The sequence below is a fragment of the Psychrobacter sp. APC 3281 genome (assembly GCF_030407815.1).
In the GTDB taxonomy this organism is placed as follows: Bacteria; Pseudomonadota; Gammaproteobacteria; order Pseudomonadales; family Moraxellaceae; genus Psychrobacter.
Genome location: NZ_JASDCS010000012.1, coordinates 1 through 57,671, shown reverse-complemented (window position 1 = coordinate 57,671; position 57,671 = coordinate 1). Strand labels below are relative to the sequence as shown.

The 57,671-nt window shown below is 42.7% G+C and carries 53 protein-coding genes (1 of these 53 running past the window's edge); 17 read left to right on the top strand and 36 right to left on the bottom strand.

Translation table 11 applies throughout. From position 1 onward, the window contains the following. Both recA and QL886_RS11490 read left to right on the top strand, forming a co-directional pair. A protein-coding gene (gene recA / locus QL886_RS11495; protein ID WP_101205782.1) for a recombinase RecA crosses the window boundary here: on the top strand, positions 1 to 844 show its 3' portion. 209 nt of this gene lie to the left of the window's left edge; the window shows 844 of its 1,053 coding nt (coding positions 210-1,053); its start codon lies beyond the left edge, outside the window; the stop codon is at positions 842 to 844. A 40-nt stretch (positions 845 to 884) separates the two neighbouring features. After that, entirely contained in the window at positions 885 to 1,976 is a 1,092-nt protein-coding gene (locus QL886_RS11490; RefSeq protein ID WP_290178793.1) for a regulatory protein RecX, read from the top strand. A 192-nt stretch (positions 1,977 to 2,168) separates the two neighbouring features. Here QL886_RS11490 and QL886_RS11485 read toward each other — a convergent pair whose 3' ends face one another. From QL886_RS11485 to QL886_RS11460, 6 genes are all read right to left on the bottom strand, one after another. After that, on the bottom strand, positions 2,169 to 2,882 hold the full coding sequence (locus QL886_RS11485; RefSeq protein ID WP_102092773.1) for a YidB family protein: 714 nt from the start codon (positions 2,880 to 2,882) through the stop codon (positions 2,169 to 2,171). A gap of 241 nt (positions 2,883 to 3,123) precedes the next feature. Continuing rightward, the gene (locus QL886_RS11480) at positions 3,124 to 3,582 is read right to left on the bottom strand and encodes a hypothetical protein (protein WP_290178791.1); all 459 of its coding nucleotides are present in this window, start codon (positions 3,580 to 3,582) and stop codon (positions 3,124 to 3,126) included. Between the two features lie 52 nt (positions 3,583 to 3,634). Continuing rightward, on the bottom strand, positions 3,635 to 3,916 hold the full coding sequence (locus tag QL886_RS11475; protein ID WP_057761419.1) for a succinate dehydrogenase assembly factor 2: 282 nt from the start codon (positions 3,914 to 3,916) through the stop codon (positions 3,635 to 3,637). Between the two features lie 126 nt (positions 3,917 to 4,042). Continuing rightward, positions 4,043 to 4,936: a dihydropteroate synthase gene (folP, locus tag QL886_RS11470; protein WP_290178789.1), complete on the bottom strand. Its 894-nt coding sequence runs from the start codon at positions 4,934 to 4,936 to the stop codon at positions 4,043 to 4,045. Positions 4,937 to 5,102: 166 nt separating this feature from the next. Next, a complete protein-coding gene (gene ftsH / locus QL886_RS11465) occupies positions 5,103 to 6,998 on the bottom strand; it encodes an ATP-dependent zinc metalloprotease FtsH (RefSeq protein WP_224737777.1) in 1,896 nt (631 codons plus the stop codon). A gap of 401 nt (positions 6,999 to 7,399) precedes the next feature. Then, on the bottom strand, positions 7,400 to 8,032 hold the full coding sequence (locus QL886_RS11460; RefSeq protein ID WP_057761424.1) for an SAM-dependent methyltransferase: 633 nt from the start codon (positions 8,030 to 8,032) through the stop codon (positions 7,400 to 7,402). Positions 8,033 to 8,366: 334 nt separating this feature from the next. Between QL886_RS11460 and QL886_RS11455 the strand changes: the two genes are divergently transcribed. Further along, on the top strand, positions 8,367 to 8,678 hold the full coding sequence (locus tag QL886_RS11455) for a YhbY family RNA-binding protein (RefSeq protein ID WP_057761426.1): 312 nt from the start codon (positions 8,367 to 8,369) through the stop codon (positions 8,676 to 8,678). Positions 8,679 to 8,897: 219 nt separating this feature from the next. Then, on the top strand, positions 8,898 to 9,671 hold the full coding sequence (locus tag QL886_RS11450; protein ID WP_290178787.1) for a hypothetical protein: 774 nt from the start codon (positions 8,898 to 8,900) through the stop codon (positions 9,669 to 9,671). Positions 9,672 to 9,826: 155 nt separating this feature from the next. On the opposite strand, the gene QL886_RS11445 is transcribed toward QL886_RS11450, so the two are convergent. After that, the gene (locus tag QL886_RS11445) at positions 9,827 to 10,555 is read right to left on the bottom strand and encodes a CHAP domain-containing protein (protein ID WP_057761430.1); all 729 of its coding nucleotides are present in this window, start codon (positions 10,553 to 10,555) and stop codon (positions 9,827 to 9,829) included. A gap of 249 nt (positions 10,556 to 10,804) precedes the next feature. On the opposite strand from QL886_RS11445, the gene QL886_RS11440 reads away from it, so the two are divergent. Then, a complete protein-coding gene (locus tag QL886_RS11440; protein ID WP_290178786.1) occupies positions 10,805 to 11,320 on the top strand; it encodes a hypothetical protein in 516 nt (171 codons plus the stop codon). Positions 11,321 to 11,618: 298 nt separating this feature from the next. On the opposite strand, the gene lpxC is transcribed toward QL886_RS11440, so the two are convergent. From lpxC to QL886_RS11380, 12 genes are all read right to left on the bottom strand, one after another. Beyond that, entirely contained in the window at positions 11,619 to 12,536 is a 918-nt protein-coding gene (gene lpxC / locus QL886_RS11435; protein WP_290178785.1) for a UDP-3-O-acyl-N-acetylglucosamine deacetylase, read from the bottom strand. Positions 12,537 to 12,860: 324 nt separating this feature from the next. Next, complete coding sequence (ftsZ, locus tag QL886_RS11430; RefSeq protein WP_290178784.1) at positions 12,861 to 14,066, bottom strand: cell division protein FtsZ; 1,206 nt, start codon at positions 14,064 to 14,066, stop codon at positions 12,861 to 12,863. A gap of 265 nt (positions 14,067 to 14,331) precedes the next feature. Beyond that, the gene (gene ftsA / locus QL886_RS11425) at positions 14,332 to 15,624 is read right to left on the bottom strand and encodes a cell division protein FtsA (RefSeq protein WP_057761435.1); all 1,293 of its coding nucleotides are present in this window, start codon (positions 15,622 to 15,624) and stop codon (positions 14,332 to 14,334) included. Between the two features lie 164 nt (positions 15,625 to 15,788). Next, positions 15,789 to 16,577 carry a cell division protein FtsQ/DivIB gene (locus QL886_RS11420; protein WP_290178783.1) on the bottom strand — a complete coding sequence of 263 codons (789 nt, stop codon included), beginning with the start codon at positions 16,575 to 16,577 and terminating at the stop codon, positions 15,789 to 15,791. Between the two features lie 377 nt (positions 16,578 to 16,954). After that, on the bottom strand, positions 16,955 to 17,947 hold the full coding sequence (locus tag QL886_RS11415) for a D-alanine--D-alanine ligase (RefSeq protein ID WP_290178782.1): 993 nt from the start codon (positions 17,945 to 17,947) through the stop codon (positions 16,955 to 16,957). A 23-nt stretch (positions 17,948 to 17,970) separates the two neighbouring features. Next, positions 17,971 to 19,410, bottom strand: a complete 1,440-nt coding sequence (gene murC / locus QL886_RS11410) for a UDP-N-acetylmuramate--L-alanine ligase (protein ID WP_290178781.1) — start codon at positions 19,408 to 19,410, stop codon at positions 17,971 to 17,973. Positions 19,411 to 19,476: 66 nt separating this feature from the next. Further along, on the bottom strand, positions 19,477 to 20,562 hold the full coding sequence (murG, locus tag QL886_RS11405; protein WP_290178779.1) for an undecaprenyldiphospho-muramoylpentapeptide beta-N-acetylglucosaminyltransferase: 1,086 nt from the start codon (positions 20,560 to 20,562) through the stop codon (positions 19,477 to 19,479). A gap of 296 nt (positions 20,563 to 20,858) precedes the next feature. Then, the gene (gene gshB, locus QL886_RS11400) at positions 20,859 to 21,830 is read right to left on the bottom strand and encodes a glutathione synthase (protein WP_290178778.1); all 972 of its coding nucleotides are present in this window, start codon (positions 21,828 to 21,830) and stop codon (positions 20,859 to 20,861) included. 65 nt (positions 21,831 to 21,895) lie between these two features. Further along, complete coding sequence (gene pyrE / locus QL886_RS11395; protein WP_290178777.1) at positions 21,896 to 22,609, bottom strand: orotate phosphoribosyltransferase; 714 nt, start codon at positions 22,607 to 22,609, stop codon at positions 21,896 to 21,898. A gap of 62 nt (positions 22,610 to 22,671) precedes the next feature. Further along, the gene (locus QL886_RS11390) at positions 22,672 to 23,694 is read right to left on the bottom strand and encodes a hypothetical protein (RefSeq protein WP_290178776.1); all 1,023 of its coding nucleotides are present in this window, start codon (positions 23,692 to 23,694) and stop codon (positions 22,672 to 22,674) included. A gap of 80 nt (positions 23,695 to 23,774) precedes the next feature. Then, entirely contained in the window at positions 23,775 to 24,614 is an 840-nt protein-coding gene (locus tag QL886_RS11385) for an SDR family oxidoreductase (protein ID WP_290178775.1), read from the bottom strand. 77 nt (positions 24,615 to 24,691) lie between these two features. Then, positions 24,692 to 26,854: a DUF4105 domain-containing protein gene (locus QL886_RS11380; RefSeq protein WP_290178774.1), complete on the bottom strand. Its 2,163-nt coding sequence runs from the start codon at positions 26,852 to 26,854 to the stop codon at positions 24,692 to 24,694. Between the two features lie 154 nt (positions 26,855 to 27,008). On the opposite strand from QL886_RS11380, the gene ampD reads away from it, so the two are divergent. The 3 genes from ampD (at position 27,009) to QL886_RS11365 (ending at position 30,057) form a co-directional block, all read left to right on the top strand. After that, entirely contained in the window at positions 27,009 to 27,632 is a 624-nt protein-coding gene (ampD, locus tag QL886_RS11375; protein ID WP_290178773.1) for a 1,6-anhydro-N-acetylmuramyl-L-alanine amidase AmpD, read from the top strand. Between the two features lie 121 nt (positions 27,633 to 27,753). Beyond that, positions 27,754 to 29,304, top strand: coding sequence for a murein biosynthesis integral membrane protein MurJ (gene murJ, locus QL886_RS11370; protein ID WP_057761456.1), 1,551 nt, complete (start codon positions 27,754 to 27,756; stop codon positions 29,302 to 29,304). 129 nt (positions 29,305 to 29,433) lie between these two features. Then, positions 29,434 to 30,057, top strand: coding sequence for a hypothetical protein (locus QL886_RS11365; protein ID WP_290178772.1), 624 nt, complete (start codon positions 29,434 to 29,436; stop codon positions 30,055 to 30,057). Between the two features lie 11 nt (positions 30,058 to 30,068). On the opposite strand, the gene QL886_RS11360 is transcribed toward QL886_RS11365, so the two are convergent. Then, on the bottom strand, positions 30,069 to 30,773 hold the full coding sequence (locus tag QL886_RS11360) for a GNAT family N-acetyltransferase (protein WP_290178771.1): 705 nt from the start codon (positions 30,771 to 30,773) through the stop codon (positions 30,069 to 30,071). Between the two features lie 125 nt (positions 30,774 to 30,898). On the opposite strand from QL886_RS11360, the gene ribF reads away from it, so the two are divergent. Beyond that, positions 30,899 to 31,966, top strand: coding sequence for a riboflavin biosynthesis protein RibF (ribF, locus tag QL886_RS11355; RefSeq protein ID WP_290178770.1), 1,068 nt, complete (start codon positions 30,899 to 30,901; stop codon positions 31,964 to 31,966). Between the two features lie 75 nt (positions 31,967 to 32,041). Here the strand turns inward: ribF and QL886_RS11350 are convergent, their stop codons facing one another. The 4 genes from QL886_RS11350 to QL886_RS11335 all read right to left on the bottom strand — a co-directional run bounded on the left by QL886_RS11350 (position 32,042) and on the right by QL886_RS11335 (position 37,256). Beyond that, complete coding sequence (locus QL886_RS11350; protein WP_057761462.1) at positions 32,042 to 32,281, bottom strand: DUF2789 domain-containing protein; 240 nt, start codon at positions 32,279 to 32,281, stop codon at positions 32,042 to 32,044. 294 nt (positions 32,282 to 32,575) lie between these two features. After that, positions 32,576 to 33,559, bottom strand: a complete 984-nt coding sequence (locus tag QL886_RS11345) for a malate dehydrogenase (protein ID WP_101205831.1) — start codon at positions 33,557 to 33,559, stop codon at positions 32,576 to 32,578. A 376-nt stretch (positions 33,560 to 33,935) separates the two neighbouring features. Further along, a complete protein-coding gene (locus QL886_RS11340) occupies positions 33,936 to 34,616 on the bottom strand; it encodes a hypothetical protein (RefSeq protein WP_238069875.1) in 681 nt (226 codons plus the stop codon). Between the two features lie 495 nt (positions 34,617 to 35,111). Further along, positions 35,112 to 37,256 (bottom strand): lytic transglycosylase domain-containing protein, encoded by a 2,145-nt coding sequence (locus QL886_RS11335; RefSeq protein WP_290178769.1) that lies wholly within the window; start codon positions 37,254 to 37,256, stop codon positions 35,112 to 35,114. Between the two features lie 347 nt (positions 37,257 to 37,603). On the opposite strand from QL886_RS11335, the gene miaB reads away from it, so the two are divergent. Next, positions 37,604 to 39,097 (top strand): tRNA (N6-isopentenyl adenosine(37)-C2)-methylthiotransferase MiaB, encoded by a 1,494-nt coding sequence (gene miaB, locus QL886_RS11330; RefSeq protein WP_160022363.1) that lies wholly within the window; start codon positions 37,604 to 37,606, stop codon positions 39,095 to 39,097. A 101-nt stretch (positions 39,098 to 39,198) separates the two neighbouring features. Here miaB and QL886_RS11325 read toward each other — a convergent pair whose 3' ends face one another. From QL886_RS11325 to QL886_RS11305, 5 genes are all read right to left on the bottom strand, one after another. Further along, positions 39,199 to 39,435 (bottom strand): hypothetical protein, encoded by a 237-nt coding sequence (locus QL886_RS11325; RefSeq protein ID WP_290178768.1) that lies wholly within the window; start codon positions 39,433 to 39,435, stop codon positions 39,199 to 39,201. A 150-nt stretch (positions 39,436 to 39,585) separates the two neighbouring features. Further along, entirely contained in the window at positions 39,586 to 40,800 is a 1,215-nt protein-coding gene (locus tag QL886_RS11320; RefSeq protein ID WP_290178767.1) for an RtcB family protein, read from the bottom strand. Between the two features lie 780 nt (positions 40,801 to 41,580). Continuing rightward, the gene (locus tag QL886_RS11315) at positions 41,581 to 42,309 is read right to left on the bottom strand and encodes a LysE family translocator (RefSeq protein WP_290178766.1); all 729 of its coding nucleotides are present in this window, start codon (positions 42,307 to 42,309) and stop codon (positions 41,581 to 41,583) included. A 170-nt stretch (positions 42,310 to 42,479) separates the two neighbouring features. After that, on the bottom strand, positions 42,480 to 43,748 hold the full coding sequence (gene argE, locus QL886_RS11310; protein WP_290178765.1) for an acetylornithine deacetylase: 1,269 nt from the start codon (positions 43,746 to 43,748) through the stop codon (positions 42,480 to 42,482). 48 nt (positions 43,749 to 43,796) lie between these two features. Further along, positions 43,797 to 44,450, bottom strand: a complete 654-nt coding sequence (locus tag QL886_RS11305) for a UPF0149 family protein (protein WP_057761477.1) — start codon at positions 44,448 to 44,450, stop codon at positions 43,797 to 43,799. A 212-nt stretch (positions 44,451 to 44,662) separates the two neighbouring features. On the opposite strand from QL886_RS11305, the gene QL886_RS11300 reads away from it, so the two are divergent. Further along, positions 44,663 to 45,103: a hypothetical protein gene (locus QL886_RS11300; protein WP_290178764.1), complete on the top strand. Its 441-nt coding sequence runs from the start codon at positions 44,663 to 44,665 to the stop codon at positions 45,101 to 45,103. Positions 45,104 to 45,211: 108 nt separating this feature from the next. Next, positions 45,212 to 45,658 (top strand): cell division protein ZapA, encoded by a 447-nt coding sequence (locus QL886_RS11295; protein WP_290178763.1) that lies wholly within the window; start codon positions 45,212 to 45,214, stop codon positions 45,656 to 45,658. 78 nt (positions 45,659 to 45,736) lie between these two features. On the opposite strand, the gene QL886_RS11290 is transcribed toward QL886_RS11295, so the two are convergent. Continuing rightward, positions 45,737 to 46,027, bottom strand: coding sequence for a hypothetical protein (locus tag QL886_RS11290; protein WP_290178762.1), 291 nt, complete (start codon positions 46,025 to 46,027; stop codon positions 45,737 to 45,739). Between the two features lie 295 nt (positions 46,028 to 46,322). Further along, positions 46,323 to 48,416: a glycine--tRNA ligase subunit beta gene (gene glyS / locus QL886_RS11285; protein WP_290178761.1), complete on the bottom strand. Its 2,094-nt coding sequence runs from the start codon at positions 48,414 to 48,416 to the stop codon at positions 46,323 to 46,325. A gap of 180 nt (positions 48,417 to 48,596) precedes the next feature. On the opposite strand from glyS, the gene QL886_RS11280 reads away from it, so the two are divergent. Continuing rightward, positions 48,597 to 48,995, top strand: a complete 399-nt coding sequence (locus QL886_RS11280) for a hypothetical protein (RefSeq protein ID WP_290178760.1) — start codon at positions 48,597 to 48,599, stop codon at positions 48,993 to 48,995. Between the two features lie 8 nt (positions 48,996 to 49,003). Here QL886_RS11280 and glyQ read toward each other — a convergent pair whose 3' ends face one another. Beyond that, complete coding sequence (gene glyQ, locus QL886_RS11275) at positions 49,004 to 49,993, bottom strand: glycine--tRNA ligase subunit alpha (protein WP_290178840.1); 990 nt, start codon at positions 49,991 to 49,993, stop codon at positions 49,004 to 49,006. A 424-nt stretch (positions 49,994 to 50,417) separates the two neighbouring features. Then, a complete protein-coding gene (locus QL886_RS11270; RefSeq protein ID WP_290178759.1) occupies positions 50,418 to 50,630 on the bottom strand; it encodes a PspC domain-containing protein in 213 nt (70 codons plus the stop codon). A 743-nt stretch (positions 50,631 to 51,373) separates the two neighbouring features. Here QL886_RS11270 and nadR point away from each other — a divergent pair. The 3 genes from nadR (at position 51,374) to QL886_RS11255 (ending at position 54,119) form a co-directional block, all read left to right on the top strand. After that, positions 51,374 to 52,432, top strand: a complete 1,059-nt coding sequence (gene nadR / locus QL886_RS11265) for a multifunctional transcriptional regulator/nicotinamide-nucleotide adenylyltransferase/ribosylnicotinamide kinase NadR (protein WP_290178758.1) — start codon at positions 51,374 to 51,376, stop codon at positions 52,430 to 52,432. Between the two features lie 127 nt (positions 52,433 to 52,559). After that, entirely contained in the window at positions 52,560 to 53,291 is a 732-nt protein-coding gene (pnuC, locus tag QL886_RS11260) for a nicotinamide riboside transporter PnuC (RefSeq protein ID WP_290178757.1), read from the top strand. A 393-nt stretch (positions 53,292 to 53,684) separates the two neighbouring features. Continuing rightward, entirely contained in the window at positions 53,685 to 54,119 is a 435-nt protein-coding gene (locus tag QL886_RS11255) for an Mpo1-like protein (protein WP_057761491.1), read from the top strand. A 186-nt stretch (positions 54,120 to 54,305) separates the two neighbouring features. On the opposite strand, the gene QL886_RS11250 is transcribed toward QL886_RS11255, so the two are convergent. From QL886_RS11250 to QL886_RS11240, 3 genes are all read right to left on the bottom strand, one after another. Continuing rightward, positions 54,306 to 54,917 (bottom strand): nitroreductase family protein, encoded by a 612-nt coding sequence (locus QL886_RS11250; protein WP_290178756.1) that lies wholly within the window; start codon positions 54,915 to 54,917, stop codon positions 54,306 to 54,308. A 105-nt stretch (positions 54,918 to 55,022) separates the two neighbouring features. Continuing rightward, complete coding sequence (locus QL886_RS11245) at positions 55,023 to 55,736, bottom strand: pirin family protein (RefSeq protein WP_290178755.1); 714 nt, start codon at positions 55,734 to 55,736, stop codon at positions 55,023 to 55,025. Positions 55,737 to 56,082: 346 nt separating this feature from the next. After that, positions 56,083 to 56,463 carry a DoxX family protein gene (locus tag QL886_RS11240; RefSeq protein ID WP_290178754.1) on the bottom strand — a complete coding sequence of 127 codons (381 nt, stop codon included), beginning with the start codon at positions 56,461 to 56,463 and terminating at the stop codon, positions 56,083 to 56,085. Positions 56,464 to 56,600: 137 nt separating this feature from the next. Here QL886_RS11240 and QL886_RS11235 point away from each other — a divergent pair, with 137 nt between their 5' ends. After that, on the top strand, positions 56,601 to 57,506 hold the full coding sequence (locus tag QL886_RS11235) for a LysR family transcriptional regulator (protein WP_290178753.1): 906 nt from the start codon (positions 56,601 to 56,603) through the stop codon (positions 57,504 to 57,506). Positions 57,507 to 57,671: the final 165 nt, after the last annotated feature.

Sequence of the window (57,671 nt, the reverse complement as noted above, 5' to 3'; positions counted from 1 at the left end):
AGGTAAGACGACAATGACCCTGCAAGCTATTGCAGAATGTCAAAAGCAAGGCGGTACCTGTGCCTTTATAGATGCCGAGCATGCGCTCGACCCTGTTTATGCACGCAAGCTTGGAGTAAACACTGATGACTTATTGCTCTCGCAGCCTGACAATGGCGAGCAAGCACTTGAAATTACAGATATGTTGGTACGCTCAGGCGCAATCGATATGATCGTGATTGACTCAGTAGCTGCGTTGACACCACGTGCCGAGATTGAAGGTGAAATGGGCGACTCACACATGGGTCTGCAAGCGCGTCTGATGAGCCAAGCCCTACGTAAAATCACTGGTAACGCCAAACGCTCTAACTGTATGGTGGTATTTATTAACCAAATCCGTATGAAAATCGGTGTTATGTTCGGTAGCCCTGAGACTACGACTGGTGGTAACGCGCTGAAATTCTACGCCTCTGTACGTATGGATATCCGCCGTATTGGTGCGGTCAAAAACGGTGATGAAATCATCGGTAACCAGACCCGTGTCAAAGTCATTAAAAATAAAATGGCACCACCTTTCCGCCAAGCTGAGTTTGAAATTACTTACGGTGAAGGTACGAATCACTTAGCCGAAGTCATTGACTTAGGCGTGGAGATTGGAGCCGTTGGCAAAGCAGGCTCTTGGTACAGCTATGGCGACGAAAAAATCGGTCAAGGTAAAGCCAACTCTGTGCTTTTCTTAAAAGAGAACCCTGCCATTGCTCAAGAAATTGAAGACAAGATTCGTGACGAAAAGCTTGGTACGAAAAAAAATAGCAAAGCCGACGAAACTGAAGAAGCAGAACAGGCTTCTGAACCTGTACAATAATGGTTTAATGATTAACCGTTGTCAGTAACTATGATTCATTATGAAAATTAAAACCTTAGCTGAAATTCTAGCTGAGTCGGGTGCCGACTCAGCTAGTTCTGTTGATAGCAAACCAAAAAAACTGTCCAAAAACTCTCATACGAAAGAGCATAAAAAACGAGAGAAATCTAGTAAACGGACTACCCGCTCAAATAAAGATGATTCAGTCAAGAATGACGCTACTATTGATACAGCGTTTTTCGAAGACTCCTCTCCTAAGTCAAAAAAGAACTCTAAATCTAAAAAACGTAAAAAGCGTTTTCACCCAGCAGCCAATTTTACCGCTGAGCCTAGTGATACCCCTACATATCAACCCCCTGAAGCACAAACCATCAAAGAGATGCTGGCAGAAGTCAAACTCGACATTCATAATGACGAAGTTGACAACAGCTTAGCAACAGATAATGGTCGTAGCACTGAGCCGCTATCCAAAAACTCAAAACATGAAGCTGAGTTTTTTGCTATCAATGATAGTGAAACAGACAGCCAAAACGATAACATACCAGCCGCGCTCAAAGCCTACTTACGAACCCCTGAACAAAAACAAGCAGAAATCGATGCGATTAAAGCTGAAAGTCGATTGCGTTGGCTCGCATTTTATTATTTATCACGCCGTGAATACGGTAAGGCTGAGCTAAAGCAAAAGCTGATCGATAAAGAGCAAGACCCAGAAAAAATTGACGCACTGCTCGATGAGTTTGAAGAAAAAGGTTATCAAAGTGATTATCGCACTACCCTAATGTTGATACGTGAGAACATTCGCAAAGGCCGCGGACGTGGTCGGATCAAACAAGAATTCTATCGCAAGAAGATTGCTATGCCAGGTAACATCGATGAGCTAATCGATCTGGCAAATACTGAGTCTGATGAATTTAGTGAGTTTGTAGATGATGATGCAGACAACCTAGTCGATGGTGTGGATTGGCTGAAACTGGCGGTGATAGCACGTACCAAAAAATACGGTAATGAGATACCAGTTGAGCAAAAGGAAAAAGCTAAGCAGCTACGTTTTTTACAGTATAGAGGGTTTAATACCGATATCTGCTTTGCCGCACTTAACCATACAACAGAGACGCTAGACGAGCGATTTTAAGGGCTTAATATCGCTATCACTGTCCCTGCCAAACAGTATTTATCGACAGTCATACTCTTGTGATAGACATAAAAAAGAGCACGTTATATAACGTGCTACTTAATCAATACTATCAGTAATTTCAATCTGTATGACTTTAGAGTAATCAGTTAGAAATTTTCAAATTCTAAGCTGCCAAACTACTCGAATAAACTACTTAAAATTACCAAGACGGCTAGATAGTTGGCTAATAATTTGATCTATTTCTTCATTGGCCTCAGACTCATTATCCAAATTGCCATTAGGGGTTAACTGATTCATTACCTCAGGTAACAGCTCAGCGAGTCCTTGTCTTACCTCAGTTTCATTAGCACCAGTATGAGCGGCTACTTGCTGAATTTCGTTTTCATCAAACAAACGATTAATTTCGTTTGGATCTAAATTATCATTTGCTTCGTTATTACTCATCCAAGAGCGTGCTTGACCTTCATAACCCATACCAGTAATTTTCGACAATGCACCGCTCAAGCCACCATTACGTTTGATCCAGCTAAGTACCATAGGCATCAATGCAGCAACGAGCATGCCTTTACCACCAAACCCACTATTAGTTCGTTGACCACCTAATACACTACCTAAAATATCGCCTAGTCCCCCAGCACCTGAGCTCATACCGCCGCGCTGACTGCCGCCCGTGAGACCACCAATGATGTCGTCTAAGCCAAAACCATTGTCTGCTTGACGGCTATTTTGTTGAGGGCTATAACCACCTGCCTGACTGCCACCGCCTAATACGCTACCTAAGATATCACCTAGTCCACCAGTCTGCCGTGTTTCAGTACGTTGGTTAACTGGATTGCGCTGAGCGTCGTCTGGATTCATTGCACTACGTGCCACTTGGCTCACTAAATTCCCTAATAAGCTCATTATCTATTCCTCTTTTTATCCTATTGTTTACTACAAAAATACTGCTAAAAATTGTGAAACCTCATATCTGCCTATATGTTCTTTAATAACGGGACAGCAGAATTACGAGTTTTATTTTCTATTTTTAATATAACAGATTTTAATATAACAAACCTCTTTGTCCTTTGAGATAGCTATTTTGTTATGACGTGTAGAGTTTTCTCATCGTAAAAGGAAAAACTTAAGCTCCATAAATACTCAGTTATCTAGCATTACCCTTACTGGTATTGGCTAAAATATTTAATTGTCGCCATTGATCAGAATTTACTTGATCGCGGAATATAGTGGTTGAAAACGTTCTTTGATAAGGCTCAACGATATTGAACTCGATACTCATCGCCCACTGATAGCGATTTATATCGATTAACTCTGCTTGCCATAACTCATCGCCGCGACCCGTTCGTATCAGTAATTGCCATTCTTTATCGACACGCTGACTGAGCGATGGCTGACTAATGTGTAATAGGATTGGTCTCGATATAATCAGATAACTTGCAACTGCTGCCGAGACTATTAAGATTAGTAAATACTGCCACAAAGCCAAAGATGCAAACCATGCCAATATCATCATAACGCCAGTCAAGCCTACATATAGCAGCGCGCGTACATAACTGGCAGGCTTGATAGCTGTATCAATACGTAGCGAAGTTACTGGCGTCATATAAGCGTACCATGGGAAACGTTAGATATTGTACTGACCCATTCCTTAAGACCTAAACCAAGTCTTTGGTATGGCGCCATGTTTTTATCTTATTGACCAATGCCCAGATGTCGTCCTCTTCTGGACGATTTTGATTGGTAAAGTAGTCTAGTAAGTCTGGGTCTTCATGAGTGAGCATTTCTGCAAATGTTGCTTGTTCAGTAGCATCTGCTGTCAGATACAGCTCCTTGACGTAAGGATCAATATAAAAATCCAATTCTTTTAATCCGCGGCGAGCTTGATAAATGATACGGCGCTGTTCATTGGTTGGTTCTGGTTGAGTTGTACTTGTCATAGATTTACTCTTATTAAGTTATATAGTTTTGCGGGTTTAGATAGTTTAGAAAAAAATATCAGGCATAGCGTATAGAATATTTATAGTCTTGAAATCTCACCATGCATTCGGACATGTAGAATGAGTTTAACAACGATATGCTGACAGTTGACTCCATAAGGCCACTGCTTGCTGCATCATCGCTACATTATGCGTACGAATGATACTTGCGCCTTGTTGTAGCGCAAACAACCCAGCTGCCGTTCCTACCGAATCACGTTCTACCGCTTGCGTCGTACTCACAGCTTCAGCCCCACTTTTGGTCAATACTTCTGCCAAGAAACGCTTACGAGAAATGCCAAACATCATTGGCAGCCCTAATGTCTGCAAGCTACTCAGCTGACTTAATAGCGCGCAATGATGCTTATAGTTTTTGGCAAAACCAAAACCTGGGTCGATAATAATATTGTTTCGTTTGACGCCTATGCTAACTACTTCGTTAATACGGTCGAGCAGCTCCGTACGCACTTCATCGATCACATCGTCATACTGTGCCAGATCATTCATTGTCGTTGGCTCACCGCGCATATGCATTAGCATAACAGGTATATCGAGCTTAGCTGCCAGCTCTGCCGCACCAGTACGTTTCAGTGCTCGTACATCGTTCCAAATGTCAGCACCTTCATTAAATGCTGCCTGCATGACTTCAGGACTGCTAGTATCAATCGATAACCAAATAGCATCACCACAATGCTGACGAATGGCTCGAACCACTGGTACAACTCGTTGTATCTCATCATCAGTGGCCACAGTTTGCGCATTTGGACGAGTAGATTCACCACCGATGTCGATAATAGTAGCGCCTTCATTTATCATCTGCTGGCAATGAGCGACGGCTTTATCTACTGCGTTAAACTGCCCACCGTCTGAAAATGAATCTGGCGTTACGTTCAGGATGCCCATGATACGGGGCTGCGACAAATCTAAAGTTTTATCACGACTAGACACTTGATAGTTGGGTAAAGGTTGGAATAATGACATGAATAATCCATCGCAAGTAAAATTTATAATGCAGCTTTAGTTATTGTTATCTATGCTTATGATACCAGTAAATCTTATAGGGTTCTAAACCCTTGATAAAATGATGACAATAAAAAAAAGCCCTCTATCATAAAGGGCTTTTTATAAGACATGAATACGCTAGCACTTACATTGCTGGTAATGGTGGCGGTGTAGCACCAGTTGCTTTAACGTCATTTTTCGATAAGTTTACTTCGTTATGTTGGTAGACTCTTGGTGGACGTGGTTCTTCACCTGCTAAGATATCTTGCAACTGGTCACGATCAATAGTTTCCCAGTTCATAAGCGCATCAACCATCGCATGCATTTTATCTTGGTTGGCTTCAATCAATTCACGAGCGATATCATACTGCTCTTCTAGCATACGACGTACTTCTTCATCAACCTTCTGCTGCGTAGCTTCAGAGATAGTACGTCCACCACCGCCGAAATATCCTTGCGAGTTGTCGTCATCTTCATACACCATAATACCAAGTGCATCAGACATACCGTACTTCGTGACCATCGCACGTGCCATTTTAGTGGCACGTTCAAAGTCATTCGAAGCACCCGTCGACATTTGATTGATAAACACTTCTTCGGCGATACGACCACCGAACAAGATGGCAATGTCGCTTAGCATCTTAGACTTGTACATACTGGTCTGATCATGTTCAGGCAACTGCCAAGTGACACCAAGGGCAAAGCCGCGCGGCATAATGGTAACCTTGTGCACCGGATCTGTACCTGGCAATAGCTCAGCTACTAACGCATGACCCGCTTCGTGATAAGCAGTTGCACGGCGCTCTTCTTCGCGGATTACCATGGATTTGCGTTCAGGACCCATATACAGCTTGTCTTTCGCATCTTCAAAGTCATTCATATCGACACTGGTCTTGTTGCGACGTGCGGCAAATAATGCAGCTTCGTTTACAAGGTTAGCAAGCTGTGCACCACTAAATCCAGGCGTACCACGAGCAAGAGAACTGGCATCTACACTGATTGTATTCGGCAGTTTCTTCAAATGCACTTTTAGGATTTGTTCACGGCCTTTGATATCCGGCAAGCCTACTTGTACCTGGCGGTCAAAACGACCTGGACGCAATAATGCTTTATCAAGTACATCAGCACGGTTGGTTGCGGCAATAACGATAACGCCTTCATTACCTTCAAAACCATCCATCTCAACCAATAGTTGGTTCAATGTCTGCTCACGCTCATCATTACCGCCGCCCATACCGGAACCACGATGACGACCGACTGCATCAATCTCATCAATAAAGATGATACAAGGAGCGCTTTTCTTCGCCTGTTCGAACATATCACGGACACGAGATGCACCAACACCAACGAACATCTCAACAAAATCAGAACCTGAAATTGAGAAGAACGGTACTTTAGCTTCACCAGCAATAGCTCTCGCTAGCAAGGTTTTACCCGTACCTGGAGGACCTACCATCAAGATACCACGAGGAATCGTTGCACCCAGTTTGGTAAATTTATCTGGATCACGTAAGAACTCAACCACTTCAACAACTTCTTCTTTGGCTTCTTCACAACCCGCCACGTCTTCGAAGTTAACGTTGATTTGATCTTCAGTCAGCATCTTCGCTTTTGATTTACCAAAGCTCATTGGGCCGCCGCCTTTACCGCCAGCGCCGCCTTGCATATTACGCATAAAGAATAAGAACAGACCAATAATCAATAGAATTGGGAAGCTGGCTATCAGTAATTGCATTAATACGCTTTGGCGCTTCGGTGCAGTTCCTTGAACTTCGACTTGGTTCTCACGTAGCATTGGCATGAGCTGGTCATCTGACACAGCTGGTCTAATGGTCTCAAAAGATGAGCCATTTTTCTTCTCGCCGGTGATCTGTTCGCCGTCGATCTCGACACTGGCTACTTGGTTTTCTGACACTGCGGTCACAAACTCAGAGTAGTTAAGGTTATCCGGCTCAGAAGATTGATCAAAGCCGCTAAACACCAGCACCAAAACGCCGATTACCACCAGCCACAATAAGGTATTTTTTACCATGTCGCTCACTAGTTATTCCCATCCCTTACTTATTGGTGTGTTTATTAAACACGTGACGTCTATAAACGTATTGCTCATTTTTAACGAATATCCCGATAATAAAAAGCTGCTAAATTAAACTTATATGATTTATAGGTAGCATAAAAATTGTTTTTATAAATAATCAGTATGAGATAAACATAGATATACGATTATTGAGCTTGTAAAACGCTTATTATCAGACGACTTTGCCTAAAACGTATGCTAAAAACAAAGGTAATATACCATGATATGTGGTGCTAACCCGCATAATTCAAGCAGGTTTCACGATTATTCATTTAACAATTGACGCAGCTTTTGTATCGCGATAATAACACTTTATGGTGGTTTACCCTCATGCTTACAAGAGCAGCAACCTATTGATGTTAAAACTATTTAATCGCTATCCAAAACATCTCTTTTGAGCGTGGTCGTGACGCACCTGGCTTTATACTACGAATCTTACTAAAATCCTGCTGCATCTGCTTGCGTAATTCTTGTGTACCCTCGCCTTGAAACACTTTCATAATAAGTGCGCCACCTTCTGGTAAGGTTGCAAGCGCGAAGTCCACTGCTAGCTCACATAAGTACATCATACGTGGCTGATCGATAGCACTGTTCCCAGCGGTATTGGGTGCCATGTCAGACAATACGACATCGACTTGCCTATCACCTACTTCTGCCATAATAGCGTCAAACACTTCAGCTTCACGAAAATCACCCTGAATAAAGGTCACATCAGGCAAGGTATCCATCGCCAAAATATCAGAGGCAATCAAGATACCATCGTCACCTACCAATCGGCCAGCGACTTGTGACCAGCTACCAGGCGCACTGCCCAAATCTACGACCGTCATGCCTTTTTTGATCAGGTTGGTTTTTTCATTAATCTCTAATAATTTATAAGCGGCACGGGCACGGTAGCCATCTTTCTGAGCTTTCTGTACATAATGATCGTCAATATGCTCTTTCATCCAAGCACTGCTGCTCTTTGATAGTTTTTTGTTTTCGATACGCGTGGCCAAAATACCTGCTCCTATTGCTTTACTAAATCTAGCTGCTTTAATTGCTCTATCACTTACAAACTGATATTAATCCATTGCGGATTATTCTAAATACAGTGTTAATCAGATTTTTTATTCATGGTTGGTTGCAAACTGACCAAATTCTATTGGTTAAATAACTGTTTTATAAGGCAGTAGCGTTTATAATGTACCAAACATTCAGTTTAACATTTTCGTCACGTAAAATCGTGCAAAATCCTGCTGATCTCATGCAAGATGGTCACAGATTATCTATAATGATCAATAACTGTTTTTGACAGTACCATTTTTATTTTTACCAACACCTAGGAATTCTATGCAACTCGATAACGCTACCATCAAACGTCTAAAAGGCATCGGTCACGAGCTAAAGCCTATCGTTATGATCGGCAACAAGGGTATTACTCCAACCATCACTGAAGAAATCGATCGCGCGCTAACAGATCATGAACTTATCAAAGTGAAATTGCCTGCTGGCACGAAAGAAGAACGTGATATCGTTGGCGCTGAACTTGCTAAAGCGGCTAATGCGTCTTTGGTTCATTCTATTGGTCGTATGGCATTATTACTACGCAAAAACCCAAATGCCAACCCAAAACTGTCTAACCTAGCACGTCACGCACAGTAACATGTCATAACCGACTGGAATTAAGTGACTGGGTTTTATGTTCACTTATATCATAGCCAAATGATAATGAAATACAAAGGCCGCGACGCTTCTTGCTCGCGGCTTTTATGTTTTCCGATAGTCTCGGTTATACTTACCATATAGTATTAGTGTCCTTAATCAGTATGATTTCTCTTGTCACTATCACCTCTTTATTATTACCGTCGAGATGTACTCATAATGAACCAATCTTTTAACCTCTCTATAGCCACAGAGACGATAGCGAAAAACGCTCAGCAATTAGGCGTGTCTATAGAAGCGCTTGAGAATATCTCTATCGAAGTAAGTGCAGAGATCATCCAGCAACCAGCTTTGCAACTAGTGCTGACCTATCAAGTGACTTTGCCTAGCCAAACTTTGGCAAACCAACTCAATTGGTCAACATGGCAACAAACTCAAGTAAATTTCACTGATTACCTATGGGAAGAAACGTGCCTTGAATGCTTTATTGCTGGCAGCAAGATTGCGGGCTGTAAGAATGATGACGAAGATATCGTAGCAACTCACCAGATAGAACCTCACAAGATACCACTTCAGCAAGCAACCGCTTATATAGAGATCAATACTAGCCCTGATGGTCGTTATGCACTTTATCAATTTGAAAACTATCGTAACCCTGCGGCACTACCGCCAGTACCGTTGTATGAAACCGACGGAACCACGCGCGCATCTATTAATTGGCGTAACTGTAAAAAGCTAGCAGATATATCAGGGGAAAGCCATTTATCTAAAAATCCAATGGTAGTGCAGACACCTACTCATTATGAGCGCAGCTTTAGCCTGCCTATAATTCAACTACCGAATCAACAATACGCTATTGCAAACATGATGATCGAACAAATACATCCTTGTGTCATCCTATGGTTTGGCGAAACTGATTTATACTTTGCCTCGAGCCATGCCTGCCCTCCTGATTTTCACAATCGCGACTATTGGCCAAAATTTGAGCTTTGATTCGTTTATAGGAGCTGCACTCATTTAAATATAGCTATTCTTAGATATAATTATTTAAAGCACAAAAAAAACCCAGTAATGTCATAAAGAGCATTACTGAGTTTGGAGAAAACTTTAGTCTTATTTAACTGATACTTACTTCATTTAACTGATGTTTATTTGTCAGCCATCGCAAGGTAGATACCACGGTCTGATGCATCATCAACATACTGCGAATCACGCCATGTCGTATAGCTGTAATTACCGCTATATGGGCTGATGCTGTTTTGACGGAAATCAGACACCCAGTCATTGCCATCAAAAATCTGGATATGACCATGTGGACGGCTTGACGTACGGTTATAGACAACGACATCACCAACTTGTGGTGCCATGTCGTTACTAATCTTGGTAAAGCCAGCTTGAGCTAGCGTGCCACGAGAAGCGTACTGATAGGCTGAAGGGTTAGGCGTAAATTCGTAACCTGCTGATTGTAATGCTTTACGTACATAGCGAGCACAGTAACCAGAGCTTCTAGATAGAGCGACGCGAGAGGCATTTGCTGCTGCAATAGCAGGAGCAGAGTTGCGATCAGGTACACGGCTTGCTTGCTGCTGACGCTGCTCGTAAGACAAACGACTGGTCAGTGAAGCGAGCTGATATTCTTTTTGCTTAGCATGAGCGCTTAGGTTGTCAATTGCTTGACTAATCTCATCGTTGCTATATACATGGGCACCACTGTTAGTGCTATAGATGTTGCGACTAGAACCATAGTTCGCAGAAGTAGAAATATTTGTGATGGTATGACTCAAGGTATTATTTGGTTGAAAGGTTGTTTCGGCAGCACCACTCGTCTGTGCGATACCCATTCCCAATACTGACAAAATTAATAAAGCTTGTTTCATAAATTTACTACCTATTGTTAATACAAGTCTGCTCGTCATCCGTAACGAAGCATCAATTAATTTAGAGGATATAATCATCAAATAGACGTGATAAAATCCCTATTACAACGGTTCATTCTTTTCAAATAGTGACTAGTGCCAGTAGTACTTCCCACCTAGTCAACTATCTTATAAGCCATCTGCTATATATTGCTTTTAGCATGTCTGTTATGAGTATCGAGTTTGTCACCTATTAGATGAGTACTTACGATGTCAAAAAAACAGCCTAATCGGCTTGCCCAGCTTATAGATCATCAAGCATTTGCTGGTAGCGCGCTACCTCAAACCCTTGCTAACAACATGCGACTATATATAGAAGCAACCAACGAGATAAAAGAGCTATTAGTAGACTGTCTACCTGAAGAAATACTCAATACCTGTTGGGTTGTAGGCTTAACACCTGAGCAGTTGATATTAAGTGTTAGCTCAATGACAGCAGCAAATCATATTCGCTATTTACATAGCTCGTATTTGCAAATACTAACAGAGCAGTCAATTACATTTAAACAACTCAAGCAAATTCGCGTCGTTGTGGCTAAAAGCTCTGCCGATAATTATTCATCTAAACAATCATCAACATCATCACTGCACTTACCAAATTCTCGTAAAGCCAATGAAAATCAGGTGCTTAGCCAGAACACAAAACGGACTATATCACAGGCCGCAGAGCATGTCACCACTGATGAAAATCTCAAAAAAGCTCTTTTGCGTTTGATTAATCATTAAAAATACTGAGCGTTAAATGTAAAGTTATGTAAATAAGAGCAGGCGATGGCATTGATAAAGATGGATTTTTGTAATGTATCAGATGAAAAAAATCCTTCGTTAGTTACATCCAGATTATGGATATAGCTAACGAAGGACTTAAAAACCATCTACAGCTTTTGTATTATATGCCTTAACAGAAAATTCATATAATCATATAGATAATATATTCAAAATATAGCATATTATATAAATGTAATTATGGGCTTCCTATGTAATATTGCGTAAATGTTTCGATACTTCCTGTATATTCCTGTATTTATCCTTCAATAACCAAATCATTAAGCGGTAAATACTCGATAGGACAGGTTACATTGTCATCAAAAGTTACAATTTCAAAGTTATCTTCGTCAGATAGTATTTCACGTACTAATAAATTATTTAGAGCATGACCAGACTTATAGGCGTTAAAACGACCTAAAATTGGGTAACCAATCAGATGCAAATCTCCCAAAGCATCTAAAATTTTATGACGGACAAACTCATCGTTAAAACGTAAGCCTTCTGCATTAAGTATGTTGGCATCATCGATAACGATGGCGTTTTCCATACTGCCGCCAAGTGCTAAATTATTTTGACGTAGCGCTTCTATATCACGTAAAAATCCAAAAGTACGCGCAGTGCTTAATTGTTCGATGAAATTCTGTGTAGAGAACTGCAACTGTGCATGCTGAAAGTTCTTATCAAACGCAGGATGATCAAAATCAATTTCGAAATTTAATTCATACCCTTCATAAGGACGTAGCTCTGCCCACTTATCTTCTAGCTTTACTCGTACTGGACGTATAATTTTAATAAACTTTTTGGCCGCTTCTTGCTCACAAAATCCTGCATCTAGTAAGAGCGCAACAAAAGGCGCAGCGCTACCATCCATAATTGGTATCTCTGAAGCAGAGACCCGAACTAACAGATTGTCTACTCCTAGACCAGCGATGGCACTAAGCAGATGCTCAACCGTGCCCACTCGCGTACCGCCAAATACTAAGTTCGATGACATCATCGTGTCTTGTACTAAAAACGCACTCGCTGGGATTGGTTGACTACCTTCTATGTCAGAGCGCTCGAAAACAATACCAGTGTCAATCGGCTGTGGATGAAACTCCAAGTCAACAGGCTGACCACTATGTAGACCAGTACCCGTAACGGCTATTGCTGTTTTTATGGTTCTTTGGTTCATGGTTGTCTTCTCACATATTTTGTTACAATTGACATAGTGTACCATTACCGACCCCTTATTCGCTATATATAAAAAGCGCTAATTTTCTTATCTCCTTGATTGATAACACTTATCGTCAATATTCTATTGCTGATTTTTACTTTATATGGCCTACCTAATGCTATAAAACAACGAGGCTCATATACGTTTCGACAATCATATACATATAGATTACATAGAAAATTGTCATAATTTTTCTTATACAAGACGTTTCATTTTTCCTTAACCACAAAAAAACCAGCGTTAAAACGCTGGCTTTTTCTTACTCACAGTAAATTAGAAGTACTATTTATTCTGTTGACGCTTTAAATAGTCTTGGATACTGTTTGTTTTAGTCTTAGGCTGCTCTTGAGGTGCGCTTGCGCTAGGACGTGCAACGGTATCTTGATACTGCTGAGCTTGTGACTGCTTCTGACTGTTTAAAGCGCTGGTATGCACGTTAGGATCGACAGGTTGCGTGCTATTAACAGAAGGTACTGGCTGCTCTACTACTTCTGGCTCTTGACCTGCATTTTCGTCTAACGTTAAGCCAGTTGCGATGACAGTTACATGTAAGTCGTCACCCATTTTTTCATCAATCACAGAACCGTAGAAAATATGAGCGTCATCAATATCAGTAATTTCTTCGACTATTGCACTGATTTTGCTCATTTCATCTAGTGATAATGACTCTGAAGAAATAACGTTAACCAGTAGACCTTTTGCATTTTCTAAACGCAAATCATCAAGTAGTGGTGATCTGATGGCTTTTTCAGTTGCTTGACGCGCACGATCATCACCGCTGGCACGGCCAATACCCATCATCGCATGACCTTTAGCAGTCATCGCCGTACGGATATCGTTAAAGTCAATATTGATCATACCTTCGCTAGCGATGGTTTCCGCAATACCTTGAACGGCATGCAGCAATACATCATCCGCTTTTTTGAAAGCATCTTGCATAGAGATGTTGCCGTATACACTCATCAACTTATCATTTGGAATCGTGATAATTGAATCAACAAAGTTAGTCAACTGCTCAATACCTGCTTTAGCAGCTTTGATACGCTTACCACCTTCGAATTTGAATGGCGTAGTCACAACCGCAACTGTTAGTACTTCCATTTCTTTCGCAATACGAGCAACAACTGGCGCTGCGCCTGTACCAGTACCGCCGCCCATACCAGCAGTGATAAATACCATATCTGAGTGCTCAAGCAATGCGCGAATCGCTTCTTCTTCGCTCTCTGCTGCTTCACGACCCACTTCTGGATTTGCGCCTGCCCCTAGACCACGGTTCGTTTTTGCACCTAATTGCAGTTTGTGCGGTGCAGTAAGACGATCTAGCGCTTGTTTATCTGTATTGGCACAAACGAACGTTACACCTCTGATGCCTTGCTGTACCATATGTTCAACTGCATTACCGCCGCCGCCACCAACACCGAATACAGTGAAGCTTGCTTGGCCATTGTTTTGAAGCTGATTATCATCTGGCATGGTGTATTTTGACATAAAAAAGATTCTCCAGTTGCAGATAGCGTGTAAGTCGATACATAGTAACGCACTAATGTGGCGCGCTATCGACATACTATATATAAATGTATTTAAATAAAACAGGGTATGGCTAAAATCGATCAGTATAGACAATAATATGTCATTATTACTTACTACTTTATTTTTAAAACTAATTTATTCGCAATGTTACTTTATTTTTTGCTTAATCAACTTAGAGGTATTCCATAATGTATAGATGCTCCAGATACGATATTAAACAGGTCTATAGTATTTTCTTTAAAACATTTGCAAACCGTTGACCCGCGCTCCGAAACACGCCTGATACTCGATTGTTTTGAATCGCTTCAGGTTCACTTTTCTCACTACGACGGAATTGCTCACTCTGGCTATATAACAACGTACCAAAAGCCGTCTGATAAGCACGGTCATTCACTTGACTATTTAGTAGCTTAAACGACTCATCATTATCGAAATGATTATAAGCACTGATAGCAGGATGAGTATTGGTCAATACAACAGGCATTTTTAGTAGCTTTTTGGCAAAGGGTATCATACCTTTAATCGTACTACCGCCGCCAGTCAACACAATTCCTTTATCGATATAGCCTATCAAACCTGCTTCGTGTAATTGACGCGCTACTTCAGTAAATATCTGAACGTAACGAGCCTCAATAATGCGTGCCAAGTTATAGATGCCAATATTGATTTCGTCACCCGATCCTTGAGGCTTGAATAAAAAGAAGGCGCTTGGATCGACACTATTGACATCAGCTGTACCATGAGACTTCTTCAGCTTTTCAGCTTCAATCATGGAAATACCAAAATCAGCTGAAATATCCATTGTCACTTCATGACTACCTGTTGCTATACAATGTGTAAAAATCAGCTTATTTTCTTTATACACACAAATGCTGGTCGTGCTAGCACCGATATCTACTAAGCAAACGCCTTGCTGGCGTTCCTCAGTCATCAAACTGTACTCAGCACTGGTCACTGCATCGAAAACAATATGATCAATGCCGACGTCACAACTTTGCAATAGTTTTTGGATATTCTGACGGCTGGCAACAGGCATCATCATCATGTGGTACATTACGGTGATATTGTGTGCCATCATCTCGATGACATCATCCACCATAAAATCTTGCTCATCGACATAGATACCTTGCTGACAGCAATGCATCAAATAATAGTCAGATGATAAATCACGCGATTTTGCATTGGCCAATGCTTGTACCATGTCTTTGGCACGTACGACTTCATCTTCTACTTTGACTTCTCCAGCACTGTTTTTGCTAGATAGCTCAGGGGTCGCAAGGGTTAACCAAACACTGTGCACACGGCAGTTAGCGGTGTCTTCTGCTTCTTGAATGGCTTGCTTGATAGCACCTTGCAGACGTTCACGATGCTTTATTTGACCTTGATAAAAATCGCTGTTTTTAACTTGTCCTACGCCCAAAATACGAATGTCTTTTGCAGAGACAACATTGCCTATGACGACATATACTGCCGTGGCACTTAGATGGACAACAACCAGATTTTCATTATTTTTCATGGTACCAGACAAATTATCGCTAAATAGAAGAGCAAGTGATGCTCTTCTATTAAATCATTAAAAAAAGCGTTACTAATACGCTATGATGTTGTACATATTTTCTTCAAACTAAATAAACCGTATTAGCTCACATCGGTTATGCATAGATGTAGTGCTTACTTAGGCTATTCTGATTCAGCACTCTGTGTCACGTTCCAAGCAATGGTAAAGCCATTTTTGTATCGTAAATCTACAGACTGCATGTCATCTCGACGCGTACTTAACTGATTGCCAAGCAACTGGCTTAAATTCAGTAGTTTTTGTGCCGTATTTTCATTGTCTACAATCACACGTAGCCCATTGTCAAAGCGGATTAGCCAAGTCATTCTCGGTGACAGAATGATATCTTCGACCTGCATCTCAAGCGGTGCATACCAATCATTAACTTGCTGCATTTGTTGCATAATAACTGGTGCTTGAGACATCTCACCCTGCAAGGTGGCAAAACGCTCTTGTGTTAAATCTCTACTATCAGCAGGAACAAACACCGCCCCTTTTGCATCGACCAAACGTTCTGTACCAAAATTAGCAACTGCTTGCTTGGGTAATGCGTTGACGACAATACCACGTTCCCAATCACGAGAGATACTCACTTGGTCTACCCAAGCTAAGCCCATCGTAATGTCTCGCAATGCTTGCAAATCAGAAGTAAAGAAGCTACTTACTTGTTGTTGTTCCATCACGTCTTGCAATGAGCGATATTGAGCAGCAGACAAACCTTGATTGCTGACATAAATATTTGCTGGCGGTGCATCACGCAGCGCTTTTCCGCCCATCATTAATATTAGCACTAGCAAGCCTAAAACCAGTACCATAAATAGATACTTTACCGTTGCTGGTATTTGGATCTTAGATTTTGGGCGACCGGCTTTATCACTCATCAAGTCAGTTACCTCGTTGACAGTTTGAGCCATAACGACCTTTGTCCCTATATTTGCATAAAACTGATCATGCTATTTATTGATATAAATCTGCGTATTTTTGGCAGAAGCTTATTAAGTCGATATGTTATCAAATTTTGTTAAAAATATAGCTTATATACAGCGATTACGTTGATTTAAACGTAACATTTTTCTTAAATTATGAATAAGTTATCAGCTGTATTCACAAAAAAACATAAATATCACCGAAATAGACCTATTCTTACAATATTAACGTATTTTATGGTTAAACAATAGCCAAACACTAATTAGCAGCAGCGAATTTACACAAGTTTACATGAAGCTGTGGTATAGCAGCTCTAGTGACACAAAGAGTCATCACTATCTGCTTAATTTAGTTGATTTGATAGCTATAGCGTTTGTGCCAAAATATGCCAACATAGCGCGTCAAAATCTAGTCCGCGAGCTTTAGCTGCCATCGGCACCAAACTGTGACTGGTCATACCTGGTACAGTATTGATTTCAAGCAACCAAAAATTGCCTGCTTCGTCTTGCATAGCGTCAATACGCCCCCAGCCTTTTGCGTCTACTGCACGAAATGCCGCAAGGCTTAAATCTTGCAAGTGCTTTTCATCAGCAGCGCTCAATCCACAGGGAATGTAGTAACTGGTATCGTTGCGATTGTACTTGGCTTCAAAATCATAGAAATTAGTGATATCAGCAGGCTCAAGGCGAATAACTGGATAGGCTTCATCATCGATAATCACAATCGTAAATTCGCGACCTGTAATCCAGCGCTCAGCCATCACCGCATCACCACATTCCACTGCAGTTGCATAAGCGGCAGGCAGCTCATCAAGATGATTAACCTTGGTCATGCCAATGCTTGAACCTTCATGAACTGGTTTAATGATAAGTGGCAGACCTAACATGTTAACCACTTGCTGCCAGTCAGTACCAGCCGTCAATAATGAAAATGGTGCAGTTGAGAGGCCGCAACCTTGCCACAGTTGCTTGGTACGTACTTTGTCCATACCTAGTGCAGACGCCAGAATCCCTGAACCAGTTTGCGGTATATCAAACCACTGTAATACGCCTTGCAACAAGCCATCTTCGCCGCCACGACCATGCAACACATTAAACACGCGGTCATATTTGCGTAGCTCAGTAATGTCTTGATGCTTTGGATCAAAATGAGTGGCATCAACGCCTTGGTTTTGTAGTGCTTGCAATACTGCCGCACCACTGTCCAAAGACACGCTGCGCTCATTGCTACTGCCACCATAAATAACGGCTACTTTGCCAAATTGACTGGCATCTTTTGCATGAGTCGTCGTGTCTAAAGATGTATCATTGATAGCTGCATTTTGAGTGCTATTATTGTCTTTATTATCAGTTGTCATGAGGATCGTCCCTAAATTTTAGCTTACTTAATATAAAGGTTATTGGCAGCCAAATCGATAGCAATCTGCCCGACATTACCAGCGCCTTGGGTAATCAGCATATCGTTAGCTTTTAGCAAACGCTGCATAACAGGAGCTAGATTGTCTTTATCAATAATAGTCGGTTCAACTTCACCGCGCAAACGGATACTACGCGCTAGTGACTTGGTATCAGCTCCGGTAATCGGACTCTCACCTGCTGAATAAACATCTAATAATAATAGCTCATCAACACTCGATAGCACTTCTACAAAATCATCGTAGCAATCACGGGTACGGCTATAACGATGTGGCTGAAATAGCATCACCAAACGACGATCAGGGAAGCTTTGACGAGCGGCTTTGATGGTCGCATCGACTTCTTTAGGATGATGACCATAATCATCAATCAATAAGACATTACCATCATCGATATCGACAGAAGCATGCTGCTCAAAACGACGACCCACGCCTTCAAATTTTTGCAGGGCGCGCTCAATCGCTGCATCATCAACGCCTTCATCGGTCGCCATCGTGATGGCAGCAAGCGCGTTATAAACGTTATGTGTACCAGGAATGTTCAACGTTAGACGTAATGGGTCACGGTCACGGCGCAATACGGTAAAGTGAGTCTTAGTCCCTTCTGTCACCAAGTCTACAGCCTGCACGTCATTGAACGGCTCAAGACCAAAGGTCAATACTGGACGACCGATATCATCGATCATTGCATACAGTTCAGGGTCATCACCGCAAACCACTGCCAGACCGTAAAACGGCATGTTTTGTAGAAACTGAATATAAGCGGCTTTTAATTTATCAAAGCTGTTTTCGTAGGTTTCCATATGGTCTTGGTCGATGTTGGTCACAATCGCGGCCATCGGATGCAATGACAAGAATGATGCATCAGACTCATCAGCTTCTGCTACCAAGAAACGGCTACTACCCAATGCCGCATTTTTGCCTGACGCATTTAACTTACCGCCAATGACATAAGTAGGATCTAGCTGTCCCTCTGCCATCATTGTGGTTAGCAAACTGGTCGTTGTCGTTTTGCCATGCGCGCCAGCAACCGCGATACCATGACGATAGCGCATTAGTTCACCAAGCATATCGGCGCGGCGTACTACTGGCAGGCGAGCTTCAAGTGCCGCTTTTACCTCAGGATTGCTACGATCAATCGCTGAAGAAACAACGATAACATCGGCATTGGCAATGTTTTTGGAGTCATGGCCTATCGATATCTCGATGCCAATCTGCTGTAATCGTTTAGTCACCAAGCTTTCTGCGATGTCAGAACCACTAACCTGATAGCCTTGATTGTTCATCACCTCAGCGATACCACACATGCCTGAGCCACCAATACCGATGAAATGCAAATGCTGGATACGGCGCATTTCTGGTATTTCAATCAAACGCTTAGGTAGAGCTTTCGCAGAGGTAGGCATAAGGATCTCTCTTTATTAAAGGTCAATAAAACTTAGTAAATTCAAATAAGGGGTATGAGCGACAGACTATAGCGCTTGCCAAATGATATCAGCAACTTGTTTACTCGCACTACGGTTGGCCAATGCGTGGCCTTTTTTTGCCATCGTTAAGCACTTCTCTCGATTGAGTGCGCCAAGCTCATCACTTAGACTCTTGGCAGTTAGCTCTGACTGCGGCAATAAAACTGCAGCATCATGCGAGGTCAGCGTGCGGGCATTGGCCGTCTGATGGTCATCCACTGCATGCGGTAGCGGTACAAAAATAGCGGCGATGCCGACGTTTTGAATCTCGGTCACGGTCAACGCACCTGCGCGACAAACGATGATATCTGCCCAGTTATAAGCTGCAGCCATATCATTGATAAAGGGCTGTACAGTAAACTGATGGTTGTTTAGGTTTTGCTCGCTATAAGCCGCTTGTGTGGCTGCTTCATTGTTGCGTCCACACTGGTGTAGGACTTCAAATGGTTGATCTAGTAATGCTAATGCTTTTGGTACTGTATCATTTAATACCTGAGCACCAAGTGAACCGCCTACTACCAACAGTTTAAGTGGTGAACTGTCATTTACATCGTAGCGTACCGTTGGCTCTGCGACACCAGTAATGGCATTACGCACAGGATTGCCCACTGTCTCAAGCTTGGCATCTTGCTGACTATTGGCAAAGGTATTTTCAAACGCTTGTAATGTTTTGGTCGATAGCTTGGATAAGTAGCGGTTGCTCATGCCAGCGATGGCATTTTGCTCATGGATAATCAATGGCGTATTAGTCATGCGCGCAGCGATACCGCCAGGTGCAGTGACATAACCACCGAACCCAACGACCACATCGATCTGATTACTACGAATCACTTTTACGGCTGCCATCGTCGCGGATAGCAGAGTCATTGGTAGCTTCAATAGTCGACCAACGCCTTTGCCACGAAGCCCTTGCATATTAATAGCATGAAAAGGATAACCTGTCGGCTCAACCAAGCCGTTTTCCATACCATTTGGCGTTCCCAACCAATGAATTACCGCACCGCGCTGGGTCAACTCATCGCTCACTGCAAGCGCTGGAAAAACATGCCCGCCCGTACCAGCTGCCATCATCAATATATGCGGTGTTTTCATGAACGCCTGCCTATCTTTACTTTATTTATATGAAGGGTTTATCTCACTGCTGCAGTGACAATTATAAAAAATAATGACCTAGCCAAAGCCCGCATAGTATAGAGGAAATCATTGTCTTATATACAGTACTTTATGCAGCAAAAATAACAAAAATCCAAGCCATGATCGGTCATAGCTTGGCGTCGTGTAATGCTAATAAACGGTAAGGAAAATCAATGACTAACAATACCTAAAAATATGGGTTTTACGTAGTCAAAATATTCCTGAACTCAAAACTTTCCTGAACATAGCTAAAGCTACGCAGTAAATTTATTCTCAATCGCCATGATAAAGTCGGTTGCGATATCTGTACCGCATTGGTCATCAATCTCACGTACGCATGTTGGGCTAGTAACGTTAATCTCAGTGATGCGCCCACCGATCAAGTCTAGACCAACGAACATTAGGCCTTTTTCTTTGACAATTGGTGCCACAACTTCTGCTACTTGGCGTTCGATGTCAGTCAATGGCATGGCAACGCCGCTACCACCAGCTGCTAGATTACCACGGGTCTCGCCTTTCGTTGGAATACGAGCCAAACTATAATCTACCACGACTCCATCGACGATCAATACGCGCTTATCGCCCTCTTTGATTTCTGGCAAATAACGCTGCGCCATAATGGGCAAAGTCTCGAGCTCAGTCAGTACCTCTAACGTCACTCCGATGTTTGGGCTGTCAGCAGTCAAACGGAAGATGCCCGTACCGCCCATACCATCTAATGGCTTGACGATGACGTCCTGCTGTTCAGCGATAAACTTACGAATGTGTGCTTGTTTGCTAGTCACAATCGTTGGGCTCATATGATCGCTAAACCATGTCGCAAATAACTTCTCATTACAGTCGCGAATCGCCTGTGGGTCATTGACCACGAGCACGCCTGCTGCTTTGGCATGGTCAAGCATATAAGTGGCATAGATAAAGCGCATATCAAACGGTGGATCTTTGCGCATCAAAATCACGTCATAGTCGCCCACTGGTCCTGTTGCTTTGTCACCCAACGTATAGAAATCTGCAGGATCACGCTTTACTGTCAGTGGCTGCGTATCAACCATCAACTGACCACGGTCCAACCACAGGTCTTGAATCTGACAATAACCGAGCTGATGGCCTCGGTCTTGAGCGGCCCACATCATAGCGAGACTGGTGTCTTTTTTATAATTAACCCGCTCGATCGGATCCATAATAACGAGTATTTTTAGCGACTTTTCTTGTTTTTGTTGGCTCATGATAAGACTCACTTACGTTATATTATTGATATGAAACGAACTTATTAAACAACATCAGTGCCCAACTATACGCCGTACTGCTCACGGTAGTGTTGCATTTTGGCTAACTGGGTCGCGTCTTTATGCTGGCCGTTTTGTGCACCATGGTCATCGGCCAAATAACTGATCAAATCATCAATATCAACCAATGCACGTACGGGCACTTCTAGTGTCGCGGCAAGCTCTTGAATAGCAGAGTGATCTGCTTGACCTTTTTCTTTACGATCAAGTGCGACGAGAATACCAGCAACGCTTGCGCCTGCTTGCTCTAAAATCTCGACCACTTCGCGCATGGCTGTACCCGCTGTGATGACATCGTCGAGCACCCAAACGGCCTTGCCACTTACGTCAGCACCGACCAAATTGCCGCCTTCGCCGTGAGTTTTGGCTTCTTTACGGTTATAGCCCCATTTGGCATTGATGCCATGATGTAGCCATAACGCTTGCGCCGTCGCTGCGACAAAAGGAATACCTTTGTAAGCCGCACCAAAGATGACCAGCTCTTGCTCATTATCGCCATTATTTGCACTTATTTGTTCAGCTAAGGCATCTGCATAACCACGTGCTAGTAACGACAACATCTCACCAGTCGCAAGCAAGCCTGCATTAAAAAAGTACGGACTGATACGGCCAGACTTTAGGACAAACTCACCGAATTTGAGCACTTGGTTGTCTAGAGCCAGCTGAATAAATTGATGAGATGAAAACGTAGGGTCTTGAGGGCGTGTTACATGAGACATTATGACATTCCTATCAGCAAAAAGAGGGGGCAAAAAATTTGCATTATTGTACGCATTATTGATCAGCTTGACCAACCATTGATCTCATAATCCTGCATATTGGCATAGCGAGTCAGCAAACCACTACGCGACGAGATATTAAAATAGCTCTGTCCGTCTGCTCGGACTTGTATTTCCCAGCCCAAATGATAAGCGGCAACAACAATATGACCAGCAAATAGTCGAATCTGACGATATGCGTGGCGCTGCGACGGCTCACAAACGATTTGACTGAGCAAATAGCTACGCACATACTGACAAATTTCTGCGGCGCTATAACTATGATTGATACTCTTACGGGTACTACACTGCTTTAGCGCATGGACGGCCACGCTACATGCCATAATATCCGTGGCCAAACTACCCTCGCCTGTCTCAAACTGCTGTGGTTGTAGTATCACTTGCCAATCGTCGGCATACAGACTGTTGAGTAGCTCATCAGGATTATAGCGTTTGGTCAATGCGCGTATAGATAATGCAGAATTTTGAGCCTTGCTGTCATTATCTGAATCGTTGTTTGACTCAACCCCTGTAGCGCTATCAGTCGGCGAAAACCCGTAACGGTTCAGTTTTGGATAAGCGCGAATCGCCTGTTGAATATCTGACATATCTAACAATATTATATCCGATAATGTCGATATTAGTGGCTGCTCACTATGATTTTGATAAAAGCTATCCGGCAATGCAATAAGCTGTGCTGCATTTAGTAACGATAAATGCTCAGCCAGCGCTTCTGAGGCTATCAGCGACCATTTCGATAAGCTGTCTGCATTGGGCTGATAGAACCGCGTAGAGTTACCATAAAGCCTGCGCAGTTGACCATTTAGGCGACGAGCAGGCTCAGGAATATCACTTAATGGTCTGGCAGGGTCAAGAGGAGACTTTTTGGGATCAAAGTTAGGATGTACGATCGCAGGTTGCTGTGAATCAGCTAATATAGACGATTGACCAGCCTTTTTTTGGACGTGACCTTCTGCCAGCTGCCCGCCCTCTGTTGCCAGATTAGCATGAGACAAACGGTCATCAGAAGTAGAAGGCTGGGACATGAAATCTCCATAGACTAGAAAATAAATAAGAACGATTACACCAAGTGCTATTTTACTCTTTAGGGCTTAACTCTAAAGGCTTACTCTTGATGATTCAAAATATTGCGGTAGCCTGTCTGCCAATCAGCATAATCAAGCCAAGCTAACGGAATGTTGCTGTGCAAGCGTTTTCCTGTCACTGAGGTTTTTGTATTATCAATAATAGGAGGTGTCTCGCCAACCTGCTTACTAAGCCAAACCCCTAGTTCAAACGTAGTAACAGGTCGATAGTCCGTCGCTAGATAGACAGACTTTGGTGTCTCTATCGTCAACACTTTGGCGATGATATTGACCAAGTCGCGATCCATAATGCGGTTGCTCCAATGCTCAGCTGGCACTGGATCTTTATTTGGCTCACGAGCCTTGCGTAGTCGCATTAAGCGCTCGCGACCGTAGATACCACTAGGACGGATGACCACCGCTTTATCACCGAAGCCTTGTTGCAGCGCTTGTTCTGCTTGCAATATAACTTTTGAGGCTTCACGCGCAGGCGTGACAGGTGCAGTATGCTCATCAATCCATTCGCCATTATCCTGACCATAGACACCAGTAGAAGAAATGAATAACACATGCTCAAGTTTAATAAGCTGTGGAGCAAGCGTTGCCAAATGCTGACTAATCGCTAGATAACTGTCGTGATAACCGCTGGTTGAATACTCGTCAGGGGTGACGATAATCGCAATATGAGTAAATGCTTGTAGCTGATCGACCGTCAGCGTCAATGCATCAGCCTGCAAAAAATCGGCACTATCTACTAAATCATAATGGTGGCGCTTACTACGAGCAAGCCCAGTCACACAATAGCCATCTTGGGCAAGTTTGTTGGTCACTGGCAGGCCGATATCACCTTGTCCGATAATTAGTAAATTTTGCGTACTCATAAAGCATGTTTTCCTTTATACAACTTCCTTTATACAACCATCACAGCGCTTAGAAGCCATTTTGTTTAAATCAGTGCCTAAAAGTATCGTCTGTACGATAGCTGTATATCATCATTGGCATCGATACGATCTTGCCATTCGTAATTGGCATTGATACGTAATGCTTGTTTTTTATCAATATCGTATTGCAGCTCTAAGCTTGAGACTGGTTGCCAATAATGGCCACGGACGTTGGTTTCATCGCTGCTGCCATGATACCAATATGGCAATTGCAATTCAGCTTGCGCGCGTAACTGATTGTTAATCTGATAACGGCAGCCTGCATTGATACCTGCGCCTAGACGAAAACCTTTATTGATACCTCGTCCTACTTGCCCCGTACCTGCTAAAAGGGTATAGCACAGTTGCGGCGGCATCTCACCAGTACCTGCGGCTGGTGTACCAAATGCCCATGACCAGCCTTTTTCGTAACCCACGCTACCGACCAGATGATCCGTACCTGCCTCTTGCGAGCCATCATTTACTCGCGTCGCCTCGATACTGGCGCCCCAAGTATTGCCTTTTTTGGTTGCATTTACTGGATTAAAAGAGCGGCCTCGAATCAAAGTGACATTTTGCAAGACCACACTGTCTGGCTGATTGGCCTTATTATCATCTGTGTCATACAGTCGTAATGTCGCAGCCAGCCCTTCTAAGTTGAAAAACTGTGGATACCCTGAAGCGTCGTCAAGCGTATCATGAAATCCCGCTCGAAACCCAATATCCACATAGTCATTGTCACCACGCTGCCCTATACCTATCGTACCCAACTGTAGCGGATGCCTGTCTATCGGATTGTTATCCGATACGTCGATTTGATGCTTGAGCAATGTTTGCCCATCAGCTGACATGCTCGATACAGGGTTAAGCTGCGCAGACTTGATCTCATTTACGGTTTGTTTGGCACTATTATGATAGCCCAACTGCGCGCGCTGTTGTTTTTTCTCATTGAGCTGAGCTTGACGTAAGGTATTATCAGCGGGCGTATAATTGGTATTTGCCAGCAACTGCTTATCCTTTAATAGTTGAATCACATCAGAAGGCACGACTGCGTAAGACAATTGGCTCAGTAAGTTTTGCTGCGGACGGACCACATCAATAAGACGTAATATCTCAGAAGCACAATTGTCCGTGGTGAAGTAATACGGCATTTTTAACGCTTTGGTTTCCCAAACGTGGCGCATAATCTGCTGCACTTCCGCGGGCGTCAGACTCAACTGATATGTCCACGTATCACGTTCATCATCTTGCAGGTATTTCGCTAGCATCTCTGGATAAGGGTCAATTTCGATAGCGCTGTTGTAACTACCAATCATTGACTTAGTAGCATAGACTGGAAAACTGTCGCTTGGATCACCGTCTACCGTATAATTCAGCGCATAAGCCTTATCGATTTGATTTGGATCAGCGATGCTCGCTTTTGAGTCAATGCGTAACAGCGTATGAGCAAACGCAGAGAGCGGATTGTCCAAGTACTCCTGCGCAAACATAATAGATAGCTGCTCAGGCGCTAATGTCGACATCCATTCATCCAATTCTGGACAGTCAGCAGATAGACTTGCAGCATCGATCGCTAGCGCCTCTGTCAACCATGCCACTCGTGCTGGAAAACGACATAAGACAGAATTATTATTGGTATCAGTTTTTGCTTGGTCGTTATCAGTTGCTGATGATGACACCAACTCTTGTGCAAGTGCTACAAGCATCGCATCCAATTCTGCACCTGAATCTCGTTGACCATTTTTACTTAAAAAAAAGCTCGGATCATTAACCAAACTCTCGGTTTTCTTTTTGCTGAATACACTGTTTTTATCATCGTAAAAATACAACAAGCGTCGCCATGTTGTATGCTGTGCCAACTTGTCTGCTTTTACTTGTTGACGCCATGTCGATAGTAGCTGCTCTGTCTCTAAGCTTGATTCAGATAAAGTACTATTTTTAATATTAGGTTCAGCACTATTAATATTCTCCAACTCAGATAATGCATCTGAATTAGAATAATTAGGTGCTATGCTAGTAGGTGCGGTGCTAGATACGTCAGGTGACAATGCATCTGATTCAAGGACAGAGAGCGGCGTTGGTAGAAATGCCTGTGTTTGAGCTGAGAGTAGCAGCCCTGCTATAGCTAATGGTAGACGTGCTCGCAGGCCAATGGTCATTAGCGTACAATCGATAGGTATGGACGTCAGTTTTATAGACATGAGGTAGAATCTCGCACGTTATTATTCATACGCTATCAACGTTATTAAAGTTTCTAGGTCAAAAAATTAAACATATCGCCCACTATCGTTTAGCTACTTAGATAGAAGATTGTCTATCACACCATTACCAATACTAGTATAAAAAGAGAACATTATGCCCGTATTATCACCAAACTCATCATCTATGTCGTCAATGTTCATCAAAGATGGTCTACTATCAGCAGCCACTTGGCTAGCCTCACCCAATTACAATGTAAGGCCAAAAGATTTAAGTATTGACGCCATCGTCGTACACAATATCAGCCTACCACCGAATGAATTTGGTGCCTGCGACACTAATGATACGCATTACGTGAAAGCATTATTTACCAATCAATTAGACTGGGATGCTCACCCTTATTTTCAAACAATTAAAGGCGCAGAAGTATCAGCGCATTTATTTATCGAGCGTGATGGCGCTATCACTCAGTTCGTCAATTTCAACGAACGGGCGTGGCATGCTGGGCGGTCTAGCTACTTGGGTCGACCTGAATGTAATGATTATAGCATTGGCATCGAGCTTGAAGGGTCGGATTTTGTGTCCTTCACCTCTGCTCAATATGAGCAGCTAGCCAAAGTAATTGCCACTATTTATAAGGCCTATCCCAAAACACGTCGCCACTTGACAGGCCATAGCGATATCGCTCCTGGACGTAAGACTGATCCTGGTGATTATTTTGAATGGGCAAGGTTGCGTGAGTTAGTCGCCGAAAAATCCAAAGACAACTCATTATTATAGTAAGAGAGATTTCCACATCCAATCCATTTATCTCAATTATGAAAGTGCTATAATTCGTCAGTTTTTCTTCCAAAGAAAATCAGCACACAACTCAATATACAACTTAGCAAGATAGGTTCTCATGGCAAAAAGTCGGTTATTTCGTTCAACCATGGTGGTCAGCAGCATGACCATGTTGTCTCGTATTTTAGGTTTGGTACGTGATGTCGTATTGCTAGGGGTTTTTGGTGCAGGTGGTTTGATGGATGCCTTTTTGGTCGCCTTCAAAATCCCAAACTTCTTACGACGACTGTTTGCAGAAGGTGCGTTTAGCCAAGCTTTCGTGCCAGTACTGTCCGAATACAAAGAAAAGTACAGCTTACAACAAGTGCAGATTTTGGTCAGTCGAACCTCGGGCGCATTATTGCTAGTGCTATCGATGCTTACGGTAGTGGTCATCTTAATCGCACCTTGGGTGGTGACGTTGTTTGCCCCTGGATTTGCCGATCAACCCAACAAGTTCGCTATTACCGCTGAGTTGCTACGTCTTACTTTTCCGTACTTACTATTCATTTCTATGACAGCCTTTGCGAGTGGTATCCTGCAGAGCTACGGTCGTTTCGCCGCACCGGCGTTTGCGCCCGTGTTATTGAATCTGTGTATGATTGGTGGCGCACTCATTTTTGCGCCGATGTTTGATACGCCTATTATGGCCCTTGGCTATGCCGTTGCTATCGCAGGTTTGCTACAGTTCTTGATTCAACTGCCGCAGCTCTGGCAACAAAAGCTGCTTGTCGCACCAAAAATTGACTTCCAGCACGAAGGCGTTCGTCGAATTTTAAAGTTGATGTTACCTGCTATCTTTGGTGTTTCTGTCACTCAGATCAATTTACTATTAAATACCATCTTTGCCTCGTTAATGATTGGCGGTTCCGTCTCTTGGCTCTATGCAGCTGAACGTATGAGCGAGCTTCCATTAGGTCTGATTGGTGTGGCGATCGGTACCGTAATATTACCAAGCCTATCAAAAAGCGAAGCTCAAAAAGACGACGTCAGTTTCAAAAAAACCATCGATTGGGCAGCACGCCTTATTATTTTAGTCGGGGTCCCCGCCTCAGCTGCCCTATTTGTACTGGCAGATGTATTGATGCAAGCACTATTTTTACGCGGTGAGTTTACCTTACGTGATGCTCAGATGAGCTCACTGGCCTTACGTAGTATGGCAGGTGGTATCTTAGGATTTATGCTCATTAAGATCTTTGCTCCTGCATTCTTTGCGCGTCAAGACACTAGAACCCCCGTCAAAATCGGCATCATCTCTGTCATCGCCAATATGATTTTTAGTGTTATTTTTATCGGGATATTTTACTTCTTAGAGATACCACTACATGGTGGTCTGGCATTGGCTACGACTGGCGCTGCTTTTGTAAACGCAGGCTTGCTATATTACTTCTTGCACAAGCGTGATATTTTCCGTTTCGGTCCGCATTGGAAAAAACTGTTTACGCAGTTTGCTATCTCGACTGGCTCTATGATTGGCGTGCTTTATTTTATGCTGCCTTACTTCCCTACCGATCAGGCTCAGTGGCAGCGTATTGTCGCGCTGATTATTATGTGTGCCGTCGGAGCGCTGGTTTACGGTGTGGTATTGCTAGCGACTGGGTTCCGTCCGCGTCAGCTAAAGCACGGCTAGGATAAAGTATAAGCAAACTCATGGCAGGCTTACGAAACCAAAACAAGCCTGTTATGAGAAATGACAATGCTCGCTGCTGATAATTGTCATAATAGATCATCAATGAATAAATGACATTTGAGGTTTGATATGACAACGAAACAGCCAATCTTCCAGCGCTTACCAATTCTGCTAGCAACTGGTGTACTAAGCACTGGACTATTTATTAGCGGCTGTAGCAATAATGAAACGGCTGAAACTGCTACCGATAATGAAGATGTGGCAGCGACTGTTGATACCTCAGAAGACGTCACATTAGACAATGATACAACTGACCAAGCAGAGATTGTTGACAGTGCTAGCGAAACAGACGAAATTACAGATGGCACTGAAGATAAGACGGCGATTGATAGTGACAATATTAATCCAGTCACTGATGCGGCCGAACAGAAAAGCCTAGTGACCAATCCAACTCAAGCTGGTACGCCAGAGGATACTGTCAAGCAAGCACTAAACAGCTTATATTATGGTGACGTGAAGGATGCGGCGTTATATTACCAAGTCGATATGGCAAACTTCGAAGAAGAGCTTGCCAATACCCAGTCTGCGTTTCAGCAAACGGTAGATGGCGTTACGATTACTGATACCAAATACAATGATGACAAGACTCGTGCCACCATCACTGGCGAACTGATGCTAAAAGGACAGAGCGAACCTGCACCACTGACCTACCAGCTACAGAATATAGAAGGTCAATGGAAGATTTTAGGTTAGAGCGTTTTAAGTTAAATTGTTTCATCTAAAATATTGTCTGACGTGACTGCTTTACCAAGCATCACAACATCAGCGATAAACCCTTCCATATCGCAGACTTCGGGCATATAGCCCCATTGTTCAAAGCCAAGCTTACGGAATAACCCTAAGCTTGGATGGTTATGAGCAAAGACAAGGGCAATGACATTTCGAATACCTAGGCTTGGTGCTTGCGTCAACATCCAACGGGTCAGCAAACTGCCTAACCCTTTGCCTTGATAATCTTGATTTAGATAAATGCTAATCTCGGTACTGATGTGATAGGCCGTACGCGCGTACAAATCACTAAAACTGCCCCATGCAACTATAGGTGCCTTTGTTTGATCTATATCATCTGATGATAGTGCTTTGACCACATATATTGGTCTGGTTGCGCTATCCAAATGTTCATCAAACCAAGCGGCACGCTCCTCTAGCGTAACCAATGCAAGATTGGCTGTTGCTTGTTTGCCCGGTATGCTTTGATTATAAATGGCTAAAACTTCTGCTAAATCTTCTTTAATTGCACGCTGCACAACGAACTGATCGGTGAGCTGATATGTCGATAGTTCGGTTGGTATAGTATTCAAGGCAGCAGCAGACATAAGATCTCCATCGTTGTCGAGATTGTTGTTGTTAGGATTAGTATTAGCATCATTGGCAATAAAGAATAGCCACCCTATGCGCCATACTTGCATTACACGTAGACTATAGGATGTTAGTGTGGCTATTTTACTTTATAATGGCTGGTTTTAGACACATCAATTTTAAGCATAGATGTGTTTTTTCGTTTTTTATTTGGTCTCATCATAGCTGAAAACTTATGAAAACCTATTTTCTTGAGCAACTGATTTCGTCGCCACATACTTCATCTACGGACGCTGTCCCAGTAGAGTTGGCATCTTGCGTGCTCACTATCGGTAATTTTGACGGTGTGCACCTTGGTCACCAAGCCATGCTAGCCCAAGTTCGTGAGATTGCACATACCCAAAATTTGGGTGCGGCGGTCATGATATTTGAGCCGCAGCCACGCGAGTTTTTTGCACCTGCTAAAGCGCCTGCGCGCCTGACCAATCTGGCAGAGAAGCAAGCACTGCTGGCAGAATATGGTGTTGAAACATTGATCGTAGCAGGTTTTGATACAGAATTTCGCTCGCTATCAGCACAAGCGTTTGCCGATATATTAGCCAAGCGTTTGAACGTCAAAGCGTTGGTGTTGGGCGATGACTTTCGCTTCGGTCATGATCGTACTGGCGACAGTCAGTTTTTGCGTGGTTATGGTTTGGATGTGACCAACCTGCATACGGTCACTGATAATAGTACTGATAGCGACAGTGTTGATACGACCGATAACGATGCTGCCCGTATCAGCTCTACTCGTGTGCGTGATTTACTATTGGCAGGTGATCTTCAAGCAGCCAACAGGTTACTTGGTCGTGACTATGCAATCACAGGAGTTGTTGTGCGTGGCGACCAGATAGGTCGAACGATAGACTTCCCTACCGCAAATATCGATTTGCAACGAATAAAGCCTGCCCTGCATGGTATTTTTGCAGTCGATGTGGTGAGCTTAGATGATAATGGTAATGTGATCGCTGATGGTTTGACTGCGCTTGCTACCGATGGTCATACGGGTGTTGCCGGTTTGCGTCCGCATAGTTTGTTTGGCACGGCTAATATTGGTAAAAGACCTTCTGTTGATAAAGGTGATGACTGGCGACTAGAAGTCCACTTTCCGCAGTTGCAAGCTGATTTGTACGGACTGAACTTACACGTACGTTTCCTACACTTCTTGCATGGTGAGCGTCGCTATGATGGATTAGAAGCACTAAAAGCGGGTATTCATAAAGACGTCGCTGATTTACTTGAGTGGCGCGAAAAGCAAGTTTAAGGTTTAGTGTTACTCCAGACATAAAAAACCCCGCGATATTAAGACTATCGCGGGGTTTTTTATGTCTATAAATATTTATGCGTCAGGATGCAAACGGACATTTAGCTCATCGATGGTTTCTACCCATGCTGCATCTTTTTGCCACTCTTCCTGTAGGAACATACGCTGATTATCTGTCCAAATGCTAGCCTCTGTCAGTTTTTCTTCACTAGCTAGTTGGTTTGCTGCGATAAAATTATCAATTGCTTCATCAGAGCTGTCTAGACCTAACTGAGCAAATAACTCATTCATACTGTATTCTGGTTCACCCAACATAACTTTCTCCTTAAATGGTACGAATATGGTCGTACTTATTGTTTAATATGCTTATTATTCAAATTGACATACTCATTGTAGCAAGCTTTATTCTAATAGCTGTTAATCAACGTTTATCTAACGTTATCAATTGTATTAACGGTAAATCGCTTTTACCAGTTTAAGAAAGAAACATAGGTTATTTTCACTTGCCTACTTCTCATAGACACAAAAAAGCCCTCATATTTCAGAGGGCTTTTTTGTACTACTTATCTTTACTACTTAAATCATAGCTTACTGGATAGCAGTTTAGACTTACGGTAGTAAATGTGCTACTGCATCACGCTCTTCACTAAGCTCTTGCTCAGTGGCAGCCATTTTCTCTTTCGAGAAATCTGATGATACATCAACGCCGTCTACGATAGACCAGTCGCCGTTAGTGCATGTGCATGGGAATGAGTAGATCAAACCTTCAGCAATACCGTATTCGCCGTTTGAGTAAACGCCCATAGATACCCAATCGTTCTCATCAGTACCTAGTGCCCACGTACGCATGTGTGCGATAGCAGCGTTGGCAGCAGAAGCCGCAGATGATGCACCACGAGCTTTAATGATTGCAGCACCGCGCTGTTGTACTTCTGGGATATAAGTCGCTTCGTACCATTCACGATCAACTAAATCTAGCGCAGGCTTGCCGTTTACTGTACAAGCGGTTAGATCTGGATACTGAGTTGACGAATGGTTGCCCCAGATGATCATTTTTTTCACGTCATTTACAGTGCTGTCAGTCTTGCCAGCTAACTGTGCCATAGCACGGTTGTGGTCTAGACGAGTCATTGCAGTGAAGTTGCGTGGATCAAGATCTGGCGCATTGCGCTGAGCGATAAGTGCGTTCGTGTTAGCAGGGTTACCGACTACCAATACTTTTACATCACGGCTAGCGACTTCGTTCAATGCTTTACCTTGTGCTGAGAAAATCGCAGCATTGGCTTCTAGCAAATCTTTACGCTCCATACCTGGGCCACGAGGACGTGCACCAACCAGTAAAGCATAATCGATATCTTTGAATGCGACATTAGCATCGTCAGTTTGGACGATACCAGCCAACAATGGGAATGCACAGTCTTCTAGTTCCATGACCACACCCTTTAGGGCGTCAAGAGCTGGCGTAATTTCAAGTAATTGCAAAATAACTGGCTGATCTTTACCTAGCATCTCGCCAGATGCAATACGAAATAGCATCGCGTAGCTGATATTACCAGCGGCACCAGTGACGGCAACACGTAAAGGCTGTTTCATTGACATTGAATACTCCCTAATTAATTATTAGATAATTCTAATGAACGATTATCATTTTAGATATCGACTTGTTTGCCGCATAGCAGCATGTATAAACCGAGAGCTAGTGTAGCACTTCATCGCAGTGACCGTCTAGATACAGTCATAGACCCGTCAGGGATTATATTGTTACATTTTATACGAGAGGACTTTTGTAGAGGCTAAGCGCTTGTGGATAAAGCGCTAGAAGGTTTCAGTACATGATAACTCAAGCACATTTTCACTGCGTTATGCGTAGATATAATGATTAAAATAGGCAATTTGCACTGTTAGATTGGACTAAGTGGAATGAAAAGCGGTATCAAAAAAGAAGTTTGAGCAGGTAAACAAGAAAAGGCTATCGCCCACCTGAAATGATAAATTTACTGCCACAGCTGTCTACAACGTCATGACAAGTGCCAAAGTCACTACCTTCATAACACACATGTATATCCGTAAGTATCGATTGGCGACGGCTGCCTTCTTGACAGATGAGGTCCACACTATTGGAAGACATACCACTATTAAGGCGGGTCATTTGACTGACAAACCGTGATTTGGAAACGGTATAACTATTACCCGTATTTAGCTCATTCGGTAGTTTTAGTCCACCTGCATAGTTAGTAATCTGTCGAAAGTAACTGCTAGCGCTAAGCGGACTACAAGCTCCATAACGTTGCCACGTTTGGCTACGTACCGTTGTATCAGGCATGATGCGGTTGACGACTTTTAGTTGTAGCGGGGTAAGGCGTGGCTCACTACCACGACCGCAGCGTTCGCCATATCCCATATCTAGACCAGATACGGTTAACGAGTACCCTTCTAAACACTGACGCATACGTGCCCGCGTTGGCTGCATATTACATAATGCTGGGGTCATCTCAATCATCAATACACGCTGACCCGTCTTAACCGTACTAGCCGCCTGTGCTGGCAGCAATATAACACCTTGTATAAGCAGTAAAGCGCCGAAGCTCATCGTTGCTTTGATACTACCTACGCTATGTTTGCTAGCCAAATCTGCACGCAATTGCACCATAGAATTAGCGACCTTATTGCTCAGGTCTGTATCCGTCTTTGTACTTGCCTTCGATAAAGAGCATATCCGATTAGATAACGAATATTTGGTTTTTGGCGACGTAGACAGACTAAAATATTTTTTGATCATAGGACTGAAGGCAGTTAGTTAGCAATGATAAGACATAGGCTATAACTTAAATCATTAGACGCGATACATAAAACACGCATTGACCTAAGAACAAGACTGAAAAATAGGATTTCCCATTAAGGCAATGGTAACAAAACGTTTTTTTTAATCTATAGCAAAAACGTAAACGTTGACGACATCGTCAGGAATCTCGATAAATGTTGATAAAGCACTGAAGGATAACGGCTGTGAAATTTACCTTAGCCAAATGAATGCTACTTTGGCAAATCAGAGTTGATCAATTGACAATTAGCAAAGCAAATCAGCAGATAAAAATAAACCACTAATAATAAATCATTAGTGGTTTATCAAATACCAGTTCAGTTATTAAAATCCAGCTGGCACCGTACCCATACGCTGGCTAATCGGCTGACCACGACCTAATAGACTACTATAAATAGTGGCGTTTTCCATCACGTGTTTGACATAGTTACGTGTCTCAGGAAATGCAATCGACTCTACATATTGATCTGCGGCGAGCGAACCATAAACTGGCTGCCAGCGTTTGGCGTTATTGGGACCAGCATTATAGCCTGCGGTTGCCAATACTGGCTGATAATTGAGTTTGCCCAAGATATCACCCATATACCACGTACCATAGCGGATATTGGTATCACCGCTATTGGCACGGCTCGCACTATACGTCTCGCCTAGGTTACGAGCGATATATTTTGCGGTATCAGGCATGACTTGCATCAGTCCACTCGCGCCTACGTTTGAGCGCGCAGAAGATACGAAACGGCTTTCTTGACGCATAATACCGTACGCCCATGCTGGATCAATACCTGCTGCCTCACTATAACGTACGACTGCGCTTTGATGCGGCATCGGATGCGAGAGTGCTAAGCTATCCACCCTATCAGTATTATCAACCGCATAAATCGCTCGATCGAGCCAGCCCATATCATAGGCTTGACGAGCAGCGGCAATAATCAAATTGTCATCACGATTGTCACGAGCTTGCTTCACCGCCCAGTTCCACTCGCGATTGGCATAAGCACGACTAGCTTCAGAGTTATACAGCGCAAACGCACGAGCGAAGTTAGCGTCTTGCATGACGCGCGCGCGGTCAGCAGTACTGACATTCGGCAAATTACTACCACCTAAACGGCTAGCATCGAAACGCTGCCCTATTTTATCTTTTGCCATCAGGCCATAGTAGTCATTACTTTTTGCTAAGTTCTGATACATTTTTTTGGATGTATTACGCTTACTACTATCGCTTGACTGCTCATACGCGCGAGCTAACCAATACTGCCACTGGGCTTCTTTTTGCGTTTCGCCATCCATTTTTGAGATAGCTTCTACCACATCATCCCAACGACCGAAGCGAATCGCTGCCATAGCGTAATCTTCTGCTTCTTCAAAATTAAAGTCATTATCCAAACTGTTGCGGAACCAATCCACTGCTTCAGCGTTAAAGCCATCGTCAGTGTTGTGATTCATACGCTGTACGCCAAGCGTACGATAAGCATAGCGTCGGGTTTCGTCATTCAACAATCTGACAGCGCGCTGATTGTCTTGTTTGATATCAAAGTCTAACTGTAGCGCCGCCTCACGATAAGACTTGTCAGCCATACGGCCGATTGCGTACATATATAGGTATTGATTGGTTTGGCTTGCAGGCTCACGACCAAAACGGCTAAAAAAAGAAGATGGGTTTAGCTGAATTTCACTCAGCGCCGAATAAGCAATTGGCGTACCAAGGCGTGATGACAATGCCATAATATCGCCTGTCTTGCCTTTACGTAGCATACGCTTGAGACGAGCCGCACGATCTTGATTACTAATCAGCGCATTGTTGTTCATCTCCATCGCTAGCTGATCGCACAATGCTGGTTGCTTTTTAGTGGTTAGCCAAACATCAGATTTGGCTGCCATAGCACGCATGGTGTCGCCACCATTATTAAACCCAAGCGCAACCGCACAGCGCTCACTGGCATCCGCATTAGTAATCAAATTGGCTACCTGTCTAACCGAGGCATAATCATTCGATCCTGCTTTGGTCTCCGCAAAATCAGCCACTAATTTCTCAGCCATAACCGTGTCTGGATACTGACGCACAAACTGCGAGACCGCCGCTGAACTCTGTGAATTGAGATCTAGATTCATACGCCAATAGGTCGGATACATCGCAAACAAACCGCCACTCATGACTTGCTCATAGTTATAGAGCGCACTCACATCACCGCGATCTGCGGCGATAGCAGCTGCCATAAATGAGTCAATACTACTGTCTTGCTGATAATCTTGTTGATAATCTTGTTGATAGTTACTTTCTTGTTGGTAGCTTTCCTCATCGCCCCACGTCAATTCGGCACAAGCGACTTGTGACACACCAAGTGCACTTACTGCTGTTGCCACGCTCAACGCGCTCAACCGTAGCGTACCTATTGTGATTCGCTTTGACGCGTGTTTTTGACTGATAGACTCTTCATCCTTGATGCTATGCGCAACACGCAACTTTGTCATACTGACTCTCTTTATGATATCTCTACAAATATGTGAATAACGGTTCGCTAAGTACCGCCAAGGGTATAGCAATCATCATACTATACTCATTGTGCTTTCAACTATCTCCTTTACCTTTTGTTAATAAATAGGACAGCACGGTGTAACATAGAAGTGATAACGAGCCGCAGTTTTTATGAATAGTAATATGAACGACAGTAAATAATTGATACTGCTATGAATTATTTATCATATTGATACCTCATCGCTCGTGCTAATTTTTCACATTGGCACAGGGTTGTGATAAAATACGCCACCTGTTAATCGGCTACTCCGCTATATTTTTGGTCAATCATGGACTTATCCTTATGAGTGTTACTGTATTCAATCCCCGCATCGATGACGATGCTGTTGCTGAGACGACTGTCACCGCACGTGCTGTCACTGCACTCAAAGAAGCAAGTTCAGCCCAAGCGCCCGTCGAAAAAGCAGCGACAAAAAAGGTCTTTGTCACGACTCAAGGCTGTCAGATGAATGTCTATGACTCTGGCAAAATGCTAGACGTGCTAGGCGACTCACATGGTATGGAAGTGACTCATGATATCGATGAGGCCGACGTACTACTGATGAACACCTGCTCTATCCGCGAAAAAGCACAAGAGAAAGTCTTTTCAGAATTGGGCCGCTGGCGCAAACTAAAAGAAAAACGCCCTGACCTTGTCATTGGCGTTGGTGGCTGCGTCGCTTCACAAGAAGGCGATAATATTCAAAAGCGTGCGCCTTATGTCGATATGGTATTTGGCCCGCAAACCTTGCATCGCCTGCCAGAGCTATACGATCAATCAAATGAGCAACGTGAAATCGCGCCTAAAAACCGTATTGGCACAATTGACGTGTCATTCCCTAGCATCGAAAAGTTTGACTTTTTGCCAGAGCCAAGAGTAGAAGGCTACAAAGCATTTGTCTCTATTATGGAAGGCTGCTCAAAGTATTGCTCATTTTGCGTGGTGCCTTATACGCGCGGTGAAGAATTATCACGTCCACTTGATGACGTATTGGCTGAGATTGACAGCCTTGCCGCTCAAGGTATCCGTGAAATCAACCTATTGGGTCAAAACGTCAACGGCTATCGCGGCGAAAAAGACGATGGCAGCATTTGCCGTTTCGCTGAACTATTGCACTATGTATCGCATGTTGATGGTGTCGAGCGTATTCGCTATACGACCAGCCATCCGCTAGAGTTCACTGATGATATCATTGATGCGTATGCACAGTTACCTGAGCTAGTATCGCACTTACATCTACCGGTTCAGAGTGGCTCAAATGCTATCTTAGCGGCGATGAAGCGCAACCATACAATCGACGTTTACATCAATCAGATTAATAAGCTAAAAGCCATTCGTCCAGATATTCACTTGTCGAGTGACTTTATCATTGGCTTCCCTGGTGAAACTGATCAAGACTTCCAAGATACCTTGAACTTGGCGAAAGAATTGAACTTCGATCACTCTTACAGCTTTATCTACTCTAAACGTCCAGGCACGCCAGCCGCTGAGTTACCAGATGATGTGAGCTTCACTACTAAAAAGGCTCGCTTAGCTGAGTTCCAAAAAGTCATCATTGACTCAACACTTGCCAAAACTCATGAAATGGTTGGTACCACGACTCGCGTCTTGGTTGAACAAGTTGCCAATCGTCATCCTGACTGCTTAATCGGTACGGCAGATAACACTCGTACCGTCATGTTCCCTCATGATGTCGAAAAAATGGATGAGCTGCTGGGTAAACTCGTGAGCGTGCGTATTACTGATTTCGTCAGCCCGCACATGGTAAAAGGTGAGCTAATCGAAGTATTGGCCTAGTGGTTAAGGTAACAATGGTTAAGTTATAAATTTGAGTAAGAATAAGAAAGCCGTTCACTAGTATAGCGAACGGCTTTTTTGTGGGTTAATGTTAACCATCACTATTCTGATAACCAATCTGTCTTCCGTAACTGCTGCTTGGTCTCACGGCGACGTTTTTTTCGGACGATATCGATATCCTCTTTTCCATGAATACCACCTTTTCTTAATAGTGGATCCAGTGCCAAATAATTACGCGGTTTGACAGTGCCTAGCGAGTGTTGCACACCTGTTTCAGCCTGCTGCTCTAACTGCCGTTCAATTTGTTTGGCCTTTTTTAAGGTTTGTTTCAAGCTCATATTTTTACCTATATTTTTAATAACTCTAAATCTGTTTTATATATTCGAGTGACAGCATAGTGAAGTCACGACTAGGAAATCGAGCGCAAATAGTACACTTAGTACATTTAGCTCGATTGACACCGTCGTGACTCGCTATGGTTTTACTCGTTAGCCTTTAATACACATGACCTGCTTCAGCGTATGCACCACCTCAACCAAATCCGTTTGATTGGCCATCACTTCATCAATGTCTTTATAAGCGCCGGGTATCTCATCGATGACGCCTTTGTCTTTGCGACACTCGACGCCATCCGTCTGCGCTTTTAGCTCGTCGATGGTGAACGCTCGCATAGCTTTACCTCGGCTCATCTGTCGTCCTGCCCCATGTGAACATGAGCAAAACGATTCAGCTTCGCCCAGACCACGTACGATAAAGGATTTTGCGCCCATAGATCCTGGGATAATCCCAAGCTCACCTTCATAAGCACTGATCGCACCTTTACGCGTCACATAGACTTGCTCACCGAAGTGCACCTCTTCATTGACATAATTATGATGACAATTGATGGCTTCTTTGGTCAACTGAAATCGTGGCAACCCCGCTTGTGGCGACTGCAATGACTTAATGACGAGACGCATCATCTCGCGACGGTTCTCTAACGCATAGTCCTGCGCCCAGCCTACTGCTTCGACATAATCGGCAAAACTATCAGACCCTTCAGCAAAGTAAGACAAATCTCGATCTGGCACATGACCAAAGCGCGATTGACGTTCTTTTTTGGCAAGGTTGATAAAATAGCGACCGATACAGTTACCAATACCGCGGCTACCAGAATGCAGCATCACCCAGACATCATTGTTTTCATCCAAGCATAGCTCAATGAAATGATTGCCACCGCCCAATGTACCCAACTGCTTTGCCCAAGTACGCTCAAAACCTTTAAGCATTTTAAGCAAACCCGGGTGTTTATCAGTAATCGGTTTTAGGCGTTTGCCTAGTGGATCAAGCGTTGAGTTTTTGGCTTGGATTTGTTTGTGCATGTTGAAGCCGACTGGCACTCGTTGTTCAACGATCGATCGCAATGACCTTAAGCTATCAGGCAAATCACTTGCCGTTAGGGACAAACGTACTGCGTTCATACCGCAGCCAATGTCTACCCCAACTGCGGCAGGAATGATGGCTGACTTGGTCGGAATCACGCTACCGACTGTCGCGCCTTTGCCAACGTGCACATCGGGCATCACTGCAATGTGTGAATGCACAAACTCTAGCTGGGCTAAATTGCGTAACTGCTGCATCGCACCTTGCTCAACATCCGAGGTATAAATTTTGACTGGTACGCCGTGTTTTCGATTTTTGTTTAATACTAATTGAATGCTCATAATTTATTATTTCCATTTTATTATTTTATAACCATGCATTTTTTATAATTACCATTTTTTATAATTTTTAGACATTACTTATCTATCTCAATTAAACGAAACGTTTAATAAGAAATGAAATTATAAAATTTAGGCAATAAAAAACCGTATTCTTATTAATTAAAAAATCAATAAAAATTCATGGTTAATTTATTATGGACATTTTAAAGAAAGATAATATAGATCAGAACCGTCGGCCACAGCGTAAATATTATATGCATAGAAAAGCTTTAGCTGAATCATAGCCTGAGTCGCTTTATTAGCAATAACGGTAAAGAAAAATGTTAGGTAAACAGATAACAGCAAGCGCAATATGGCTTAGCACAATCGCAGAGCAAATTTGGCACAGTAGACTTAGAAAAGAGATAGCGCAGGTAGATACAGAAAGCTATTCGTTGATATCGATAGATGGGATATCACTCAATAGCTTATATAAAAATTTAGCCAAACCTTTTCGAAGGTGTCATTGCTGTCATGTGGTTTACACATTCAATCTTTAAAAACGTCTTGGTAGTTATATAGGACACGATGATTCCTCCATAGGTTGTGACTAATGTCAGGGCGACAATAGCAGGTTAATTGAAACGATTTATCGCTTATGAAAGCTAAGCGATATAAATCAATGAGCCAATAATAAAGATTTAAAAATTAAAGTCAATAATTAATTTAGCTTGTATAGAAAATACTTTAAAGAACGTATATTCAATTAATCACTGTGATTTAAAATCTTATCGGTAGTTTTTAAGCTATAAAACTATTTAACACTTCAGCCAATAAAGCAGCAGCGATAATTATAAATATCACCCCACAACCACGATTGAGCCAGGCTAAGCGATTACCAACATCAAGCCAGCTTGCCAGCTTTTTACCACCTAGCGTATATACGATCTGCCAAATGGTTTCGCTCAAAAACAAGCCGATGGTCAATAGGACATATTGTGGCCATAGTGGCGCACTAAAATTGATAAATTTAGGGAAAAAGGCCGCAAAGAACAAAATGGCTTTTGGATTAGATAATGAGACCCAAACACCAGTACGAAACAAGGTCATGTTGCTCGGCGCTATTTTAGTAGCAGCACTAGAGAGCGAACGCGGCTGCGGTATACTGGGCGCACCATCAGTGGCAGCATAGTCTGCTGCTACCTCGGCACTCAACTCTTTGGCATCACTCATCAAGCTACCGTCGCCAGCATCGCGCCAAGAGCTGATACCCAAATAGATTAAATATACTGCACCCACGGCTTTGATAATGGTCAGTAGCCACGGTGACTGGCGACTGATTACATCCAAGCCAAGCAGTGTCGATAGCAGTAATACAAACAAGCCAAGGCTCAGACCTGCCAGCGTCCATAAGGTTCGTTTGACGCCATAGTTCATGCCATACTGAAATGCTAGTAGCATATTAGGACCAGGGGTCGCTGAGATAAAAAACGTACTTGCGAAAAACACTGCAAACAGATGCCAAGACATCAACCCACCCCTACTTTGTCATGTGTAAATGGTTCTAATACGAACGGCTATACGACTTAAATATGCGACTAAAAAATAAACACCGCCATTAAGACGGTGTCATTTATACCTATATGCCAAAAAAGTCTCGCAGAAATTATTAAAGTAACGTCACGCATTCTTCTGAATAATTATGACTGCATAGACGGCTGAGTCGTACAGCTATCTAATAGCTTCTTTAAAAACGCATCGCATCGCTCAATTTCGCTAAGCTCTACATACTCATCCGCTTTGTGCGCCTGCTCAATACTACCAGGGCCACAGATAATCGTTGGGATGCCTGCATTGGTAAACTGACCGCCTTCAGTCGCGTAAGCCACTTTATGACGCTCATCATCTCCTGTCAGTGCAGCGATCAATGATTGTAGCTCAGCACTATCGTCATCTGTCATGGCTGGGACGCTTTCTTCTTGCATCAGCTCAATACCAGTCTCTGGCGCGCGTGCTTGCATTTGGGCATTTAGCTCAGCAACTTTGGCTCGAATGGGCGCTAGTATATCGTCTTGCGTCATGTGCGGCAGGTTACGATAGTCAAAAGTAAACTCGCATAAGTTGGGCACGATATTGGTCGCTGTACCACCATGTATAGTACCTACTGACAATGTCGAGTATGGCACTGTAAACGACGCATCGTTATCATCACGAGTACTCAGCTCTTCAGCAAGCGTATCTACATAGCCAACCAATCTGCTAGCGTAGCTAATAGCATTGACACCCTGTGCGATTAATGACGAATGCGCTGACTTGCCATGTACACGGCAACGATAAACTGCGATGCCTTTGTGTGCAACTACCATGGCCATGTTAGTTGGCTCACCGACGATACAATAATCAGGCGTGATGCCGCGTGCTTTTAGGTCTGCCAAAATCAATGGCGCACCCAAACAACCAACCTCTTCATCGAACGATAATGCCAAATGTAACGGACGACGTAGCTGACCGCTGTTCGATAACTGCACGGCTTGCGGCAATACCGTAAGCGCACAAGCGATAAAGCCCTTCATGTCACACGCACCGCGTCCGTATAGCTTATCACCACGTATCGTCGCCGTAAACGGCTCTGAAGACCACGCTTGTCCATCAACTGGCACAACGTCGGTATGACCTGATAAGACCAGACCGTTATTGATAATATCAGCATTCTCACCAGCTGGTACGGTCACAAACAAGTTGGCTTTGGTTTTAGCCTCGTTAAAAGTCAAATCTACCGTCAAACCTAACTGCACACAATAAGACTTTACATCGTTAATCAAAGCCAAATTAGAGTGACGACTGACCGTATCAAAGGCGATGAGACGTGTTAGCCAATCGAGACTCTGAGTAGGATGCTCAGCATTTTTCAGCTGGACATCGCTGATATTATCAACGTTGTCGCTATTACTACTGTTATTTGGGATCATAAAATATCCTTACTACAATTTTCAGAACTATGATGTGTCAGAACTGCCTTACGATGGATTGTTATGATTCATCACATCAACCACTGGCGGCATTGGTTTTGGTAGCTTACCTTCTGCCTGTAGCTCTTTGGTTGTTTTGGCATCGATAGACAAACCAGCGATGAGCGCGATGTCTTTGACAGCCTTGCGTTTACGCGTAGCAAAACTTACAGGTACCATACGAGCAAATTCATAGATATAAAGATAAGACTCTTCCCCACCTTCAAAATCTTCATCATCTTCGAGACGAATTGCGCCGATCTTAGCCAAATCCGATAGCATCTCGTTTTCTTCACTGGTCAAACCACAATCAGTAATACCAAAACCGGTCATAAAACCGTTTGCCCACTGTTTCAATGCCATCACGCGCTCGTATAAATCATGTTCATCATCTGGGATGAGCGGCATATACGCGTAGGCATCATCTTTGTCTTTTAGCTGAAACACGATGTCTTCCGCTTCTTCTGTCAGCAAGGTCAATGCAGGCTCTGGTAGTGGGGCAAAGCTGAGCTCTTCAAACACCTTAGCCCAGGTTGCTTCGTCGGGTGCATTACAAGCCGTCATAAGCCCTGTCATCATGCCATGCACTTCGCTGATAGACACGTCAGTCCAATCATCAAACGCAGTCAGCCAAGTATTCCAGCCAGAGATATTATCATTCATAATAGATGTCCTAGTAATTGATTACTGCTCATAAAATAAAAATAGTCGCGATAAAATGTCATGGACAAATCATCGATAAATAGAAGTGAAAAGACAAAGCCTGATGCTTGTAATTACTTTGTTGATATAGATATTATGCGGTCACCTATGGCATTATTAAATGCAGCGAACAAAATTCATTCACGCTTACTTGTTAAGGATAAAAACTGACTATGTATGATCAACTTAGAATATTAGAAAAAATGGTACTCGACATCAAAAAACAGTATCAGCTTGTCAGTGCTGAACTTAGCAGCTTAAAACAACACCCTGTTACTGATTCAAAAGAATTTGCCGCCCTAAAAACCCAATTAGACAACAGCCATAACGAACGTGACGGTGCCAAAAAACAACTGAACGATCTCGATAAGCGCTATCAGAGTCTTGCAGAAGCGCACCATATGATCGGTGAAGAACAAGACAAACTGCAAAAACAAATCAGCCAACTACAACAACAAAACAGCGAGCTGCAAAAGCACAATAATGAATTGAAACAGCAGTATAGCGATATCAAACAACAAAACAGTGAACTGCAAAAGAAGAACCAATTGGCAGCCGAGCGTACGCAAGTCGTATTACAACGCCTAACCCGTATCGATCAAGCAGAAGGCTAACGTTTTCTTGTAGCATATAGCAAAGACGTACTGCTTATTAAACTGCCCAACGCTATTTGTAAAATCTGATATTACTCATTTCACTGACCAGACATTGTAGGATTTATCATGACCGATGACCAAAGCAAACCGATAGAAAAACAACCAAAAAATACTCAAGCGCCAAGTACGCCAGTGCCAGCGCAAAAAACGACACCCGCAGCATCAAATATATCAAGCGCCATGGCACAATCTAATACCAAAACACCTAAAGTGCCAGAACCACAAATCAAAAAAGTCGATATTGCAATTGCTGGGGTTACTTATCCAATATTTTGTCCTGTACATGAGCAAGAAGAGCTACTGTCAGCGGTTTCGTATATCAACAACTATGCGCTCGATCTAAAAAGAGATGCGCCAAGCCTTAGTCAAGAAAGCATACTGGTACTGTGCTGCTTAAACTTGTATGAAAAAATCCATGCCAATCAAAGAAGTGACGAAGATCGCTTGCAGAAAGACAAACAGTCCGAAGCATTGCTGAATAAAATCATGAAAGATGCTCATTCTATTCTATAGATGCATCGTACTGTACTAAACTCATAAGCGCCTAGCCAATGAAGTTAGGCGCTTTTTTATGGTCAATCATTTATCTATTTATGCATAAGGCGTGTAGGTCTTGCCTGCGTGAAAGTCTGCCTGATGCTCATAATTGCAAAAGAATAACTCTTGGTTCGCTTCAACATTGCCATCGGTAGCTATACTTGGTTTGGTCTCGAGTACGCCGCGATATTCAGCCAAGCTGTTGCCACAGAAATTACACTGACGCGGAGTGGTCACATCCCCTTCTTTTGGCATCATACTCTTAGGTGCGCGCGGGTACATAAACTTATAAAAAGCCCACATTGAAGCCCAAATAATAAGGATGACAATAATAACAGCAAACACGGCAGTGCTCCTTCGATTACGGGTAAACGTGAGAAATAATGGGATCTGCTAAATAAGATTATTTAAGACGTTCTGATAGCATAAATTTTACCGTCAATAATAGCGATAATACAATGCCTTTACCGTTTAATTGCTAATTGCACTAACGGATTTATATCCAACGGATAACTGTACGAGTAAACCAGTCAACTGTATAACAAAAAAACCTGGCCATGATAAGCCAGGTTTTTTATCAAAAGTAACCGTCAAGTTAAAGCAATAATCAAGTTAAAGTAACCATCAGCTTTTAGCAGGATTACAGCTGTAGCTCGCTAATATCAGCTACCGTCAAGAACAAGGCGCGAACCTGTTTTAGCAATGCCAAGCGATTGTTTTTAAGTGCAGCATCTTCGCTGTTGACCATTACTTGATCAAAGAACTGCGTCAATGGCTCATCTAAGCTAGCCAGCGTTTGCAATACTTGCGTATAGTCCGCTTGCTCTAGTAATGGTTGTACCACTGTCTGTGCTTGCTTCACATTTGCATATAAATTTTGCTCAGCAGATTCAGACAGTAGAGTTTCATTGACTGTATCAGCCACGCTTACTTCTGACTTGGCCAATATATTAGCAACGCGTTTGTTTGAGTCAGCCAACATCGACGCTTGTGACAGCTCGCTAAATGCTTGCACTGCACGGATACGCTGATCAAAATCAAGCGGCATATGCGGGTTAATCGCTTGTACTGCCTGAATCGTATCGACGCTAACGCCCTGCTCTGTATACATCGCACGATAGCGCGAGTTTAGGAATGCCATGACTTGGGTAAAGGTATCACCCATTTTGGCAATCTTGCTACTTTCAGCATCGCTATAGCCTTTGATCGCTTGCTCAACGAGCGCTACTAGATTAATCGGCAACTGCTTTTCGATCAAAATACGCAAGATGCCAATAGCAGAACGACGTAAGCTAAACGGGTCCTTTGAACCTGTTGGCGCTTGATCAATCGCAAAAATACCAACCAATGTATCCAAACGATCAGCTAATGCTAAGCAAATGCCAATCGGTGTCTGTGGTAATACATCGCCACTGAACTTAGGTAGATACTGCTCTTCTAAACTTGCGGCAACCGCTTCTGGCTCGTCATTTAGACGCGCATAATACGTACCTGCGATACCTTGTAATTCAGGGTACTCGCCGACAAGCGAGCTGGCCAAATCTGCTTTAGACAAAATGCCCGCACGTACGGTTTCATCAACATTGATATCGTGGCCTTGCTGCTGCATCAACGTGGCGATAAACGCAGCAAGCTTAGCAATACGCTCAGACTTCTCCCAAATCGTACCCAACTTATCTTGGAATACGCGATTTTTTAGGCTTTCTGTGAGCGCAAATAATGGCTGCTTTTGATCTTGTAAGAAGAAAAATTCTGCATCAGCCAAACGTGGACGTACAACTTTTTCATTACCTTCAATAATCTGGTTAGGATCTTTTGATTCAATATTGGTAATAAAAATGAAATACGGCTGCAGTTTGCCAGTCTTATCCGTCAAGCAAAAATACTTTTGATCCGCTTGCATGGTCGAGATAAGCGCTTCTTGCGGTACTTGTAAAAAGCGCGCTTCAAAGCTTGCGCGTAGCGCAATTGGAAAATCGACCAATGCGGTGACTTCGTCTAATAAATCTTGCGGTACGATGGCGTCAGAATTGACTTCATCTGCCAAAGCTTTGACTTGGTTTTTGATCAGCATTTGACGCTTATCAAAATCTGCCACCACTTTTAGACCACTTAGTAACTCTTCATAATCATTGGCATGAGCAATATTGTGATAATCAGGACTATGGAAGCGATGACCACGCGTTTGTGTACTAGTCTGATGACCTTGGATAGTAGCATCAATGACAGTATTATCTTGCATCAATACTGCCCACTGTACTGGACGCACAAACTCGTTACGGCTAGCACCTGAGCGCATACGCTTAGCAATCGGTAAATTATCTAGCGCGGTCTGAAAAATAGCAGGCAGTAACTCAGTGGTCGCTTGGCCACGGATAGTCTGCTCAAAACCGACATAGTCACCTTTGTCGGTATTAATCGTCGTAAGCTCGCTGGCTTCAATACCCAAACCTTTGGCAAAACCCATGGCCGCACGTGTTGGATTGCCCTCTGCATCAAACGCCGCTTTAATCGCTGGTCCGCGTTTTTGCTCAGTACGATCAGGCTGCTTATCGCTAATACCTTGAATCTGAATTGCCAAACGGCGCGGAGCAGCAAAGGCTTTGATACTATCAAAGGTAATATCTGCTGCAGTTAATTGCTCAGTAACACTGGCTTGTAGCGCATCACGTAATGGTTTTAGGCTCTTTGGAGGTAGCTCTTCACACCCCAGTTCAAATAGAATAGTACTCATGACAATCTCGGTTTATTAAGAATTTTTTATATAAAAATTGAATGAATTATAGCAAAGTCGTGGCCATCAACAGTTGATGATATTATCATGGGACACTGTTTTCATATTGTGAAGCCATTAATGATAAATCATGAAAGACTACAGACTCTAGTTAAACAACTCTATAATACCGTTAACGAAATGGAAAATATGTTTCCTGGTCGACACTTCACCCCAGACGGTCATTTAGTGGGTAGCTTGGGTGAATGCTTGGTAGCAGATGCGTATGATCTGAAACTATTACCTGCAAGTAACAAAGGCTACGACGCTATAACGAAAGACGGTTTAAAAGTTGAAATAAAAGCCACCCAATCTAAGTCTGTTTCCTTTAGAAGTGAACCTGAACACGCAATTATTATTAAAATAATGCCAGATGGCACATTTGAAGAAATATATAATGGTTCAGGCTTACTTGTATGGGAACAATTTGCAAATAAAAAGCGACCTAGCAATGGTCAGTTTCAAATCTCTATTACTAAACTCAAAGCACTCAATGAAATGGTTTCCGACCATGACCGAGTGCATAAGATTAATATCTAGAATTTAAACTACGTATTCTCACCGTCTTCTTTTGGCAAATACTTATCAAGCGCGGCTTGGCGATGCTCTTCATCAGCCAATGGGAAGCCCAATTTGGCACGAGCTTCGACATAACCAAAAGCAACCTTACGAGCAAGTGTACGCACACGTAAGATAAAACGCTGACGCTCAGTCACTGAAATAGCGCCGCGTGCATCAAGCAAGTTAAAGGCATGAGATGCTTTTAATACCATCTCATAAGCTGGCAATGGCAATCCTGCATCGACCAATTTGTCGGCTTGTTGCTCATAAAAATCAAACATCTCACCCATCATAGGCACATCAGCGTGCTCAAAGTTATAGGTAGACTGCTCGACCTCGTTTTGATGAAAGACATCGCCATACGTGACGCGACCAAACTCACCATCTGCCCAGACCAAATCATAAACGCTATCAACGCCTTGTACATACATGGCCAAACGCTCAAGCCCGTAAGTGATTTCGCCAGTGACTGGGAAACATTCAATACCGCCGATTTGCTGAAAGTAGGTGAACTGCGTGACTTCCATACCGTTTAGCCAAATCTCCCAACCAAGTCCCCACGCACCAAGCGTTGGCGATTCCCAGTTGTCTTCTACAAAACGCACATCATGCACCAATGGATCAATACCAATGGCTCGTAGTGAGTCTAAATACAACTCTTGGATATTAGGTGGATTCGGTTTTAGTACAACTTGGAACTGATAATAATGCTGCAAACGGTTCGGGTTATCACCATAGCGCCCGTCAGTAGGACGACGTGATGGCTGTACATAGGCCGCATTCCAGCGCTCAGGACCTAACGAGCGCAAAAACGTCGCGGTATGAAAAGTACCTGCACCGACTTCCATGTCGTAGGGCTGCAATACAACGCAGCCTTTATCGGCCCAATAATTTTGCAAAGTTAAGATTAAATCTTGAAAAGTCATCGGTTGAGAGTCTTTATCTTGTGTCATCGGGGTTATCGCTTGGGATGTCATAGTTTCGGTTTTCATAGTAAAGCCACTGTGAAATGAGTATTATTAAATAAATCTCTGATAGCGCACGCGCGACCTATTCGGCAACGACTCTATCTGCCTGCTCACCTTACTAAAAATTGACTATTTTATCCATATTTACATCAACTAAATTTGCATAGTGAGCATAAAACCTCGGTTGTATAGCGTATTTTCAGGCAAATCATCATCGAAGTAGTACTAATACAATAAATAAAAAAATACCCAAATGCGCTAGCATTCGGGCAGGAGGAAAATTGTATCTTGGGCATCCTGATTGATCAGGCTTTTTATTTTTTGGAGGTCTACTGTTTTTAACAACTACGTCTAACTTAGATTTGGCTTTTTAACTATTTCAGAAAACCTAATTCTAAAAAAGCTAATTTTAAAAATAATTATCAGACTCCTATTATTGATAAGACTGACTATTAGCTTTTGGCATAATTATCCATAGGATGATATAAATCAAAATGCCTGGTACTGCTGCGCTTAACGATGAGATAATGACAAATAATACTCTCACCCATGTTGGCGACCAACCAGCATACTCTGCAATGCCACCCATCACACCTGCTATCATGCGATTGTTTGTTGAGCGATGTAATTTTGCTAACTTAGCCAAATCAAATACCTCTCTATTTTCTATTCTTGTTTATTTTTTATTCTATATTTTTAATTGTCTTACATATTTAGCTAGAACATTACCTTGCTTTGCTAACTTACGAATCAGTATATCAATAATTCAGGATTTATCTGTTGAAGGTATAGCAGTACTTTGTGAGTTTATGCTACTCAAGCTTACCCTAATCTGTCATAGCACCATGCAAGCCCCTGATTTTAAATAGATATTTCAAAATGTTTCAAAACCGCCTTTGTTGCTATAACCTTGCAATTTTGCTTTACATATTTTTTTATTTTTAATTTAATCAAAGAGATAAGCTCGCTTTATAACGCTAAAATTAAATGAAACTTTTGATAGTCTGAATAATATTTTAGCTAACCAATTTTACTCGATTAAAAGAACCCTCGATTAAAAAACCTGCGATTCCGTGTACGTGCGATATACCTTATTTTTACAATAACCCACCTGCAAATCATCCAAAAGCTTTATACCATGCTGATAAGCAACTCAGATTTCAGACGTTCTATAATGAAAACTAGGACACTGCTCAACTATTAGGTAAAAACACCTTTACGAAGAATACTAGAAGTAAGTAACGTGGTTGGTATTACGATTCTTAATAGGTATCTACTTTGGATCTTGATAGATGTCTAGTTTGGATCATTTAACTTAGACAGTATTAGACGTATTTTTGGAATAGATATAGAACATTAAGAGTAAAATAAAAAATAATAAGGATAACTATGTACGACACTGGATTGATGATTGGACATTTTGAACCCCTACATTTAGGGCAGATGCGCAGCATATTGGATGCAGCAGGACAAGCCAAAACCTTACATATCGTTATTATGGCGCATCCATCACCGCATCCAGACTTTGCGATTACCTTACAAGACAAAGCGCGTTGGCTACAGATGGCCTGTGCCGATTTGCCATTTATACATATTCATACTACTCATGAGATCGAGCTACCGCTGCACGAACATCTGTATAGCACTAGCGATGATGTCAGTATCGATGTCGCTGCTAGTAATGCCAAATTGCAACGTTTGATGGATGCATTATCACTATCAGCAGAGACTGTATTGTTTATGGCGGACAACCATCCGCTCACTCGCAATGACATACAAGAGCAGCTGCTTTTGCCAGTCGTTACGACGCCGCTACAGTCTGAATTTGACTCTTATGCCATCGCTCATGATCCAGTCGCCCATTGGTCAGAACTTCATCCGCAAGCGCGCGTCGACTATACCAAGACTATCGCTATCGTCGGCGGTGAAAGCTCAGGCAAGACAACGCTAGTCCATAAGCTTGCCAACTATTATGGTGCCAGCTTTGCCCTAGAAATGGGGCGTCTGTATGTCGGTACAGATTTGGGTGGTAGCGAGGTTGGATTACAGTACAGTGATTATGGCCCTATTTGTCTCGACCATGCTGAGGCAATCCGAGAAGCTAAAGCCAATGCAACGGCCCCTATCACCATCGTTGATACTGACTTTGTCACTACGCAAGCATTTTGTGAAGAGTACGAGGGTCGCACGCATCCTTTTGTAGCTGCTTGTATCGATGAGTTTCGCTTAGACCACACCATCATGCTAGATAACAATACACCATGGGTTGATGATGGTATGCGATCTTTGGGTACGCCTGAAGCGCGTGGACGCTTTGAGCAGCGTTTGATAGATATTTTCGCGCGTCACGATATTACGCCGCATATGATTGATCAGCCTGACTATGACGCTCGCTATCAGAAAGCATTACTATTGATTGATCAATATATCTATGGCAAAAAATCATAAGCTGTACTGAGCATATTTATAATAATTTATTCAATTAGCATATGTTATCTAACTAGCACACGTTATTTAACTAGCATATGGTAGTTAGCACTATATTGATATCAGTATTTACTTTAGGGGAAAATCGATGCGTATTCAGCTATTGGACAACATCACCGGAAAATGGGCGATGCAATGGATTATCATTTGGTTTATTTGCGGTGTTCTTGCCTTATCCGCAGGTTTTTGGCTCACGACAGACCATACCACGCTTGATTGGTTTTATTTAGCGGTCTCGTTCATTGGTTTGGTTTGCGTGGTCTCGCTATCATTTCGCAAAAACGTCATGGGCAATGGCTTTGGTATGGGGGCAACCGCTGGCGAAGTCATTGTGCAGGCAACATCTGGTGCAGTAGGCTTAATGCTTGCGCCACTATTTAACTTTTTTACCCATGTTTACGGTATCTTTTATTGGTCCAAACACACCGATCCTGATGGCGACATGATACCCAAATCAGCAAGTAAAGCTGTCTGGTTGATCACCGCTGCATTTATCGTCATTGGACTCGCCCTGTTTCCCACAATAAATGATCTACTGGCGAGCTATGGCTATGCGGTCGTAGAGGATGATAGTAGTCTGTTTTTGGGATTTATCTCTTTCTTTTGGATTAACGTCATTGCCTTTGTGCTTTCTATTACTGCTCAGGCAGCTATGATTCTGCGTTATTCATTTAATTGGTGGTTATGGATTATCGTCAACTTTGTCTGGCTCATTGTGAACCTCATGTCTGGCAACTATATCTTTGCTATTCAGACTATGGTGTATCAAGTAAACGCCTTTATCGGCCTGTATGAATGGCATCGCAGCGAGCAGGGATAATGCGTCTCTTATAGAAAAACCCCTTGGGAGTTTGAATAAAATCTTGCTGACATAGTGCTATTAGGGCGTGTCCTCATTTTAAAAATGGTGATAAAAATGAGATAAATTGCCGTCAAACAAGGAAAATAGCGCAGATAATATCGAGATATTAGTCAGCTATTTGACGCCGTTTGGCAAGATTTAGCCATTTTTAACCTATTTAGATAACTATCGATTGAATTGAGGACACGCCCTAGTACGAGTGAAATTGACTGTGCCGTCTATCAGATAACGTGGTAGACAGGCGCAATTAGTGCTACAACTGATATTAACAATCATCTTCGCATTGAGTTTAGTAGCGAGTCCATTAGCTAGTATGAGTTACTTATCTTATTTACTAACAGGGAGGTTAGTATGTCTCGTCAACCAAAAATGTCCAAACGTACGCTAGAGCAATGGCTTAGTGAGTACTCTGTCAGTCACCAAAACTTGGTCAATAAAAAAATCCATTGGCTATGTGTGCCAACTATCTTTGTCAGCCTGTTAGGTATGGGCATGTCACTATCCGTATGGTTTACCTTGGTACTAAGCGCATTGGTATTACTGTTTTATATGCGCTTATCTACGCCACTGTTTTTAGCGATGGGAATGTTTATCCTTATTTGTCTGTCAGTGATGGCAGCGATGCCATGGGGCTTTAAAGCGTGGGCAGCGGTATTTATCGTTGCATGGATTGGCCAGTTCATAGGGCATAAAATCGAAGGCAAAAAACCTTCTTTCTTTAAAGATTTACAGTTTTTATTAATCGGTCCAGCATGGGTGGCTAACAGTTTGATGCAGCGTAAATAGTCGTTAATCTCTGCGTAATTTTTGCAGGAATTCATCTTAGCTGTAGGTTATTGATAACATCTACAACTGTTACCCTCAACAAAAGAATGTCGCTAATAAAAAAACGCCACCCAGAGATTACTGAGTGGCGCTTTTTGTTTTACGTAAGCTTTTGGGACTATATAAAATGGAATAAACTAGCTTACCTTAAGCACCAAACACTTTCATACGTTCTTCGACTGGCTTAAATGCTTTTTCGCCCGCTGGCTGCTCAATCGTTCCAAATACCAATTGTGCATTTAACGTCCAGTCTTTATCGATATCCCAAGCGCCAGCTACTTTTTGATCGATTACTGGATTGTAGTGCTGTAAGTTTGCGCCAACATCGATACTGGCTAGTGCCGTCCAGATAACATACTGATGCATGGCACTGGTTTGACTTGCCCAGATTGGGAAGTTGTCAGCATATAGTGGCGCTGCTTCTTGCATGCCTCTAACGACTGCTTGATCTTCAAAAAACAGTACCGTACCAGCTCCGTTACGGAAACCATTGACACGCTCTTTGGTCGATTTGAACTTCTCTTCGTCACTAACGATTTCGCGTAACGTATCTTCGGTCATGTCCCACAACTTACGATGGTCATCGCCAAACAATACAACGATACGCGTTGATTGCGAGTTAAACGACGATGGCGTGTGCAAAATAGCATGCTCAACTATTTTCACGATTTCGTCATTAGCTACTGGCAGTTGGTTGCTTAGCGCATAGATAGAACGACGTTTTTCTGCTAGCTGCTGTAATGTTGTTAAATCTGACATAGTGTTTCTCCATATTGTTAGTAAAATAGTTGTTAATAAAAATATTTTTTAGCGTGAATGGTTATTGATATAAGTGCTTTAATTGATAAAGAGCTTTGTTCTTGATTACATAAATAGTGGTACTTCCATCACTAGCACACGGCTAGCTACTGTTGCGTCCATCGTAAAACTCTGAGTATCCCAAATGCCAAGGCCGTCACGAGTAGACAGGACTTGGCCATTTATCACTGCTTTACCGCTGAGCACAAATACGTAGACACCGTTGTTGGGATTATTTAACTGATAAGTTTGCGATATACCTTCGTCAAAACTAACCATGCTAAACCAAGCATCTTGATGAATCCAAACCCCTGCATCATCGGCATTAGGTGATAGCACTTGGCTAAACTCGTTAGGTCGTATGATGTCGCCCATATGCACTTGCTGATAACGCGGTGCGACATCCATTTTGTTTGGTATCACCCAAATCTGCAGAAACCTCACAGCCTCTGCATCGTCACCATTCATTTCACTATGGGTAATGCCTGTACCCGCTGACATCACCTGAATTTCACCAGTTTCTATGACGCCCTCGTTGCCGATACTATCGCCATGAGCGAGCTTGCCGGATAAAGGTATACTGATAATTTCCATGTTTCGGTGCGAGTGTTTGCCAAACCCTTGACCGCCAATGACAAAATCATCATTAATAACGCGTAAGGCACCAAATCCCATACGTTCGGGATTATGATAATTGGCAAAGCTAAAGGTATGCCTGCTTTTAAGCCAGCCATGGTTGGCATCGCCACGTGAGTCTGCTGCATGATAGATTGTTTTCATTATTTGTCCTTAGCTATCAACAGATTAATGCTCTATATACTTCTTATCGATTAATCTATTTAAACAATGGGCTTATTATAATTATTAATTCTACATAGATAAACAACACTAAATGCAATTAACTATTCTGTTTTGTAGAACAATCAGAGCAGTTTTAACATAATATGGATTTTCTATATATATTAGCACAGCTAATTTTATATAAATCACTTTAAGTTATGCTTATATAAAAAACTGTCTGCTGTTGAGATTTTCTGTGGAAATGTTCATGACGCTCTTTATTTGAAACTACCCCTTTATGATTGTTCTTCGTAAGCGTATAAGAGGTAGATCAGCTACTGATTGTTTATCGCTTATTGTCTATTGAGTAAGCACCCGCACCATGAGCAAAAATCATCAAAAACCCACCGGCTATCGAAATGTTTTTCATAAATGAGATCATCTGTGATTCGTCAGTCCAGAACTGATGAAAAATAATGGCTGACACGATGCTAAACCCAGCAAACAAAAAAGCGATTGGGCGAGCTTTATAACCTAGTAAGATAGCGATACCACCTAGTACCTCAAACGCGATAACCAATGGTAATAACATACCAGGCACACCTACTGACTCCATATAGCCTTGAGTAGTCGCATAATCTGTGATTTTACCAATGCCTGCAAAGATGAAAATGGTTGATAATAATAGACGACCAAGCGGTGCGCTAAATTGCTGTAATTTATCCATAATAACGCTCCAAAAGTGTGTTTAATCATGTCTCTAAGTAGAGAATAGCGCGATTATAGGCGTTGACTAGCATGGGATAAACAGCAATAATCACAAATATAAGTTCTTAGTGTAAGAACAATCATGAGGCATCGATAATGGGTCAATTAGAAGACATGGCGATGTTTGTACGCATTGTTGAGGCAGGTAGTATTACCAAGGCTGCTGAGCAGTCAAATATTGCAAAATCAGCCGTCAGTCGCCGACTTAAAGAATTGGAAGAGCGTTTAGGCAGTCAGTTAATCAGCCGTACTACCCGCCAATCTAAATTGACGCAAGCTGGTGAACAATATTATCAGCAAGTAAACAATATCTTGCGTGCGGTTGACGCTATCAATGAGCGTGCTACTGACGCTCCTATGCGTATTGAAGGCACATTGAAGATGACAGCGCCGTTGTCCTTTGGGCTCATGCATTTGAACGATGTGATTGATAAATACGCCAATAAACATCCCAATCTGAGATTCGATCTAGATTTTTCTGACCGACGTATTGATTTGATTGAAGAAGGCTATGAGTTGGCCATTCGAATCGGAGAGCTACAAGATTCTAGCTATCAAGCAAAAAAGTTGGCATTGATTCGTTGTGTGATTTGCGCCAGTCCCGATTATTTGGCAAGAATGGGCACGCCTGAAACGCTAGACGATTTAGACAACCATGCGCTGTTGCAATACAGTCTCGGTCAAACCAATAGTATAAACTTGGTGGATACTGAAGGCAGAAGTCATCATCGTACGATAGATGCCAAAATCAAAGCCACCAATGGTGAGTTTTTAGTGGATTTGGCAGTCAAAGGGCATGGGATTACTTTTGTACCGACTTTTATTGCTTATAAACAACTGGCGCTGGGCGAGCTGGTACCTGTCTTCCAACACTATCAACTGCCAACCCTAACCGCTTATGCTGTTTATCCAAAGAATCGTTTTTTGTCGCAGCGTTGTCGTTACTTGATTGATTTTATTGCCGAGCAATTCGGTGACAATCCGTACTGGGATCAATATTAATCAACACTCTTATCATTCCTAACGATATCAATTGCTATTGATTTTGGGTCGCCTTCTCCTTTTTCACTCTACTAATCGTCACCCCAGTGAACCCGAATAGCAACGTCAGCAGCAGTGACAAATAACAGAAGAACGCATAAGGCAGATAATCTAATACTGGCACCC

Bases quoted from the DNA above. Each gene is read 5' to 3' on its own strand.
- glyS (WP_290178761.1), bottom strand. From the start codon at position 48,416: ATGAGTACTATTCTATTTGAACTGGGGTGTGAAGAGCTACCTCCAAAG.
- ampD (WP_290178773.1), top strand. From the start codon at position 27,009: ATGCCCGTATTATCACCAAACTCATCATCTATGTCGTCAATGTTCATC.
- QL886_RS11475 (WP_057761419.1), bottom strand. From the start codon at position 3,916: ATGACAAGTACAACTCAACCAGAACCAACCAATGAACAGCGCCGTATC.
- QL886_RS11485 (WP_102092773.1), bottom strand. From the start codon at position 2,882: ATGAGCTTATTAGGGAATTTAGTGAGCCAAGTGGCACGTAGTGCAATG.
- QL886_RS11315 (WP_290178766.1), bottom strand. From the start codon at position 42,309: ATGTCTTGGCATCTGTTTGCAGTGTTTTTCGCAAGTACGTTTTTTATC.
- QL886_RS11450 (WP_290178787.1), top strand. From the start codon at position 8,898: ATGAACCAATCTTTTAACCTCTCTATAGCCACAGAGACGATAGCGAAA.
- QL886_RS11300 (WP_290178764.1), top strand. From the start codon at position 44,663: ATGTATGATCAACTTAGAATATTAGAAAAAATGGTACTCGACATCAAA.
- QL886_RS11420 (WP_290178783.1), bottom strand. From the start codon at position 16,577: ATGGCTCAAACTGTCAACGAGGTAACTGACTTGATGAGTGATAAAGCC.
- ftsA (WP_057761435.1), bottom strand. From the start codon at position 15,624: ATGAAAAATAATGAAAATCTGGTTGTTGTCCATCTAAGTGCCACGGCA.
- QL886_RS11385 (WP_290178775.1), bottom strand. From the start codon at position 24,614: ATGAGTACGCAAAATTTACTAATTATCGGACAAGGTGATATCGGCCTG.
- QL886_RS11250 (WP_290178756.1), bottom strand. From the start codon at position 54,917: ATGTCAGATTTAACAACATTACAGCAGCTAGCAGAAAAACGTCGTTCT.
- QL886_RS11360 (WP_290178771.1), bottom strand. From the start codon at position 30,773: ATGCAAGTATGGCGCATAGGGTGGCTATTCTTTATTGCCAATGATGCT.
- lpxC (WP_290178785.1), bottom strand. From the start codon at position 12,536: ATGAACCAAAGAACCATAAAAACAGCAATAGCCGTTACGGGTACTGGT.
- QL886_RS11340 (WP_238069875.1), bottom strand. From the start codon at position 34,616: ATGGTGCAATTGCGTGCAGATTTGGCTAGCAAACATAGCGTAGGTAGT.
- QL886_RS11325 (WP_290178768.1), bottom strand. From the start codon at position 39,435: ATGAGCTTGAAACAAACCTTAAAAAAGGCCAAACAAATTGAACGGCAG.
- gshB (WP_290178778.1), bottom strand. From the start codon at position 21,830: ATGAGCCAACAAAAACAAGAAAAGTCGCTAAAAATACTCGTTATTATG.
- QL886_RS11490 (WP_290178793.1), top strand. From the start codon at position 885: ATGAAAATTAAAACCTTAGCTGAAATTCTAGCTGAGTCGGGTGCCGAC.
- QL886_RS11335 (WP_290178769.1), bottom strand. From the start codon at position 37,256: ATGACAAAGTTGCGTGTTGCGCATAGCATCAAGGATGAAGAGTCTATC.
- QL886_RS11445 (WP_057761430.1), bottom strand. From the start codon at position 10,555: ATGAAACAAGCTTTATTAATTTTGTCAGTATTGGGAATGGGTATCGCA.
- QL886_RS11240 (WP_290178754.1), bottom strand. From the start codon at position 56,463: ATGGATAAATTACAGCAATTTAGCGCACCGCTTGGTCGTCTATTATTA.
- murG (WP_290178779.1), bottom strand. From the start codon at position 20,562: ATGAAAACACCGCATATATTGATGATGGCAGCTGGTACGGGCGGGCAT.
- QL886_RS11440 (WP_290178786.1), top strand. From the start codon at position 10,805: ATGTCAAAAAAACAGCCTAATCGGCTTGCCCAGCTTATAGATCATCAA.
- QL886_RS11305 (WP_057761477.1), bottom strand. From the start codon at position 44,450: ATGAATGATAATATCTCTGGCTGGAATACTTGGCTGACTGCGTTTGAT.
- QL886_RS11245 (WP_290178755.1), bottom strand. From the start codon at position 55,736: ATGAAAACAATCTATCATGCAGCAGACTCACGTGGCGATGCCAACCAT.
- QL886_RS11380 (WP_290178774.1), bottom strand. From the start codon at position 26,854: ATGTCTATAAAACTGACGTCCATACCTATCGATTGTACGCTAATGACC.
- QL886_RS11295 (WP_290178763.1), top strand. From the start codon at position 45,212: ATGACCGATGACCAAAGCAAACCGATAGAAAAACAACCAAAAAATACT.
- miaB (WP_160022363.1), top strand. From the start codon at position 37,604: ATGAGTGTTACTGTATTCAATCCCCGCATCGATGACGATGCTGTTGCT.
- murJ (WP_057761456.1), top strand. From the start codon at position 27,754: ATGGCAAAAAGTCGGTTATTTCGTTCAACCATGGTGGTCAGCAGCATG.
- murC (WP_290178781.1), bottom strand. From the start codon at position 19,410: ATGCCTACCTCTGCGAAAGCTCTACCTAAGCGTTTGATTGAAATACCA.
- QL886_RS11365 (WP_290178772.1), top strand. From the start codon at position 29,434: ATGACAACGAAACAGCCAATCTTCCAGCGCTTACCAATTCTGCTAGCA.
- glyQ (WP_290178840.1), bottom strand. From the start codon at position 49,993: ATGACATCCCAAGCGATAACCCCGATGACACAAGATAAAGACTCTCAA.
- pyrE (WP_290178777.1), bottom strand. From the start codon at position 22,609: ATGTCTCATGTAACACGCCCTCAAGACCCTACGTTTTCATCTCATCAA.
- QL886_RS11350 (WP_057761462.1), bottom strand. From the start codon at position 32,281: ATGTTGGGTGAACCAGAATACAGTATGAATGAGTTATTTGCTCAGTTA.
- nadR (WP_290178758.1), top strand. From the start codon at position 51,374: ATGTACGACACTGGATTGATGATTGGACATTTTGAACCCCTACATTTA.
- ftsZ (WP_290178784.1), bottom strand. From the start codon at position 14,066: ATGTCAAAATACACCATGCCAGATGATAATCAGCTTCAAAACAATGGC.
- ribF (WP_290178770.1), top strand. From the start codon at position 30,899: ATGAAAACCTATTTTCTTGAGCAACTGATTTCGTCGCCACATACTTCA.
- QL886_RS11415 (WP_290178782.1), bottom strand. From the start codon at position 17,947: ATGACAACTGATAATAAAGACAATAATAGCACTCAAAATGCAGCTATC.
- QL886_RS11235 (WP_290178753.1), top strand. From the start codon at position 56,601: ATGGGTCAATTAGAAGACATGGCGATGTTTGTACGCATTGTTGAGGCA.
- QL886_RS11280 (WP_290178760.1), top strand. From the start codon at position 48,597: ATGGAAAATATGTTTCCTGGTCGACACTTCACCCCAGACGGTCATTTA.
- argE (WP_290178765.1), bottom strand. From the start codon at position 43,748: ATGATCCCAAATAACAGTAGTAATAGCGACAACGTTGATAATATCAGC.
- folP (WP_290178789.1), bottom strand. From the start codon at position 4,936: ATGTCATTATTCCAACCTTTACCCAACTATCAAGTGTCTAGTCGTGAT.
- QL886_RS11390 (WP_290178776.1), bottom strand. From the start codon at position 23,694: ATGTCCCAGCCTTCTACTTCTGATGACCGTTTGTCTCATGCTAATCTG.
- pnuC (WP_290178757.1), top strand. From the start codon at position 52,560: ATGCGTATTCAGCTATTGGACAACATCACCGGAAAATGGGCGATGCAA.
- QL886_RS11455 (WP_057761426.1), top strand. From the start codon at position 8,367: ATGCAACTCGATAACGCTACCATCAAACGTCTAAAAGGCATCGGTCAC.
- QL886_RS11320 (WP_290178767.1), bottom strand. From the start codon at position 40,800: ATGAGCATTCAATTAGTATTAAACAAAAATCGAAAACACGGCGTACCA.
- QL886_RS11345 (WP_101205831.1), bottom strand. From the start codon at position 33,559: ATGAAACAGCCTTTACGTGTTGCCGTCACTGGTGCCGCTGGTAATATC.
- QL886_RS11255 (WP_057761491.1), top strand. From the start codon at position 53,685: ATGTCTCGTCAACCAAAAATGTCCAAACGTACGCTAGAGCAATGGCTT.
- QL886_RS11480 (WP_290178791.1), bottom strand. From the start codon at position 3,582: ATGACGCCAGTAACTTCGCTACGTATTGATACAGCTATCAAGCCTGCC.